General features: G+C 44.3%; 50 protein-coding genes (2 of these 50 cut by a window edge). 13 read left to right on the forward strand and 37 right to left on the reverse strand.

What is annotated here, in order from left to right:
• From rpsG to DW251_RS01430, 7 genes are all read right to left on the reverse strand, one after another.
• Positions 1-58, reverse strand: the start of a protein-coding gene (gene rpsG, locus DW251_RS01400) for a 30S ribosomal protein S7 (protein ID WP_118740404.1). It extends 413 nt beyond the left edge of the window; 58 of the gene's 471 nt are visible here — the first part of the coding sequence; the start codon lies at positions 56-58; the stop codon falls past the left edge of the window.
• A 220-nt stretch (positions 59-278) separates the two neighbouring features.
• A complete protein-coding gene (gene rpsL, locus DW251_RS01405; RefSeq protein WP_118299998.1) occupies positions 279-698 on the reverse strand; it encodes a 30S ribosomal protein S12 in 420 nt (139 codons plus the stop codon).
• A 198-nt stretch (positions 699-896) separates the two neighbouring features.
• Positions 897-2,066 (reverse strand): amidohydrolase, encoded by a 1,170-nt coding sequence (locus tag DW251_RS01410; RefSeq protein WP_118299999.1) that lies wholly within the window; start codon positions 2,064-2,066, stop codon positions 897-899.
• 2 nt (positions 2,067-2,068) lie between these two features.
• Positions 2,069-3,259, reverse strand: a complete 1,191-nt coding sequence (locus DW251_RS01415) for an amidohydrolase (RefSeq protein WP_118300000.1) — start codon at positions 3,257-3,259, stop codon at positions 2,069-2,071.
• A 183-nt stretch (positions 3,260-3,442) separates the two neighbouring features.
• Positions 3,443-4,990, reverse strand: coding sequence for an AbgT family transporter (locus DW251_RS01420; protein ID WP_118300001.1), 1,548 nt, complete (start codon positions 4,988-4,990; stop codon positions 3,443-3,445).
• Between the two features lie 294 nt (positions 4,991-5,284).
• Positions 5,285-8,962 carry a DNA-directed RNA polymerase subunit beta' gene (gene rpoC, locus DW251_RS01425; protein ID WP_118300167.1) on the reverse strand — a complete coding sequence of 1,226 codons (3,678 nt, stop codon included), beginning with the start codon at positions 8,960-8,962 and terminating at the stop codon, positions 5,285-5,287.
• A gap of 190 nt (positions 8,963-9,152) precedes the next feature.
• A complete protein-coding gene (locus DW251_RS01430; protein WP_118300002.1) occupies positions 9,153-13,013 on the reverse strand; it encodes a DNA-directed RNA polymerase subunit beta in 3,861 nt (1,286 codons plus the stop codon).
• Between the two features lie 293 nt (positions 13,014-13,306).
• Here DW251_RS01430 and DW251_RS01435 point away from each other — a divergent pair, with 293 nt between their 5' ends.
• Positions 13,307-13,756, forward strand: a complete 450-nt coding sequence (locus DW251_RS01435) for a hypothetical protein (protein ID WP_021869497.1) — start codon at positions 13,307-13,309, stop codon at positions 13,754-13,756.
• 97 nt (positions 13,757-13,853) lie between these two features.
• On the opposite strand, the gene DW251_RS01440 is transcribed toward DW251_RS01435, so the two are convergent.
• Both DW251_RS01440 and DW251_RS01445 read right to left on the reverse strand, forming a co-directional pair.
• Complete coding sequence (locus DW251_RS01440) at positions 13,854-14,276, reverse strand: DUF1934 domain-containing protein (RefSeq protein ID WP_118300003.1); 423 nt, start codon at positions 14,274-14,276, stop codon at positions 13,854-13,856.
• A 36-nt stretch (positions 14,277-14,312) separates the two neighbouring features.
• Positions 14,313-15,371: a D-alanine--D-alanine ligase family protein gene (locus DW251_RS01445; RefSeq protein WP_118300004.1), complete on the reverse strand. Its 1,059-nt coding sequence runs from the start codon at positions 15,369-15,371 to the stop codon at positions 14,313-14,315.
• Positions 15,372-15,516: 145 nt separating this feature from the next.
• Here DW251_RS01445 and DW251_RS01450 point away from each other — a divergent pair, with 145 nt between their 5' ends.
• Positions 15,517-16,140, forward strand: coding sequence for a stage II sporulation protein R (locus DW251_RS01450; RefSeq protein WP_021869500.1), 624 nt, complete (start codon positions 15,517-15,519; stop codon positions 16,138-16,140).
• Between the two features lie 2 nt (positions 16,141-16,142).
• Here DW251_RS01450 and DW251_RS01455 read toward each other — a convergent pair whose 3' ends face one another.
• The 3 genes from DW251_RS01455 to ispE form a co-directional block, all read right to left on the reverse strand.
• The gene (locus DW251_RS01455) at positions 16,143-16,370 is read right to left on the reverse strand and encodes a hypothetical protein (protein WP_021869501.1); all 228 of its coding nucleotides are present in this window, start codon (positions 16,368-16,370) and stop codon (positions 16,143-16,145) included.
• Positions 16,371-16,397: 27 nt separating this feature from the next.
• Positions 16,398-17,105 carry a GntR family transcriptional regulator gene (locus DW251_RS01460; RefSeq protein ID WP_021869502.1) on the reverse strand — a complete coding sequence of 236 codons (708 nt, stop codon included), beginning with the start codon at positions 17,103-17,105 and terminating at the stop codon, positions 16,398-16,400.
• 73 nt (positions 17,106-17,178) lie between these two features.
• The gene (gene ispE, locus DW251_RS01465; protein ID WP_118300005.1) at positions 17,179-18,075 is read right to left on the reverse strand and encodes a 4-(cytidine 5'-diphospho)-2-C-methyl-D-erythritol kinase; all 897 of its coding nucleotides are present in this window, start codon (positions 18,073-18,075) and stop codon (positions 17,179-17,181) included.
• A 324-nt stretch (positions 18,076-18,399) separates the two neighbouring features.
• Between ispE and DW251_RS01470 the strand changes: the two genes are divergently transcribed.
• Both DW251_RS01470 and DW251_RS01475 read left to right on the forward strand, forming a co-directional pair.
• Positions 18,400-19,038, forward strand: a complete 639-nt coding sequence (locus tag DW251_RS01470; protein ID WP_279217496.1) for a transposase — start codon at positions 18,400-18,402, stop codon at positions 19,036-19,038.
• A 58-nt stretch (positions 19,039-19,096) separates the two neighbouring features.
• Positions 19,097-19,282: a hypothetical protein gene (locus DW251_RS01475; RefSeq protein WP_118300007.1), complete on the forward strand. Its 186-nt coding sequence runs from the start codon at positions 19,097-19,099 to the stop codon at positions 19,280-19,282.
• 135 nt (positions 19,283-19,417) lie between these two features.
• Here DW251_RS01475 and DW251_RS01480 read toward each other — a convergent pair whose 3' ends face one another.
• Positions 19,418-20,152 (reverse strand): YesL family protein, encoded by a 735-nt coding sequence (locus DW251_RS01480; RefSeq protein ID WP_021869211.1) that lies wholly within the window; start codon positions 20,150-20,152, stop codon positions 19,418-19,420.
• A gap of 422 nt (positions 20,153-20,574) precedes the next feature.
• Between DW251_RS01480 and DW251_RS01485 the strand changes: the two genes are divergently transcribed.
• Positions 20,575-21,258 carry a hypothetical protein gene (locus DW251_RS01485; protein ID WP_021869210.1) on the forward strand — a complete coding sequence of 228 codons (684 nt, stop codon included), beginning with the start codon at positions 20,575-20,577 and terminating at the stop codon, positions 21,256-21,258.
• Here the strand turns inward: DW251_RS01485 and DW251_RS01490 are convergent.
• The 11 genes from DW251_RS01490 to nifJ all read right to left on the reverse strand — a co-directional run bounded on the left by DW251_RS01490 (position 21,191) and on the right by nifJ (position 35,331).
• A complete protein-coding gene (locus DW251_RS01490) occupies positions 21,191-21,961 on the reverse strand; it encodes a GNAT family N-acetyltransferase (protein WP_021869209.1) in 771 nt (256 codons plus the stop codon). The two genes, DW251_RS01485 and DW251_RS01490, sit on opposite strands and share 68 nt — an antisense overlap.
• A gap of 72 nt (positions 21,962-22,033) precedes the next feature.
• Entirely contained in the window at positions 22,034-22,552 is a 519-nt protein-coding gene (locus DW251_RS01495; RefSeq protein WP_021869208.1) for a peptidylprolyl isomerase, read from the reverse strand.
• Between the two features lie 576 nt (positions 22,553-23,128).
• Entirely contained in the window at positions 23,129-23,506 is a 378-nt protein-coding gene (locus DW251_RS01505; protein ID WP_118300009.1) for an acyl-CoA thioesterase, read from the reverse strand.
• Positions 23,507-23,536: 30 nt separating this feature from the next.
• Positions 23,537-24,625 carry an isocitrate/isopropylmalate family dehydrogenase gene (locus DW251_RS01510; protein WP_118300010.1) on the reverse strand — a complete coding sequence of 363 codons (1,089 nt, stop codon included), beginning with the start codon at positions 24,623-24,625 and terminating at the stop codon, positions 23,537-23,539.
• A 36-nt stretch (positions 24,626-24,661) separates the two neighbouring features.
• Positions 24,662-25,318 carry a DUF6198 family protein gene (locus DW251_RS01515; RefSeq protein WP_021869205.1) on the reverse strand — a complete coding sequence of 219 codons (657 nt, stop codon included), beginning with the start codon at positions 25,316-25,318 and terminating at the stop codon, positions 24,662-24,664.
• Complete coding sequence (gene buk, locus DW251_RS01520) at positions 25,312-26,415, reverse strand: butyrate kinase (RefSeq protein WP_118300011.1); 1,104 nt, start codon at positions 26,413-26,415, stop codon at positions 25,312-25,314. The genes DW251_RS01515 and buk overlap by 7 nt, the downstream gene beginning before the upstream one ends.
• A gap of 80 nt (positions 26,416-26,495) precedes the next feature.
• Positions 26,496-27,839, reverse strand: a complete 1,344-nt coding sequence (locus DW251_RS01525; protein WP_118300012.1) for a 2-hydroxycarboxylate transporter family protein — start codon at positions 27,837-27,839, stop codon at positions 26,496-26,498.
• Positions 27,840-27,853: 14 nt separating this feature from the next.
• Positions 27,854-28,747: a phosphate acyltransferase gene (locus tag DW251_RS01530; RefSeq protein WP_021869202.1), complete on the reverse strand. Its 894-nt coding sequence runs from the start codon at positions 28,745-28,747 to the stop codon at positions 27,854-27,856.
• A 62-nt stretch (positions 28,748-28,809) separates the two neighbouring features.
• Positions 28,810-30,618, reverse strand: a complete 1,809-nt coding sequence (locus tag DW251_RS01535; protein WP_021869201.1) for an aconitase/3-isopropylmalate dehydratase large subunit family protein — start codon at positions 30,616-30,618, stop codon at positions 28,810-28,812.
• A 10-nt stretch (positions 30,619-30,628) separates the two neighbouring features.
• Positions 30,629-31,750, reverse strand: coding sequence for an aconitase family protein (locus DW251_RS01540; RefSeq protein ID WP_118300013.1), 1,122 nt, complete (start codon positions 31,748-31,750; stop codon positions 30,629-30,631).
• Between the two features lie 17 nt (positions 31,751-31,767).
• Complete coding sequence (gene nifJ, locus DW251_RS01545; RefSeq protein WP_118300014.1) at positions 31,768-35,331, reverse strand: pyruvate:ferredoxin (flavodoxin) oxidoreductase; 3,564 nt, start codon at positions 35,329-35,331, stop codon at positions 31,768-31,770.
• A 572-nt stretch (positions 35,332-35,903) separates the two neighbouring features.
• On the opposite strand from nifJ, the gene DW251_RS01550 reads away from it, so the two are divergent.
• From DW251_RS01550 to DW251_RS01565, 4 genes are all read left to right on the forward strand, one after another.
• The gene (locus tag DW251_RS01550) at positions 35,904-36,914 is read left to right on the forward strand and encodes a LacI family DNA-binding transcriptional regulator (RefSeq protein ID WP_021869198.1); all 1,011 of its coding nucleotides are present in this window, start codon (positions 35,904-35,906) and stop codon (positions 36,912-36,914) included.
• A gap of 514 nt (positions 36,915-37,428) precedes the next feature.
• On the forward strand, positions 37,429-38,841 hold the full coding sequence (locus DW251_RS01555; RefSeq protein ID WP_118300015.1) for a pyruvate carboxylase subunit B: 1,413 nt from the start codon (positions 37,429-37,431) through the stop codon (positions 38,839-38,841).
• A gap of 103 nt (positions 38,842-38,944) precedes the next feature.
• The gene (locus DW251_RS01560) at positions 38,945-39,343 is read left to right on the forward strand and encodes a carboxymuconolactone decarboxylase family protein (protein WP_021869196.1); all 399 of its coding nucleotides are present in this window, start codon (positions 38,945-38,947) and stop codon (positions 39,341-39,343) included.
• A gap of 148 nt (positions 39,344-39,491) precedes the next feature.
• Positions 39,492-40,844, forward strand: coding sequence for an MATE family efflux transporter (locus DW251_RS01565; RefSeq protein ID WP_118300016.1), 1,353 nt, complete (start codon positions 39,492-39,494; stop codon positions 40,842-40,844).
• Positions 40,845-41,108: 264 nt separating this feature from the next.
• Here the strand turns inward: DW251_RS01565 and DW251_RS01570 are convergent, their stop codons facing one another.
• The 3 genes from DW251_RS01570 to DW251_RS01580 form a co-directional block, all read right to left on the reverse strand.
• Positions 41,109-42,605, reverse strand: coding sequence for a tripartite tricarboxylate transporter permease (locus DW251_RS01570; protein WP_118300017.1), 1,497 nt, complete (start codon positions 42,603-42,605; stop codon positions 41,109-41,111).
• 19 nt (positions 42,606-42,624) lie between these two features.
• Positions 42,625-43,146, reverse strand: coding sequence for a tripartite tricarboxylate transporter TctB family protein (locus DW251_RS01575; RefSeq protein ID WP_118300018.1), 522 nt, complete (start codon positions 43,144-43,146; stop codon positions 42,625-42,627).
• 67 nt (positions 43,147-43,213) lie between these two features.
• The gene (locus DW251_RS01580; protein ID WP_243034836.1) at positions 43,214-44,362 is read right to left on the reverse strand and encodes a tripartite tricarboxylate transporter substrate binding protein; all 1,149 of its coding nucleotides are present in this window, start codon (positions 44,360-44,362) and stop codon (positions 43,214-43,216) included.
• 231 nt (positions 44,363-44,593) lie between these two features.
• On the opposite strand from DW251_RS01580, the gene DW251_RS01585 reads away from it, so the two are divergent.
• The gene (locus tag DW251_RS01585; RefSeq protein ID WP_118300019.1) at positions 44,594-45,106 is read left to right on the forward strand and encodes a shikimate kinase; all 513 of its coding nucleotides are present in this window, start codon (positions 44,594-44,596) and stop codon (positions 45,104-45,106) included.
• Between the two features lie 5 nt (positions 45,107-45,111).
• On the opposite strand, the gene DW251_RS01590 is transcribed toward DW251_RS01585, so the two are convergent.
• The 10 genes from DW251_RS01590 to DW251_RS01635 all read right to left on the reverse strand — a co-directional run bounded on the left by DW251_RS01590 (position 45,112) and on the right by DW251_RS01635 (position 54,318).
• Positions 45,112-46,026 carry a response regulator gene (locus tag DW251_RS01590; RefSeq protein WP_118300020.1) on the reverse strand — a complete coding sequence of 305 codons (915 nt, stop codon included), beginning with the start codon at positions 46,024-46,026 and terminating at the stop codon, positions 45,112-45,114.
• A 2-nt stretch (positions 46,027-46,028) separates the two neighbouring features.
• Positions 46,029-46,343, reverse strand: a complete 315-nt coding sequence (locus DW251_RS01595) for a hypothetical protein (RefSeq protein ID WP_021870302.1) — start codon at positions 46,341-46,343, stop codon at positions 46,029-46,031.
• Positions 46,344-46,427: 84 nt separating this feature from the next.
• Complete coding sequence (locus DW251_RS01600; protein ID WP_118300021.1) at positions 46,428-47,822, reverse strand: TIGR00366 family protein; 1,395 nt, start codon at positions 47,820-47,822, stop codon at positions 46,428-46,430.
• Positions 47,823-47,842: 20 nt separating this feature from the next.
• Complete coding sequence (locus tag DW251_RS01605; protein WP_021870300.1) at positions 47,843-49,030, reverse strand: mandelate racemase/muconate lactonizing enzyme family protein; 1,188 nt, start codon at positions 49,028-49,030, stop codon at positions 47,843-47,845.
• Between the two features lie 39 nt (positions 49,031-49,069).
• Positions 49,070-50,221, reverse strand: a complete 1,152-nt coding sequence (locus DW251_RS01610; protein ID WP_021870299.1) for a PatB family C-S lyase — start codon at positions 50,219-50,221, stop codon at positions 49,070-49,072.
• A gap of 163 nt (positions 50,222-50,384) precedes the next feature.
• Positions 50,385-51,137 (reverse strand): amino acid ABC transporter ATP-binding protein, encoded by a 753-nt coding sequence (locus tag DW251_RS01615; RefSeq protein WP_021870298.1) that lies wholly within the window; start codon positions 51,135-51,137, stop codon positions 50,385-50,387.
• On the reverse strand, positions 51,134-51,847 hold the full coding sequence (locus tag DW251_RS01620; RefSeq protein ID WP_118300022.1) for an amino acid ABC transporter permease: 714 nt from the start codon (positions 51,845-51,847) through the stop codon (positions 51,134-51,136). Before DW251_RS01620 ends, DW251_RS01615 begins: the two co-directional genes overlap by 4 nt.
• Positions 51,831-52,547: an amino acid ABC transporter permease gene (locus DW251_RS01625; RefSeq protein ID WP_021870296.1), complete on the reverse strand. Its 717-nt coding sequence runs from the start codon at positions 52,545-52,547 to the stop codon at positions 51,831-51,833. The genes DW251_RS01620 and DW251_RS01625 overlap by 17 nt, the downstream gene beginning before the upstream one ends.
• A 67-nt stretch (positions 52,548-52,614) precedes the next feature.
• Positions 52,615-53,481: a transporter substrate-binding domain-containing protein gene (locus DW251_RS01630; protein ID WP_021870295.1), complete on the reverse strand. Its 867-nt coding sequence runs from the start codon at positions 53,479-53,481 to the stop codon at positions 52,615-52,617.
• Between the two features lie 69 nt (positions 53,482-53,550).
• The gene (locus DW251_RS01635; protein ID WP_021870294.1) at positions 53,551-54,318 is read right to left on the reverse strand and encodes a DUF1847 domain-containing protein; all 768 of its coding nucleotides are present in this window, start codon (positions 54,316-54,318) and stop codon (positions 53,551-53,553) included.
• Between the two features lie 216 nt (positions 54,319-54,534).
• Here DW251_RS01635 and DW251_RS01640 point away from each other — a divergent pair, with 216 nt between their 5' ends.
• From DW251_RS01640 to DW251_RS01650, 3 genes are all read left to right on the forward strand, one after another.
• Positions 54,535-56,076: a sulfite exporter TauE/SafE family protein gene (locus tag DW251_RS01640; RefSeq protein ID WP_021870293.1), complete on the forward strand. Its 1,542-nt coding sequence runs from the start codon at positions 54,535-54,537 to the stop codon at positions 56,074-56,076.
• A 65-nt stretch (positions 56,077-56,141) separates the two neighbouring features.
• Positions 56,142-56,846 (forward strand): response regulator transcription factor, encoded by a 705-nt coding sequence (locus DW251_RS01645; RefSeq protein ID WP_118300169.1) that lies wholly within the window; start codon positions 56,142-56,144, stop codon positions 56,844-56,846.
• A protein-coding gene (locus DW251_RS01650) for an ATP-binding protein (RefSeq protein ID WP_118300024.1) crosses the window boundary here: on the forward strand, positions 56,843-57,671 show its 5' portion. Its footprint extends 581 nt past the window's final position; the window shows 829 of its 1,410 coding nt (coding positions 1-829); its start codon is at positions 56,843-56,845; its stop codon lies off the right edge, out of view. The genes DW251_RS01645 and DW251_RS01650 overlap by 4 nt, the downstream gene beginning before the upstream one ends.

The raw sequence follows: 57,671 nt of genomic DNA on the forward strand, positions 1-57,671 counted from the left end.
TGTTGTAGATTGGGTCTGCCAGAACGTCTCTCTTCTGAGTATGTCCTTTACGTGGCACGTTACTTCCCTCCTTAATATGCTGCTTCGGAAACATTTCCTCAGCAGGTTTACATTAACTCGTCGGTACTCACATGTTTCCATAAAATGTGTTCGTGCGCGGTCTATATATTTTCCTGCAACCACAGGTTCAATATCACAATCCGGCACAACAAAGCAGTCCAGTATTAACTGACTGCAGTCACTTTACTGCTGTTAGTGATTCCAGTTTTAAATTTTAATTACTTTTTGTCTTTTGGTCTCTTAGCGCCGTATTTGGAACGAGCCTGCTTTCTGTTAGCAACACCTGCTGTATCCAGTGTACCTCTTACGATATGATATCTGGTACCTGGCAGGTCCTTTACTCTTCCTCCACGGATCAGAACAACGCTGTGCTCCTGAAGGTTATGACCTTCTCCTGGGATGTAGCTTGTTACTTCGATACCATTGGAAAGACGTACTCTGGCGATCTTTCTAAGTGCAGAGTTAGGTTTCTTAGGGGTAGCAGTCTTAACAGCGGTACAAACGCCACGCTTCTGTGGTGCAGATACGTTTGTTGCCTTCTTCTGTAAAGAGTTATAACCCTTCTGCAGAGCTGGTGCGGTAGACTTCTTTGCGCTGGTCTGTCTTCCCTTTCTTACTAACTGGTTAAATGTTGGCATCCTTTTCACCTCCTGTGATATTGACTGTTGGTTGCTGTGTCTTTCAGCTTGTTGTTATGCAAAGAGCAAAGCGCTTTGCACACACTTTTTTATTATAGCATGGTGAAAAAATCTGTCAAGTGGATTTTTTCAAATATTTTTGAGCTTTTCCAAATATTTTCAACTTTATTTTTCCCATGTTTTTAAAGGCCTATTCATTTATGCATTCAGGTAATCCAGGGCAAACTGTACATAGATACCGGTGCCATGATATAACACATCTTCATCTACATCAAAAGCAGGATGGTGATGGGCAGCGATAATGCCTTTTTCTTCGTTGCGGCAGCCAAGATAACCGAAGACGCCTGGTACGGTTTCCATATACACGCTGAAATCTTCTGCTCCTGTCATCTTCTTTAACGGGATCAGGGCATCTTCTCCCATTTCTTTTGATGCGGCTCCTCTTGCGATCTGTACCAGATCTTCATGGTCATTGATCAGTGGGCTTGGACCAAAGTAATAATCTACTTCTGCGCTGCAGCCATATCCCTTTACTACCGGCTCTACTACACTTTTAATCACTTCCGGCATGCTGTTTCTGAATTCTCTGTTAAATGCACGAACCGTTCCTGTCAGTTCTGCCTGGTCTGCAATGATATTTTCCTTGGTTCCGCCATTGAAGATACCTACTGTAACCACCAGTGCATTAAACGGATTGTTGATACGGCTTGGAATGGTCTGTAATGCCTGGATAGCTGCTGCTCCTGCGATAATAGCATCTTTTCCTTCATGAGGAGCACTTCCGTGACTGGATTTTCCATGGATTTTAATGGTAAAACGGTCGCTGCAGGCCATACGCTCGCCGGACTCAAAATTTACCTTTCCGGCAGGAACTGCAGACCAGATATGCATACCGAAAATGGCATCTACTCCTTCAAGGGCACCTCTCTTTACATATTCTTCGGACTTTCTTCCTATTTCTTCTGCCATCTGGAAGATCAGCTTTACAGTACCATGGATCTCATCTCTGTGAGCGCTTAAGATCTTTGCTGCTCCTAATAACATAGAAGTATGGCAGTCATGTCCGCAGGCATGCATTACTCCCGGATTTAAACTGCAGTAGCTTTTTCCCGGGTTCTCTGTAATAGGAAGGGCATCAATATCTGCACGCAACATTACCGTCTTTCCAGGCTTGTCTCCCTTAATGGTTCCTACACAGCCTGTGATCCCTTCAAATTCCTGTACTTCCACGCCCATTTTTTCCAGTTCTTCTTTAATAAAACGGGTAGTATTTACTTCCTTTGTACTCAGCTCCGGATGGGAATGAAGATAATGTCTGCACTGGATCACGTAGCTTTCCTGTTCTTTTGCAAGTTCTTTTACGTTCATTTTCATTCTCCCTTCGCCATTTTTTCCAGATAATCTGCAGCAAACTGTGCATATTCTGCAGAACCTCTGTGAAGAATATCTTCATCGATCTTAAATTTCTCGTTGTGGACCGGATAAACACAGCCCTTTTCTTCGTCGTAGCAGCCTAAGAATAAGAATACAGAAGATGGGATCTTATCCATAATATAGGAAAAGTCTTCGCTTCCTGTTGCTTTCTTTGCCTCTTCTATGCCATCTTCTCCATACAGTTTTACAGCTGCTTTTCTTGCAATGTCTGTAAGCATTGGATCTGCGTTTACAAGAGAAGGTTCAATATAGAAATACTCCAGTTCGGCAGTGCAGCCTTCTGCAGCAGCTGTGCATTCAACGATACGGCGCATGTTTTCTTCTACCATGGCACGGCACTCTTTTGAATAGCAGCGGACCGTTCCCTCCATCACTGCCTTATCTGTAATAATGTTAAACTGGGTTCCTGCCTGGATCTTTCCAACCGTTACTACCAGGGAATTGGATGGATCATTGATGCGGCTTACAATGTGCTGTAAGTTCATAAGGATGGAACTTGCTGCCACAATGGCATCTTTTCCATGCTGAGGTTCAGAGCCATGGGAGGAAACGCCGTGGACTGTAATGATGAAGTTATCACAGCTTGCCATCAGTTCCCCGTCCTTTACAAGAACTTTTCCGCTTGGTCCTGTTGGCCATACATGCATGCCCATAGCAGCATCTACATCATCTAAGTAGCCCTTATCTACATAGTAGCGGCTTCCATAGAATGCTTCTTCTGCAGCCTGGAATAATAACTTTACAGTTCCAGGAAGATTTTCTCTTTCCTCCCATAACAGTCTGGCTGCTCCTAATAACATGGAAGTGTGGCAGTCATGTCCGCAGGCATGCATCACTCCCTCATTCTCACTTTCAAATTCTACACCGCTGTTTTCTTTAATAGGAAGGGCATCAATATCGCCTCTTAATAATACGGTATGTTTTCCAGGCTTACCGCCTTTAATAGTAGCAATACAGCCAGTGTAATCCTCAAATGTCTGTACCGGGATCCCCAGCTCTTTTAAACTGGCTACCAGGTATGCTGTAGTATTTTTCTCTTTATAAGAAAGTTCCGGATGCTGGTGCAGATAGCGGCGGTCTTTTATGATCTGGTCGCTTAATTCTTCTGCTCTTTTTGCAAAGTTCATATTTTTAACTCCTCTCCAACTTTATTTTTTAAACATATACCTGCATACCGCACCGGCAATACAGGCTTTTTGTTCTTTTACAGTACAAAAAGACTGCTGCAAAATACAAATATTTCCATTTTGCAACAGTCCCATTTTACATCAACAATATGCGTCTGTCACGCATATGCTGAATTTTTCATTTTAGAGATAGATACCGCCGCCAGGTCCTAATGGCAGGTTAAGTGCTACCCAGATGATAACCTGAATGATCCATACAATTGCAAATGTTACAGAGAATGGAAGCATATTTGCAATAATAGTTCCAAGACCTACATTCTTATCATACTTATGGGCAAATCCTAAAATAACCGGAATGTAAGTAAATAATGGAGATAATGGATTGGTAATGGAATCACCAATTCTGTATACAACCTGGGTGATCGCCGGGTCAAAGCCCATTAACATCATCATTGGTACAAATACAGGAGCTAAGATCGCCCACTTTGCAGATGCAGATCCAATGAACATATTTACAATACAGGATAAAAGGATCAGACCAATTAACAGCGGGATACCTGTAAATCCAACATTACTTAACAGCTCTGCACCTCTAATGGCAAGTACGGTTCCTAACTTGGATACAGAGAAGAAGTTAGTGAAAATGGAAATGAAGAAACACATAAATACGTAGTTGCCCATTTCAGCAAAGCCCTGGCTGATATCAGCCCATAAGTCTTTGTCATTTTTGTATCTTCCAATAACAACACCATAAACAATACCAGGGATCATTAAGAACATGGTAACTGTAAATACGATACCTTTGGAGAATGCAGAACCACCACTGGTGATGGAACCATTTTCATCTGCCAGGATCGCTCTGTCACCGAAGACCGGTACGCACATAAGAACGATCACAATAATGTAGATCAGGATAGAAAGACCAGCTGCTTTGATACCCTTTTTCTGAACATCTGTCAGGTTAGATGCAGATTCATCAAAGTCATACTTTGCAAGTTCTTCTTTATTAATTGGGAAACGATGTAACAGTACTTTCTCTACCAGGACGGTTCCTACTACAGTCAGTACTACGCAGGAAACAATGAGGAAATACCAGTTAATAGCGATGGATGCTTCATAGTTTGGATCGATCATTCTTGCTGCCTGCTCGGTAAAGCCATATGCAAGTGCATCAGAAAGGCCTAACAGAACGTTTGCACAGAAGCCGCCTGCAACTGCTGCGAATGCAGTGTACATACCAAGAAGTGGATGACGTCCAATGGACATATACAGGATAGCTGCCAGAGGAGGCAGTACGATAAATCCTGCGTCACCAGCTACGTTTAAGTTAACTCCTAAGAACATGATGACTGCAGTTACGATCCAGCCTCTTGCTTTTCCAAGGAAATTAACCATAACAGATACCAGAAATCCGCTCTTTTCTGCAACAGAGGAACCGATCACTGCTACCAGTACCATTCCAAGAGGTGCGAAACCAGCAAAGTTGGTGATAACATTGGTCCACAGATAACGGATACCGTCAAAGGACAGAAGATTGAAGATCTCAATGGTAGATCCATCTGCCGGGTTTACTGCGTTAATTCCTGCTGCGCTGCAGATTGCTGAAATAACAGCAACGATGATCGCCAGTCCTAAGAACATAGTGATCGGATCGGGCAGTCTGTTACCGGCGCGCTCGATGGAATCAAGCATGCGGTCCAGCAGTCCTTTCTTTTCTATTTTCTCATTCATAATTGTGTCTCCCTCCTACTGTAAAAAAACAGTTAAAAAAGTTTGGTATTATTTTATAAAAGTTTTATTAAAATATCAATTAAAAATTTAAGTTTAAGTCCCGACTTATTTGTAAATTTACTGTATATTACTTAATTTTATTAAGTTGTAACTTTAATTTATTTTTTGTCAATCTCACATCTTTCGATGATTGTTTTTTTATAAATACAAAAGCACAGGGGTCACGACTGCTTCAGCCGGACCCCTGTGTCCTGTATTTGATCCCATTTTGGATCGATATTTGATTAACCTTGATTATTCTTCGGTCTCGTCATCATCCTCAGATGCATCTTCTGCATCCTCAGTTTCATCCATGCCCAGAACTTCTTCTGCTACATTATCTTCAGAAATCTCATCATCTTCTGCTCCGCTTAACGCGATCTCATCATCTTCTGACATAGAGATCTCATCGTCTTCTGCAAGAAGTCTGTCATCTGTATCCAGTTTTACGTTGCGGTAACGCTTCATACCTGTACCAGCAGGAATTGGCTTACCGATGATTACGTTCTCCTTGATACCGATCAGATGGTCAACCTTACCGTTGATAGCAGCCTCTGTCAGAACCTTGGTGGTCTCCTGGAAGGATGCTGCGGATAAGAAGGAATCAGTTGCAAGGGATGCCTTGGTGATACCAAGCATTACCTGCTTGCCTTCTGCAGGCTGTTTGCCCTGTGCGATCAGTTCTTCGTTCATCTCGTTGAAGTCAAGAACATCCATGGATACACCTGGGAGAACATTGCTGTCACCGCTCTCTTCGATACGGATCTTCTTTAACATCTGGTGTACGATCATTTCGATATGCTTATCGTTGATCTCAACACCCTGGAGACGGTATACACGCTGAACTTCCTGGATCATGTAATCCTGTACAGCACGAACGCCCTTGATCTTTAAGATATCATGTGGGTTTACGCTACCTTCAGTCAGCTCATCACCGGCTTCAAGGATCTGGCCTTCCATAACTTTAATTCTGGATCCGTAAGGGATCAGATAGGTCTTGGAATTGCCGCTTTCCATATCAGTAACAGTAATTTCACGTTTCTTCTTAGTATCCTTAATGTCTACTACACCGCCGAATTCAGTGATGATAGCAAGACCCTTTGGCTTACGTGCCTCAAAAAGCTCCTCAACTCGAGGAAGACCCTGTGTGATATCGCCGCCGGCAACACCACCGGTATGGAATGTACGCATGGTCAGCTGTGTACCAGGCTCACCGATAGACTGAGCTGCGATGATACCAACTGCTTCACCAACCTGTACAGGCTGTCCGGTTGCCATGTTTGCGCCGTAGCACTTAGCACACACACCAATGTGTGACTTACAGCTTAATACGGTACGGATCTTAACAGACTTACGTCCTAACTTGTTCAGAACCTTCATAACTGCTGCTGCACGCTTTGGTGTACACATATGGTTAGCCTTGATCACTACTTCGCCTGTATCCGGATCAGTAATGGTCTCAGCAATATAACGTCCTGTAATCCTCTCTTCCAGGTCCTCGATCACTTCGTTGCCGTCCATGAAAGCCTTGATCTCCATGTAAGGGATCTCTTTGCCTTCGCAGCAGTCAACTTCACGGATGATCAGATCCTGGGATACGTCTACCAGACGTCTGGTCAGGTAACCAGAGTCAGCGGTACGAAGAGCGGTATCGGACAGACCTTTACGAGCACCATGAGCGGAGATGAAGTACTCCAGTACGTCAAGACCTTCACGGAAGTTAGACTTGATAGGAAGTTCGATGGTGTGACCGGTTGTATCTGCCATCAGTCCTCGCATACCAGCTAACTGCTTGATCTGCTTATCAGATCCTCGCGCACCAGAGTCAGCCATCATGAAGATGTTGTTGTACTTATCCAGTCCTGTTAACAGGTCATGGGTCAGCTGATCATCGGTGGTCTTCCAGGTTTCGATAACTTCTTTATAACGCTCCTCCTCGGTAATAAGACCGCGGCGGTAGTTCTTTGCGATATGGTCTACAGTTGCCTGAGCGTCAGCGATCAGCTTCGGCTTGCTTGCAGGTACGGTCATATCGGAAATAGATACGGTCATAGCTGCTCTTGTAGAGAACTTGTAACCAATTGCCTTAATATCATCCAGTGTAACAGCAGTCTGGGTAGCGCCATGAACATTGATAACTTTTTCAAGGATCTGCTTTAACTGCTTCTTAGCTACGTGGAAGTCAACTTCCAGCTTTAATTCATTTTCAGGAATGCTTCTGTCTACAAAGCCTAAGTCCTGAGGAATGATCTCATTGAAGATAAAACGTCCGATGGTAGACTCGATCACACCAGTCTTAACAGTGCCGTCTGGCATTGTCTTATTGACTCTTACTTTAACTCTGGAATGAAGAGTTGCCTCCTGGTTCTCATATGCCAGGATTGCTTCGTTTACACTCTTGAAGATCATGCCTTCGCCCTTAGCGCCAGGACGTTCCTGGGTCAGATAGTAGATACCAAGTACCATATCCTGTGAAGGAACGGCTACAGGACCACCATCAGATGGCTTTAACAGGTTGTTCGGGCTTAACAGCAGGAAACGGCACTCTGCCTGTGCTTCTACGGACAGAGGAAGATGAACTGCCATCTGGTCACCGTCGAAGTCGGCGTTGAACGCTGTACAAACAAGTGGATGCAACTTAATAGCTTTACCTTCTACCAGAATCGGTTCGAATGCCTGGATACCAAGTCTGTGCAGTGTAGGAGCACGGTTTAACATAACCGGATGCTCTTTGATAACATCTTCCAGAACATCCCAAACTTCTGTCTGAAGCTTTTCAACCATCTTCTTTGCATTCTTAATATTGTGAGCAGTACCGTTTGCTACTAACTCTTTCATTACGAATGGCTTGAACAGCTCGATCGCCATTTCCTTTGGCAGACCGCACTGATAGATCTTTAATTCAGGACCAACGACGATAACGGAACGTCCGGAATAGTCAACTCGCTTACCTAACAGGTTCTGACGGAAACGTCCCTGCTTACCCTTTAACATATCGGAAAGGGACTTAAGAGCACGGTTTCCAGGTCCTGTTACAGGACGGCCACGGCGGCCATTATCGATCAGGGCATCAACTGCTTCCTGAAGCATACGTTTCTCGTTACGAACGATGATATCAGGAGCACCAAGCTCTAACAGTCTTGCCAGACGGTTGTTACGGTTGATAATTCTTCTATATAAGTCGTTTAAGTCACTGGTTGCAAAACGTCCACCATCCAGCTGTACCATAGGACGGATATCCGGTGGGATAACCGGGATAACATCCATGATCATCCACTCAGGACGGTTTCCGGAGCTTAAGAATGCCTCTACAACTTCCAGACGCTTGATAATTCTTGCACGCTTCTGGCCGCTTGCATCGATCAGCTGCTTTCTTAACTCTGCGGAATCTTTTTCCAGGTCGATGGCCTTTAACAGCTCCTGGATCGCCTCAGCACCCATTCCTACACGGAATGCAGTGCTGCTGCCGTATTTCTCTACTTCTTCACGGTATTCCTTCTCAGACAATACCTGCTTGTACTGAAGGCTTGTTACACCTGGATCCAGTACAACATAGGAAGCGAAATACAGAACTTTCTCCAGAGTTCTTGGAGAAATGTCAAGGATCAGACCCATACGGCTTGGGATGCCCTTGAAGTACCAGATATGGGAAACAGGAGCAGCAAGCTCGATACGTCCCATACGCTCTCTTCTGACGCTGGACTTGGTAACTTCAACGCCGCAGCGGTCACAGATCACGCCTTTGTAACGGATCTTCTTATACTTTCCACAATGGCACTCCCAGTCCTTGCTCGGTCCGAAGATCCTCTCGCAGAAAAGTCCGTCTTTTTCTGGTTTTAAGGTTCTATAGTTAATGGTCTCCGGCTTCTTTACAACGCCGTGATCCCACCAGTCTTTCCACTCCTTGGAAGGAGCGCCTGAAGGTTCAGGCATACGGTTGCGTACTGCACCCTGCTCCCACCAGTCTTTCCACTGCTTGCTTGGCTTATCTGCAGGCTCCGGAGTTCTGTGTGTCCAGGAGCGGATCTTTTCAGGGGAAGCCAGACCTATTTTAATGGCATCAAACGCCATTGGATGATAAGTTTCATTTGTTGTTTCCGGCATGAGCTTATACTCCCTTCTATTATTCGTTCTCACTGTCATCTGTATATGCGTCATACAGGTCATCTGTATAATCGTCGTTAGTTTCCTTGGAATCGGATTCTACATTCACAAGCTCATTGTTCTTGAATTCCTGCTCCTGATATCCGTAATTGGAGTAAGACTCTCTGTCATTGTAATGACGGTCGCCTTCCAGCATAGCACGCAGTTCTGTATCACCATAGTCGATGCTCTCTGTCATCTCTACTTCGGTACCATCTTCTCTCTGAACCTGAACATCCAGACCCAGGGACTGCATTTCCTTAAGAAGTACCTTGAAGGATTCCGGAACACCTGGCTCAGGGATATTTTCGCCCTTGATGATAGCCTCGTATGTCTTCACACGGCCAACCACATCATCAGACTTAACAGTCATGATCTCCTGCAGGGTGTAGGAAGCGCCATATGCCTCCAGAGCCCAAACCTCCATCTCTCCGAAACGCTGTCCGCCGAACTGGGCTTTACCACCCAGAGGCTGCTGTGTAACCAGGGAGTAAGGACCGGTAGAACGTGCATGGATCTTATCATCTACCAGATGATGCAGTTTCAGGTAATGCATGTGTCCGATAGTTACTGCGCCATCAAAGTATTCGCCGGTACGTCCATCACGGAGACGTACTTTACCGTCACGGCTGATCGGTACGCCTTCCCAAAGCTTTCTATGCTCTAAGTGAGTACCCAGATAATCCATTACCTCAGGTTTTAAGGTATCTTTATATTTAGCTTCAAATTCTTCCCATGGAGTATTTACATAGTCGTTTGCAAGCTCCAGAGTATCCTGGATATCATTCTCGTTTGCGCCATCGAAGATAGGAGTGGAAACATTAAATCCAAGTGCCTTAGCTGCAAGGCTTAAGTGGATTTCCAGCACCTGTCCGATGTTCATACGGGAAGGTACGCCCAGTGGGTTAAGCACGATGTCCAGAGGACGGCCGTTTGGAAGGAATGGCATATCTTCTACAGGAAGTACACGGGAAACGACACCCTTGTTACCATGACGTCCAGCCATCTTATCACCAACAGAGATCTTACGTTTCTGGGCGATATAGATACGGACAGTCTGGTTTACGCCTGGTGCAAGCTCGTCACCATTTTCTCTTGTAAATACCTTTGCGTCTACGATGATACCGTATGCACCATGAGGTACCTTTAAGGAGGTATCACGTACTTCTCTTGCCTTTTCACCGAAGATTGCTCTTAACAGTCTCTCTTCAGCAGTCAGCTCGGTCTCTCCCTTTGGAGTAACCTTACCTACCAGAATATCTCCGGCACGGACCTCTGCACCAATACGGATGATACCGCGTTCGTCCAGATCCTTTAATGCATCTTCACCAACACCAGGTACATCCCGGGTGATCTCTTCCGGTCCTAACTTGGTGTCACGGGCTTCTGCCTCATACTCTTCAATATGAACAGATGTATAAACATCATCCCGTACCAGACGCTCAGAAAGAAGAACCGCATCCTCGTAGTTGTAGCCTTCCCAGGTCATAAATCCGATCAACGGGTTCTTACCAAGAGCGATCTCACCATTGCAGGTAGAAGGACCATCTGCGATAACTTCACCAGCTTCTACGTGATCATTCTTATAAACAATCGGCTTCTGGTTGTAGCAGTTGCTCTGGTTGCTTCTCTTAAATTTAGTCAGATGGTATACATCACGGTTTCCATCGGAATCTCTCTTGATGATGATCTCATTGGAAGCGGAACGCTCAACTACACCTGCATTCTTTGCAACAACACAAACGCCGGAGTCAACAGCAGCCTTACCTTCAATACCGGTACCTACTACAGGAGCCTCTGTGCTTAACAGCGGCACTGCCTGACGCTGCATGTTGGATCCCATCAGAGCACGGTTCGCATCGTCATTCTGAAGGAATGGGATCATAGCAGTTGCAACAGAGAATACCATCTTAGGAGAAACGTCCATTAAGTCGATGGTGCTCTTTCTGAATTCGGAAGTCTCTGTACGGAAACGTCCGGATACGTTGTTATGGATGAAGCGGCCTTCTTCATCTAATGGTTCATTCGCCTGGGCTACGATGAAGTTGTCCTCTTCGTCTGCAGTCAGATATACTACTTCATCCGTAACCTTTGGATTAGCTGCGTCAGTCTTATCTACTACACGGTAAGGTGCTTCAATAAAGCCATACTGGTTTACTCTTGCATAGCTTGCAAGGGAGTTGATCAGACCGATGTTAGGACCTTCAGGAGTCTCGATCGGGCACATACGGCCATAATGTGTATAGTGTACATCTCGTACCTCGAATCCGGCACGGTCTCTTGACAGACCACCAGGACCTAAGGCAGATAAACGTCTCTTATGTGTAAGCTCGGACAGCGGGTTGTTCTGATCCATGAACTGGGACAGCTGGGAACTTCCAAAGAATTCCTTTACAGCAGCTGTAACAGGCTTGATATTGATCAGGGACTGTGGTGTAATGCCGTCTACATCCTGAGTTGTCATACGTTCTCTTACAACACGCTCCATACGGGATAAGCCGATACGGTACTGGTTCTGTAACAGCTCACCTACAGCACGGATACGACGGTTTCCTAAGTGGTCGATATCATCAGATGTACCAACCTGCTCTTCCAGATGCATGTTGTAGTTGATGGAAGCTAAGATATCTTCCTTTGTGATATGCTTCGGGATCAGGTCATGGATATTTCTTCTGATCTCTTCCTTAAGCAGTTCTTCATCATCACCTGCTTTTTCCAGGATTGGAGCAAGCGCAGGATAATATACTAATTCAGAAACGCCAACTTCTTCCGGATCAAAGGATACATAAGCACCAAGTTCAACCATCATATTGGAAAGAACTTTCTGCTTTCTGTTGATGCCTTCTACCCATACGAAAGGAACAGCGGAGTTCTGAACCTTCATAGCAGACTCTTTGTCTAACTTTGTACCAGCTTCTGCAATGATCTCACCTGTAGTGGTATCAACTACATCTTCTGCCAGTACCTGTCCATTCAGACGGAACTTAAAGGACAGCTTCTTGTTGAATTTATAACGTCCAACTTTTGCCAGGTCATATCTTCTGGGATCGAAGAACATGCTGTTAAGCAGGCTCTCTGCACTGTCTACAGACAGCGGCTCGCCTGGACGGATCTTCTTGTACAGCTCTAACAGACCATCCTGATAGTTATCAGATGTATCCTTTCCAAAGCTTGCAAGGAGCTTTGGCTCTTCGCCGAACAGATCTAAGATCTCTGCGTTGGTTCCGTAGCCTAAGGCACGGATCAGTACAGTAACCGGTACTTTACGGGTTCTGTCTACACGAACATAAAATACATCGTTGGAATCGGTTTCATATTCCAGCCATGCACCACGGTTCGGGATAACCGTACATGTAAACAGTTCCTTACCTACCTTGTCATGTCCGATCCCGTAGTAAATACCAGGGGAACGTACAAGCTGGCTGACGATAACACGTTCTGCACCGTTAATTACAAATGAACCGGTATCTGTCATCAGAGGCAGATCACCCATAAATATCTCATGTTCATTCATTTCATCTTTATCTTTATTGTACAGTCTGACCTTTACCTTAAGCGGTGCGGCGTAAGTAGCATCCCGTTCTTTACACTCTTCGATGGTATACTTGATATCATCTCTGCACAATGTAAAGTCAACGAATTCCAGACTTAAATGTCCTGCAAAATCCGCGATAGGAGAGATATCAGCAAACGCTTCCTTCAGTCCTTCATCTAAGAACCACTGGTAGGAGTCTTTCTGAATCTCGATCAGGTTAGGCATCTGAAGGACTTCCTTCTGCCTTGAATAGCTCATTCTTACGCTTTTCCCGGCCGGTACCGGACGTATTCTGCTTTTCTCCATTGACGTTTCACCCCTGTTTTCTTATTTGGTTGCAGCGGCTTTTTCGGGGATTTTTCTTTCTTTTTCTGCCCCTTTTTCCACTGCTGTCGTTCTCGGTAATCGGGCGTCAGCAAATGGGCGCAATAAGCCCAAGACGCCACAATAATGCACTCTCCATAATAACATATATTTGTCAAGGTGTCAAGAATTTTTTCTTGCTTTTTCTTACCACAAATGATATACTATATTAGAATGTCTTGGGGCATGTCTAATCAAGCCCACGGGAACTATACTACAGTTCGGAGGTATACCTTATGTTAAATACCGTTTTAAACATACTGCTGGTGATCCTCATCATTGCAGCTGTCATCCTGGCTATCCTGTATTTCCTTGGAAATAAGCTTCAGAAGCGCCAGTTAGAACAGCAGCAGATGTTAGATGCCGCAGCACAGACCGTATCTCTTCTTGTTATTGATAAGAAGAAACTGAAGCTGACTCAGGCAGGTCTTCCAAAAATGGTAGTTGACCAGACTCCAAAGTACATGCGCTGGACCAAGGTTCCGGTTGTGAAAGCAAAGATCGGACCAAAGATCGTTACACTGATCGCTGATGCAAGAGTGTTTGAATGCCTTCCTGTTAAAACAGAAGCTAAGGTAGTTTTAAGCGGTATCTACATCACCCAGATCAAGAGTGTCCGCGGAGGTTCCATTCCAACTCCGCCAAAGAAAAAGGGATTTTTCGCAAGATTCCGTAAAGATGCATAATATGGGGCGTAAAAAAACAGCCGGCTCCCGGATGGGAGCGGCTGTTTTTTGTTTTGATGAGGTGCATTTCCCTGCGGATGCGGGGCGCCCTCTCTTTCTACTGGCAGGACTGCACAGCTACTAAAATGCGGCAATCCGACATATGCTCATAATTAATATCCAGGGAATAATCCACATTCACCTTCAGGCTGTCTGCCTGCTCATCTACTGCAAAGTGATTGGCCTGTATCCCTACTACCATTTCACCTAAAGGGGTGCTGTAGCAGGAAATATTCTTCCGGTTCTTTTCAAACAGCATGTGGGTAGTGGCTGTTCCCTTTTTTGTAATATCCATAGAGGTTGGCGTGATCTTGATGATATTCTTTACCGGTTCTTTAAAACCTTCTAACAGTTCTTCGTAGAGAACGTAATGTTTCCCATTCTTCTGGTAGTAATCTCCCCGGACGATCATCTCCACATCATTGTCCTCTTCATCCATGGTATGGACACCGCGGATGGTGATCAGTACATCCTTTGTCATGTAACTCCTCTTTTCTTTTTACGTAAACCTGTGATCTTAGAAACGCTCTAAAGCATGGCTCATCAGCTTATCTACTAATTCCTCTTTGTTGACGCCTCTTGCCTCCCAAAGCATTGGATACATACTGATGGCTGTAAATCCAGGCATGGTATTGATCTCGTTAAATACAACCTCTCCGTCTTCCTTTACAAAGAAATCTACACGGGAAAGTCCGTATCCGTCTACTGCCTTGAAAATAGCAACTGCTGCTTTTCTTACTTCTTCTGTGGCATTTCCAGGAAGTTCTGGATCTGTTACCGTCTTGGACTCAGCATTGTAATATTTTGCGTCAAAATCATAAAAGTCTGCTGCTGCCAGGATCTCGCCTACACCGGAAGCCTTCACTTCTTCTTTTCCGCCGCCGAATACAGCACATTCGATCTCACGGCCAATAATAGTCTCTTCTACCAGGATCTTTCTGTCATGCTTTGCAGCCTCTTTTAAGCCGGCTTCCAGTTCTTCTCTGTTTTCTGCCTTGCTGACTCCCTTGGAGGAACCTGCGTTAGACGGCTTGATAAATACAGGGTATGCAAAATGTGCTTCAATACGTGCTGTTACAGCATCCATATCTGCTAACTGCTCGCTCATAACAGGCTCATAATCTGCCTGGCGGATGCCTAAGTTATTTACAATGATCTTTGTATACAGTTTATCCATGCCCACTGCAGATGCCAGTACACCGCAGCCTACATATGGGATCTTTGCCAGTTCTAAAAGACCCTGGATGGTTCCGTCTTCGCCGTGAAGTCCATGAAGTACCGGGAATACAAGGTCCAATTTTACTTCTGTTACTTTATCTCCATCCATAAGGATCGCACATTTCTTTGTAGCATCTGGTAAGATAGCTGCGGAAACTTTTCCATTTCTCCACTCACCGCTTCTGATCTCTTCTACAGACTCTGTCTTGATCCAGTGTCCGTCTAATGTAATACCAATAAGAAGCAGGTCATATTTTTCTTTGTTGATGCGGTCGATCACATTGGCTGCAGACATGCAGGATACTTCATGTTCTGATGACTGTCCGCCGAAAATGACTGCTGCTGTTTTTCTTTCCATTTTTATATCTCCTCACTTATCCCTTTTCCAGAAATCTTTAAAATCTTTCTTTTCTTAGATTTTACCGTTTACAGTATAGCATATGTGGCAATAAATACAAATAGAAAATATGTTCTCTCAAAATCCAGAAAGGAAGTTTTAGTCCATGAAATCTGTATCTTATCGCCACAAATGGCTTATTTGTTCTCTTGCCTGCTTTTTTACTGCTTTTCTCATTGCAGTTTCTGCCAACACCTGCAAACAGGAGGCAGATGCCAGCCGTATAGCCCCTTATGTGCTGCGTTTTCACATTTTAGCGGAAAGCAACTCAAAAACGGACCAGGAATTAAAATTAAAAGTCCGGGACCAGGTTCTTTCCTATATCCGTGAAAATGCCCCGGATCATGCCGGAAAAGAAGAGCTGGCTTCCTGGCTTCTTTCTCATAAAGAAGAGGTCGTTTTTAAGGCAGAACAGCCCCTGGCAGACTCCGGCTGTGAAGCGGATGTGGATCTTAATCTGAGCCATGACCATTTTCCAGCAAGGACCTATGGAAATGCCTTCTTTCCCTGCGGTTACTATGACGCTGCACGGATCACTATAGGCAAAGGAAAAGGACGCAACTGGTGGTGCGTCCTCTATCCCGGTCTTTGCTTTACAAATTCTTATCATACAGATATAGATGAAACAGCTTCTGAAAGCTATTCCCTGGTCTTTGAAACTGCTCCAAGGCCGGAACTGCACCTTGGACTTTTAGATGCTGCAAAACAGCTTTTTAAGCAGAAGGCTTAATTTCAGGCTTTCTGCTTATCCAACATCTCCTGAAGAGCTTCGTCGCTTTCATCGATCCATACGTCCTCTTCATCTGCATTTAACCCCAGATAAACAGCCAGTGTACGCTCATCATCGCTGTTGTTCCAGCGGCTGATATAGCGGTCGATCTCTTCAAATTCGATCTCTCCTGCAAGATAGCGCTCTTTGAAGGTCTTTTCTGTCTTATCTTCTACTTTATTTTCTTCCATTTATCTTCTCCTCCAATGCCATTTCCGCTATCTTCTTCCACGACCGCGGACAGGCATGATATCTTCCTGCTCCTTGATATTCTTGGAAACAGTGATCTCCTGATTATCAATGTGTTCTCTTGCTGCATTCTTTGCCTCTGCAATATTGTGGGCTTTGATCGCAGCCAGGATATGTTCATGCTCTACTATCAGGATCTGGCGTTTGTCCTCGTCCTTGATATATTCCAGACGATAGCGGTACATCTGCTCTCTTAAATTATTTAAGATCTGTACCAGTTTATCATTTCCGGTTCCCAGATAGATCACATCATGGAATGCCTCGTCTGTCTCTGCAATGTTCATGGCATTTCCCTTATTAATGGCATTCTTAAAGTCGTTCTGGCGTTCCCCTAACTGTTCGATCTCTTCATCGGTCATTCTCTGGCAAGCCAGTTCAATAGCCAGTTCTTCCAGGGAACGGCGAACTTCCAGCACATCCCTAAGGCTCTTTTCAGAGATTTTTGCAACCTCAGCGCCTTTTCTTGGGATCATAAGTACAAGACCTTCCAGTTCCAGTTTACGAATGGCTTCACGGATCGGTGTACGGCTTACACCTAATTTTTCTGCCAGCTGGATCTCCATCAGTCTTTCCCCCGGAGCCAGTTCTCCTTTTAAAATAGCCTGACGCAGTGTATTAAATACAACATCGCGAAGAGGCAGATATTCGTTCATATTGACTTTAAAATTATTTTCCATCTCAAGACCATTCCTTTCTGTGTTTTATCTATGTCTGTTTGTCTATATTTTTATGTTTACGATCTGCTTGTTTCTATCTGCTCCGCTTTACATGAAAGAAGTTGGTCAGATATACCTGCTTTGCCAGTTTGGAAGCATCACCATAGCGAAGCTTTTCGTAGGCATTCTGTGCTGCCTGTGGATTGGTAAACAGACCAAATACAGTTGGACCGCTTCCGCTCATCATGGCATTAACAGCCCCTTCTTCTTTCATCACCTGCTCGATCTCACCGATCACCGGATATTTACCGGCTGTTACCAGTTCCAGCACATTTCCGAATTTTCCGGCTATCTCATGGATATTCTGGCGGTTGATCGCTTCAATCATGCCGTCAATATCCGGATGATCTTCCTGCTTTAGCTCCATGGCATCCAGGCTCTCATAAACCACTTTTGTAGAAACGCTGATCCCCGGTTTTGCGATCAATACCTGACACTGGGGGATCTGAGGCAACGGAGTTAATTCTTCCCCAATTCCTTCGGAAAGAGCGGTTCCACGCATCAGGCAGTATGGGATATCTGCTCCCAGCTTTACGCCACGTTCCATCAGTTCTTTTATACTTAAGCCCAGGCCAAACATTTTATTGACTCCAAAAAGGACTGCAGCTGCATCGGTACTGCCTCCGGCCATTCCAGCTGATACAGGAATGAACTTTTTCAGTTTTATGGAAACACCTTCTTTTACACCAAACTCTTCCATTAAAAGAGCGGCTGCCCGGTAAGCCAGATTTTGTTCATTATTTGGAAGGTAAAACAGGTTGGTCTCCAGACGGATACCAGGCTCCTTTGTCCTGTAAAGTTCGATCCGGTCATGAAGTCCTACAGTCTGCATGATCATGCGGACATCATGATACCCGTTGTCCCTTCTCCCCAGTACGTCCAGCGCCAGATTTATCTTTCCATATGCCTTCAGGCGTAAATGTGTGATCATAGCTGCTATCCCCTTTTTTCTCAATTCCGTTAATTCCACTGATACCAACGGATTGCTCCGCACTTTGTGTTCTCGCAATCCTAAAACATTCGTAATCCACTCATTTTTCTTCAAAAAATGGTGACATGTCATAATACATAATATTGTATACATTAATTTGTCTCATTTTTCAAGAGTGAAAACATTAAAAAAATATTAAAAAAATTAAGCTGAAGATCACCTGCTGTACCGTGCCGGATACTGGATCTTTTCCTTCGCATACTCAAAGGGCCAGACTGTTTTATATCCCCCATTCTTTCGGAAGGCGGTTTTTCTGACAATGCTATTTGGCGGCCGGTAAAACATTTCAATTACACTTATCTACGCAATGCTTTTCAAACCGCTTTACTCAATGAAATGGAACAGCACATCGGACCTTCCTTCAAAAAGATTAAAGCTTATATCTATCACAAGGACAAAAACGGCTTTTATGTCTATGCCAAGCCTAATCTCTGCGACCCTAATACTGTCATTAAATACATTGGCCGCTATCTTGGCCGTCCGGTTATTGCCTTAAAACGGATTGATTCTTACGATGGTAAAAATGTTACTTTTCACTATAATCGTCACGAAGATAATACTTATGTTAAACGTACGATTCCGGCAATCGAGTTTATTAAACTTCTTATCCAACATATACCGGAAAAACATTTTAAAATGATCCGCTACTATGGTCTCTATGCGAGGCACCGTGAAATTGACACTAAACTTTATCGTGCTATTCACAAATCGAAACACCGCTTCATAAAAAGTTTTACGAAATGGAGACAGGACATTCTTTTATCTTTTGGATATGATCCTTTATTCTGTCCTCACTGCAAGAAGGAAATGGCGCTGGTAGAAGTCTACTATCGTCACAAACGGGTTTCTCTACAAGAACTTTATGAAAGAACAATGGCTAAAGTCAAATGCCGCTCTGCTTGATTTTTCTTCCTGTCTGTATCATACTAAACTCATCAACAGACAGGAAGGAATTTAAACTATGGATGCAAAGCTTATAGAGAAACTTAGGCAAAAATACACCAAGAATCCTCCAGAGGGAATGACACCCAGCCTGGTCAAAAACATGACAGACTCTGACCTTTTGGATATGCACTATTTTCTTACCGAAGATGACGATCTTGATGACGATGAATTTGAAGAAGGCTTTTACATTGACTTCTTTTAATCTATCGTCTGTTTGCCATGCCCGCCTTTGTTCGGGCTCTTTTTATCAAGAGTTCGACGGAAGTCGAACTTTCCTATTGTAAAAAAAAGAGGACTGTTTAAGCCCTCTTTGATGTGTATATTCGTATGATCTGTTTTATTTTCCTTTTAAGCTCTGGATCGCATCCTCGATCTCCTGATTGTTTTCATCCAGTAAAGGTGAAATTCCATTTGAATGTTCCTGATCCTCTTCCTTTGGAATATACTTTTTAAAGATCTCTGTAAAAAAGTAGGAATTGATAAAAGCAATCAGCGGAAATCCGAATAAAAGCAGGAGCATCGATACCTGTGGTACCATATACAGAGCAACATAAACTCCTGCTACTACAAGACCATCAATGATCAGCATGGAAATGGTCTGGAGCAGATGACGCACAGACATGAAAAATGCATTAAATAATGTACGTTTCACTGTGTTATAAAATCTTGCCTGTAATGGAAAAATATAAGTAGTAACAAACAGCAAGATCAATGTCATAGCACCAAATACAGCTGACATCACTGTTTTTACAACCGTTGATACAGTTACCACTCCTGACATAAGAAACCACAGATCAAATCCCAGCAATCCGCCAGCTACAAGGATCATCAGCCAGATCGCTGTTGCCTGCTTAAAGTTCTGGGTAAAGGAATGGAAAAATGACTTGATGGTAGAACCATCATCGTCACGTACCAGTTTTAAGGTAACATAATATACCGCTGTAGTAGCTGCTCCTGCTGTAAATACAGGGATGCAGCAGATCACCCACAAAAGATTTAAAAGTACCAGATCTCCCAGTTTTCCTATAAAACGCCACACCGGGTTATCATAATTAAAAAGACCCTGAAACATATTTTATCCTCTTCTTTCCTGCTTACGCAGCCGCTTATTTTCCACTGCGCTCATTTCTATATACTCAGGTCCACGCACTGACGTGCTCTACTGCCTGCTTCGCAGGCGGAACCTTCGTTAATGGCTTGTGTAAAATAAATGTCTGCTTACGCAGCCGCTTATTTTCCACTGCGCTCATTTCTATATACTCAGGTCCACGCACTGACGTGCTCTACTGCCTGCTTCGCAGGCGGAACCTTCGTTAATGGCTTGTGTAAAATAAATGTCTGCTTACGCAGCCGCTTATTTTCCACTGCGCTCATTACATTGTATCATATTAAGTGTAAAAATGGAACGAGTAGTTGCGGGTATCTGCATTTTCAGCTATACTGTAGTGTAATGAGCGCAGAAAAATCCAGACGTCAACCTGAAAGGAATACATCATGGAACTGAAAAAAGACATAAAAAGTGAACTTGAGAAAATAAAACAAATGTCCGGGAAAGACCGGATCTGGTATATTTATGAATATTATAAATTTCATATTGTAGCTGTCATTCTGGCATTTACCCTTTTATGGGTAGTAGGAAGCAGCCTGTATCGCCAGACCTTTACCACACGGCTTACTTTCGCCATTGTCAATGACCGTTCCGGCGGTGAGTCATCTATGGATGAATTTGAAAACAGCTTAAAAGAAGCTCTTGGTTTTGGTAAGAAGGATCTGATCGAGATCAATTCCGGACTGTTTATCAATGCTGATGGCTCCCAGTCTTCCGAATATTCCTATGCAAGTATGGCAAAGATTGCTGCTTTAGCAGCCGGAGGAGACCTGGATATTATCATCGCTGATGCAAAGACACTGGAACATTATGAGTCCCAGGGCGCATTTTTAGATCTGAAGGAATTCCTGCCCCAGGATCTGTTAGAACGTGCCGAAAAAGAAGACCTTTTCTTCTATACAGACAATGAAAAAGGGCAGTCAACTGCTGCCGCTATTTCACTGGAACCTACTGCATTTTCCGATATGACCGGTGTCTCGATCCAGCCGCCCTATCTGGCAGTTATTGCATCTTCTCAGCATACAGAAGATACGCTCCGGGCCATCCAGTGGCTGTTTGATCAGAAATAACTTTTACTACTTCCATTCCAAGGCTTTCTGCCAGTGCGCAGGAGGCCTTGTTTTTTGCTTCAATCCAGGCGCAGAGTCTGGCAGAAAGGACTTCGTGGGAATAAGAAAGAATGGCTTTAGCTGCTTCTGTTGCATAGCCATTTTTCCTGTAAGGTTTAAAAATATGGTATCCCAGTTCCAGCCAGCAAAGGTCGTCTGGAAGAGTGGGTAGCGCCTGCAAAGCAGTTTCCGGAAGATTGGGGTTACTGACGCCGGCCATGCCGATGAGAAGCGACGGACTTTTCTTTAACACAGCCCAGGTCCCATATTCATAAAAACCATACTGGTTCTTTATATATACTTCTAATTTGTCCGGATCACGGAATATCTCTTCTTCCTTACCATATTCTTCTTCTGGTATGTTCTCTGCATCCTCTTTTACAAATTCACGGATGTACAGTCGCTCTGTCTCGTCAATAAGCCACGGAAGTCCCAGATACCGGCGCAGGATCAGTTCTAAAAGTTCTTCTGTCACATATTCCATTGAGGGAACTACATAAGGGATCCCCTGAAAATCTCTGCTCGCTCCCTCCCCATTTCCCGTATCCAGACAACCTAAAACAGCCCTTCCGGAAGCTTTTGCCTCCAAAAGGGCCTGTGGTTCGTCAGATATGAGAAGCGTATATTCTTTTCCTTCTATTGAAAGAGTCCGCTCCTGCTTCATATTGTTCTGTCTCCTGTAAGAACCGTTTTTTACTATTTACTGCTGTTTTTCCGTTATATCACCGGCAATCTATCAGTATTTTTCTGGCTCTGGGTATTCTACACCAAAAGTATCTACTGTCATAGATTTGATCTTCTGTGTCTTTAATGGACGGTCAGAATAATCGGTGCGCTCTTCTGCGATCTTATTTACAACATCCATTCCCTCTGTAACCTTGCCAAATGCTGCATAAGCGCCGTCCAGATGAGGAGCATCTTTGTGCATGATAAAGAACTGGGAGCCAGCAGAGTTAGGCATCATGGATCTTGCCATGGATAAAACTCCCTCGGTGTGCTTTAAATCATTCTTAAAACCATTCTGGCTGAACTCACCCTTAATACTGTAACCTGGGCCACCCATACCAGTTCCCTGAGGGCAACCGCCCTGGATCATAAATCCACGGATGACTCTGTGGAAGATCAGGCCATCATAATAACCTTTCTTTACCAGGCTGATAAAGTTATTTACTGTGTTTGGTGCTACTTCCGGATATAATTCTGCTTTCATCACATCACCATTTTCCATGATGATAGTAACAACTGGATTTGCCATTGTTTTTCTTCTCCTTTATGCTTCAGAATTGGCCTGTGGGGTGCAGGCTCTTTTTGTTTAATATAGCAGATTGTAGGCGGGTTGTCCAGTGAAGTGGAAACCACTTATACGCTCTAATAATTCGTTATAATTAAATGTTCTGCCTTACGATCATTTCTATTCATAAAACTTACCATATATTTTTTATCAAAACTTGTTATATTGAAATTATCTTTATATAATTCATAGATAAAATCCGTATTTTTAATAATCAGTAATATTTTGGCGGGCGTCCGCTTTAAACATTCACACAGACGTTTTTGCTCCTCATGTCCAAACTCATTCTGTGCATAAGTAGAAAAGTCTGTATCATAAGGCGGATCTAAGAAACAAATATTTTTAAAGCAGCTATTTTTGAGTATCTTTAGTTTACACGACTTCATCATCATCGTCAATCATTTCACTTTCGTCACTTAGAATCAATTTGACTAAATTAAATTGTTATTCAAAAGCCAAAAAGGATGTCACTCCTTGCGAAGCAACATCCAGTCCCATTTATTTCATCCCTATTTACTTAAATAATCTCTCGAACCTGACCTACAATGTACGCCCAACTTTATGAGGCTTACCATTTTCATCTACAGCTACAAAGGTAAAGAATGCTTCTGCTGTCTGGACCTGTTCTTCTTCCGGGTCCTGATCCATCATAACTGTGATCTTGATCTTCATGGAAGTGTTTCCTACATGGACAACTTCTGCATTGATATCAATAAAGCTTCCCTGAGGCATAGGACGCATAAAACGAATGCTTTCAATCCCTACTGTCATAACTTCCGAATGTGCAAAGCGCTTTGCTGCAATTCCGGATACTTCGTCCATCCAGTCAAGCAGTCTTCCTCCATAAAGATTTCCTGCATCATTGGTTGAAGCCGGCATTACGATCCGTGACATTTTTGTAACTGGTAATTCCATCATATTTTCTCCTTTATTATGAAATATACTTCTTTAGGAAACTGCCTCGATCTCATCTGCGATCCGTTTTCCCATCTCTTTTGTTCCTACCAGGATCTTTCCTTTATGCCAGATATCTGCAGTTGCAATATTGGCCGCTAAAACCTGGCGGATGGCTTCTTCTATGGCTCCGGCCTCTGCCTCTAAGCCAAAGGAAAGGCGCAGCATCTGGGCTGCAGCCGCAATCATGCCAATGGGATTGACCATATCTTTTCCGATCACAGACTCATCTGGATAATGAAGCTGGTTCGGTGTGTAAATCCCCTGCTCTGTATTACTTAATTCCGCAGAGGGATAAAGATAGGGCGTTCCGGTCAGTTCTGTTCCTTCATCAGATATTATATCACCAAACAGATTGGAGGTAACAAAAACGTCAAACCGACCTGGATTTCGGATCAGCTCCATGGCTGCATTATCAATATATAAATGTTCCAGTTCCACATCTGGAAAATCCTCGGAAACCTGCTGTACAGTCTGACGCCAGAGACGGGAACTGCCAAGAACATTTGACTTGTCCAGATTGGTAACTTTGTTCTTTCGGCTTTTTGCCAGTTTAAAGGCAGTATAGGCAGTCTTCCTTACAATTGTTTCATTATAATACTCATATTCATAAGCTTCCCGACCGCCGTCCCCATTTCCCTGGACTTTGGCAGAGCAGAAAACTCCCCCTGCAATATCACGGACAAAAGCAACATCCATTCCCTGCTCCAGACGTTCTGCTTTTAAGGGAGAAAAACATTTTAAAGAAGGATACATACGCACAGGACGGATATTGGTACTTACCTGCAGTACCTTTCTCAGTATCATAAGAGCGCCTTCCGGACGCTTATCCAACGGCCAGTCCTGGTATTTTTTCAGACCTGAATTTCCAAATAAGACAGCCGGAACCTGGGTACAGATTTTTAAACTTTCCTGTGGAAGAGGTTCTTTTCCTGCTTCAATGGCCTGAGAGCAGGCTAAAACAGGATACAGCTTTAAATGATGGCCGAACCGGCGGCAGACTGCCTGAAGCACCCGTACTGCCTCTTCCATCATCTCCGGTCCTACACCATCTCCCTGTATTACTGCTGCTTCCAGTTTCATATTGCATCACACCTTCTCTCTTCATTCTTTTCCATATCAACGACTTCCTTTTATCCCACAGATCTTCTCTACTGCCGGTTTTAACACCTTCTGCATCGGCTTCATCAGCTTTCCTACCAGCAATGCGCATATCACGGTTCCTTCCCGGATGCCATCCAGTTTTCCAAGAAATACAAAAGAAAGGACAATACCGATCACAACGGTCAGACAATCCATGATGACCTTAATATCATGAAAAGGCTTGTCCGGGAAGAATACACGGTTTACTGCATGGGTCATTCCTTCCATAGGCATATTTACCAGCTGCACATCCATATACAGGCATACGCCTATTGCTACAAAAACGATACTGATCGCCAGCATAACCAGCTGCCCCGGATAGGTGGGAATGGCAAAATCTCCCACCACTTTCTTTGCAACATCTACAAAACGGCCAAAAATCGTGGAAAATATCAGCTGCGTCAAATCTATGGGACGGAATTTTTTTCTTAACAATAATATCTGCACCAGAATATAAAAAGCAAAAATGCCGATCACGCAGTTTCCAAGATCCAGTCCTGTAATGCGGCTGATCACATAGGGAAGGGAGTTTACCGGTGAAACTCCCAGAGAAGAATTAACAGAAAATGCCACTCCAAAGGCCATGAATAAAAGTCCGGTCACATAGATCAGGGCCTTTTTTACCATCAGCATGTAAATCCACTCCATACTGGAATACCTGTATAAGTCTTCGCCTCTTCTTCCCCGCTTAATACACGGATCGCACCTGCTGCCAGTGCTTCCATTTCAAACTCGCCTGCCATAACAGTGATCGGCGCAATAAAGGAAAGCATTTCTGTCAGTTTTTCTACTACATACTTGTCATGGGAGATGCCGCCTGTTAATACGATCCCGTCCACCTTTCCATGAAGGACTGCTGCCATAGAACCTGCTGTCTTTCCGATCTCATAGATCATGGAATCGTAAATTAATTTCGCATACTTATTCCCATTTTCGATCATGGCAGTTACTTCTCTTGCATCAGAAGTTCCCAGGTGATCTACCAGGCCACCGGTCTTTGTGATCTTCTCACGCATCTCTTTTTCTGTATATTTACCGGAATAGCACATGGTCACAACATCCTTTACAGGAAGCTGGCCACAGCGGGTTGGTGCCATTGGGCCGTCACCATTTGCAATATCATTGGAATCAACCATTTTTCCCATTCTGTGGGCAGTAACGGAAATACCGCCGCCAATGTGGCAGATGATCAGGTTCATGTCCTCATATTTCTTGCCCTGCTTTGCTGCAAAACGGATGCCGATCTCCTTCTGGTTTAATGCATGGATACGGCTCTCTCTGTATACACCCTTTAAGCCGGTTACACGGGCTACATCCTGGAACTCATCTACATCTGGTGGATTTACTACAAATGCAACTCCGCCGAATTCTTTGGAAAATGCATCTGCCAGCTGTGCGCCTAAGGTTGCCGGATGCTTTACGGTATAGCAGGTTCTTGCATGCTCAAGAAGTTTGTCACCAATAGTGAAAACGCCGCCTTCTACATTTACCAGGCCGCCGCCTCTTGCGGAAAATGCATCTACGCCTTCTAAGGTTTGTCCTTCTTCTTTCAGGACATTTAAGATCATTTCCTTTCTGTATGGAAGCTGGTCGCTGATCTCCTTGAACTCTTTTAATTTTTCTGCATCATGGCTGATATTTCTGGAAAAAATTTCCTTTTCTCCTTCAAACATGGCGATCTTTGTGGAAGTAGAACCGGGGTTGATAGCAAATACTTTATAGTTTTTCATAATGATTTTCTCCTATTTTCTAAAAGAGGCACGCTGACATAGCGCCAACGTGCCTGATTTTGTGTTGTAATGTGCCTGCCTTAATGGAACAATGGATATAACAGTCCGATCCAGATAACCATCAGGGCACCACCGATACGGGTAGAGATAGAAGCGAATGCCAGCAGGTTCATACGGTTTGCTGCAGATAAAACTGCCAGGTCACCGGAACCACCGATGTTGCAGCAGCAAAGACCTGCTGTAACACCTGCTTCATATGCCCACAGACCAGAGAGCTTTCCGAAGATCATTGCACCTAACATTGCGCCGAATACTGCTAAGAAGATAACAACGAATGCGCCTGGGCTGAAGTATTCTGCCAGAGTGGAGAACTTCAGGGAGTTGATACCGATACCAGCGATCAGCATTGGAAGCAGTGCTCTTAATGCAAAGTTCATGGAGTATACACAGTTGTCAGCAAACTGGTCTGGAAGAAGACCGGTAAATTTAATGATGATTCCAAGGATAATGGTCCATGCAAGTCCCGGGATCACACCGAAACCTGGAAGGCTTCCAAGGATATTACCCAGTAAGTACAGACAGAAGCTCATGAAAATACCAGAACCTAATGCTACATAATCAGCAGAAGTTCCAAGTCTCTTCTGTTCCTTCTCCTCTGTTTTGCTCTCCTGTGCTTTCTTGGAGCAGAGGATCTCGCCGTTACCATTTAAGCCTTTCATTTTAGCAGTTACAGAACCTACAATAGCAGCTAATACAACAGCCAGTACGTTTGCGATAGATGCGTAGCACAGGAATTTTCCTGCCATTGGAGTCATATCTGTACCGGAAAGGCTGGAATACAGAGCTGGCAGAGTGGTCATAGCACCGCCGGAACCACCGGACATACAAGGTGCGCCGATATCAAACAGTGCCTCTGGAATACCATATCCGGTAACCAGACCTGCTAACATACAGAAGCCTAATGCAAATACCTGGCTTCCCAGGATGGTAGGCATGTATCTTGCAGTTGCACCAAGTAAAACCTTACGGTCCATAACAAGGATGGAGCCAACTAACAGCATGGCAATATATGCATCCTGGAAACCGCCGCCCATAAGGACCTTAACTCCGTTTACCAGTTCCTGAGGAACCAGACCAACGTAATTTAAGAAAGAAGCACCGATCAGAGGCAGAAGACATGCACCGCCTAAGTAGTTATTTACGATCGGGATGGTATTTCCAAGCCAGAAGAACAGACCGCCAACTGCCATCAGATAAGCGATGGTCATGATAAAGCTGGTTGCCATGTACTTGCCTGCATCATTGGAATAGATCTTAACAACCGGCATAAAGCCAAGGTAAACAGTTGCCATTACAATGATAAAGAATGGAATGAAATACTTTGCAGGAAGCCCACACACCTTAAAATTTAATTTTTTCTCCATTGTTTTTCCCCCTATTATCTGCTACCCACTAACGCCGCAATGACGATGGACATATATTTATCATCTGCACTTGCTGCACGGGATACCAACAGGACCGGAACCTTTGCTCCCAATACCACGCCGCCGGTTCTTCCGCCACCAATTACAGTGATGGTCTTTGCTGCAATATTTCCGCTTACAATATCCGGAACAACTAAAAGATCTGCATCTCCTGCAACAGGACTTACATAGCCTTTAATTGGTGCGGAAGCAGGATCCATAGCCAGGTCATAGCTGATCGGGCCTTCGATGATGCAGCCTTCTACGCCTTCTTCCTTGATCTCAGCAGCTTCTACGGTTTCCTTCATCTTAGGATTTACTTTTTCTACTGCTGCAAGGATAGCTACCTTTGGCTGTTCTACGCCTAATGCATGGAATGCTTCTACTGCATTCTGGATAGCTGCTTTCTTCTGATCTTTGGAAGGATAAGTAAGAAGGCCTACATCAGTAATAGCGAATACCTTGTGGTAATTCGGGCTTTCCATGAAAGCAAGTAAACTCATGGTATCGTTCTTTCTGATCCCTCTTTCACGGTTTACCAGTACCTTCATCAGGGCTCCTGTCTCTGTTTTTCCTTTCATAATGCAGTCTACTTCACCGTCTCTTGCCATATCAGCAGCCTTCTGGATGGCTTCCGTAGGATCTTCCACATGGATAATGGTCATCTTATCTGCATCTGTGCCGATCTGAGCCAGGATCTCACGGATCTTTGGCTCATCACCGATCAGAACCGGCTCAACCATGCCGTCCCTATAAGCATGACTGATCGCTTCCAGTGTATGTTCATCCTGAGCCGGTACTACTGCTACTTTGCGCTTTACCGGCATAGCTTTTAACATTTCTTTCAGCTGTTCAAAATTCTTTATCATTGATTTTCCTCCTGTTTACAGATGTCCTCCCGGAGTCCGGGAGAACATCGACCCGCCTGTCTTTAAGCCAGTGCTGGCAGATCAGCCGGGTCTGTTACAACACCCATAACTGCGGTTGCTGCTGCTACCGTAGGACTTGACAGATAACCTAAGGTTTTCTTGGTTCCCTGACGTCCGATGAAGTTACGGTTTGCAGTCAGCAGGATCCTTTCATCATCTGTCATCAGACCATATGGCATACCACAGCAAAGTCCGCAGCATGGATGACAGATCACTGCACCTGCCTCAATAAAAGTCTTAATATATCCTCTTTCAATGGCCTGTTTGAAAATGGTATTAGTTGCAGGAACAACGATAAAACGCAGTCCTTTTGCCACTTTACGGCCTTTTAAGATCTTTGCAGCTGCTTCCATATCTTCAATACTTCCGTTGGTGCAGCTGCCCAGATATACCTCATCCATTTTGGTGCCTTTTACTTCACTGATGGGGTGAACATTGTCAACGCCCTGTGGACAGGAAAGCTGAGGTTCCAGTTCGCTTACATCATAGGTAAGTACCTTTTCATACTTTGCTTCGTCATCTACGCATACCCAGTCGATATCTTCTAATGGCATTCCGTAGTACTCTGCTGTCTTTTCGTCAGCCTCAAACAGACCGCACTTTGCGCCTGCTTCCAGAGCCATGTTTGCAACTGTAAAACGCTGTTCCATGCTCATTTCATGGGCTGCAGGACCGGTAAATTCCAGAGATTTGTACTGTCCGCCGTCGGCCTTGATATCACCTAAGATACGAAGGATAACGTCCTTACTCATAACACCGTCTCTTAAATGGCCGTTTAATACGATCTTGATAGCCTCTGGAACCTTGAACCAAAGTTCTCCGGTAATAAGAGCTGCTGCCATTTCTGCTGTACCAATACCAGAGCAGAAGTTTCCGGCACCGCCATAAGTAGTTGTATGGCTGTCGGTTGCAGTTGCGATCTCGCCTGGCTTTGCATACTTTGCTTCATGCATAATGGTGTGGCAGATGCCTTCTCCAATGTGAAGCTTCTTAATTCCATAGGTTTTTGCCAGTTCCAGACCAGCTTCATAATGGTCATAGTCATTTTTAGCAACGGCAGTTGGCATACAGTGATCCCAGACGATGGTTACCTTATCTGGATCGTCGATCTTGTCTGCACCAATGTCTTTCATGGTTTCTAACAGATAAGTAGTATAAATATCATGGATCATGAACATATCTGGCTTTGTGATCACGATATCTCCAGGAGCCACATGTTCTTTTCCTGCATTTTTCTTTAATATCTTTTCTACCATGGTGTAGCCTTTTTTACGGCACTGTTCCATGGAAAGAGGCTTGATATCCATTTTCACATTTCCAGCTGCAAGACGCTTCTTTGTATCTTCGATCAGTCCGCCGTTTGCTACAATGTTATACAGATTTTCAGGAACTGCACCAACCTTGAAGGTCTTTCCATTTACACTGACAGTCTGTGCATCTACATCTACAGTAACGATATCTCCGCCTTCACATACATCCTGGATCTGATCACAGGTAAGAAGAAGGATGCCGCTGTTAAATGCATTTCTGAAGAAGATTCTTGCAAAGCTCTTTGCGATGATGCAGCGGACACCATTGTAAGAAAGAACGGTAGCTGCCTGCTCACGGCTGGAACCACAGCCAAAGTTGGTTCCTGCTACCAGGATGTCTCCTGGCTGAACGGTTGAACCAAATTCCGGCTTTAACAGCTCAAATGCATATTTTTTCATCTCGTTACGATCCGGGATAGTACCTCTTTTTCCAGGGATAATGGTATCTGTATCAATATCATTTCCGAATTTCCAGATTTTTCCACTGAACTTCTTTTCCATAGCTGTCTCCTTACATCTGCTTCGCAAAGGAAGCGTTCATTACTGTTTCAACAGAGCCTGTATAAACTTCTGCGTCATCGCAGCCCATAGAACCTGTAAAGGTGTACAGTCCGGTGGTTACCAGACGTTCCTTATGTCCCATAGCTCCAGGTCCCTGGATCACAACGCTGTGGTCCCCTGCTGCATTGATCTGAGCCCCGAAATCAATGAATTTTGTAAGGATGCCTTCCTCAGCAGCCTGGATATAGTCACGGCTGGTTGCCGGGCAGATGCTTAAACGGAAGCCTAATGCCAGCTTATGTCCATCTAACATAGAAGCAGCTTTTCGTAACTCCTCAATAGTTCCGCCTGTATAGCCGCCGATCTGGCCTGCATTTAATTCCATGCCAGCTTTAGAAGCTCTAGAAGCAATTCCGGCCTTCTTCTGGTCATTTCTATCACCACATGGAAGCATGAGCATTGGCTCTACAGAGCCTAAATCCAACGTTAAACCAGCAGACTGCTTTTCTTCTGTAATGGATGCGGTAAATGCCCCTGTAATGCATGCCATGCTGCAGAATACTGCTTTCTCATGTGCATCAAAGGATGGTGCATAAACTTCCACTGCCTTGCGGTTTAACTCATGATCTTCTGCCAGGAATGCAAGTGCTGCGTCCATAACAGTTACGCCTTCTTTTAAGCTGCCTTCCAGGTTTACATAAACTGTTTCCGGAACGATGATGCTGTAACGGTCTGTTTCAGCTGCTCTTGCCAGCTCAGGAATGCTTACGTTGATGCCCAGAGCACCGATGCTTCCGAAAATACTTCCGTGGGAACCGCCGCCTACAATGATCTGGCCCGGTTTTACCACTTCATTTAACATATACTGATATCCAACACCTTCTGCCTGGATATAAGGACATCCGTACTTTTCAGCAAATGCCAGGTTCTTTCTTAAAATAGCTGCTGCTTCCGGGCGTCCGGTTGGTACATCATGGTCATAGATGACCATTACCTTTTCAGGTTTTGCTACGGCAGAGATTTCCTCTACCGCAGCATGAGATACACCATCATTGATAACGATCCAGTCAGGTTCTACTGTTACAACTGTACCGGCTTTTCCCCCAAGTAACCGTTCTACAAATGTACTCATAATCTTCTTCTCCTGTTTTAGTTCTTTTCAGCAAGTTCTTTGTATCTTGCGTAACGTGCCTTTGCTTCGCTTTCTGTACGCTCAAACAGTGCATCGGCTGCCTCTGGGAAGGTACGCTCCAGAGATGAGAAACGAACCTCGCCTCTTAAGAACTCTCTAAAATCGCCCTGAGGTTCCTTGGAATCCAGGATAAATGGATTCTTGCCTTCCTTGATCAGTTCTGGGTTGTTTCTGTATAACTGCCAGTAACCAACTTCAACTGCACGCTTGATCTCGCCCTGAACATCACTCATTCCGCAGCGCAGTCCGTGGCTGATACATGGAGCATAGGCAATGATCAGAGATGGTCCCTTGTGAGCTTCTGCTTCTGTTACTGCCTTTAAGAACTGTGCAGGATTTGCACCCATAGCTACCTGTGCTACATATACATCGCCGTAGCTCATTGCCATCATGCCTAAGTCTTTCTTCTTTCTGCGCTTACCAGCTGCTGCAAACTGCGCAACTGCACCGGTAGGAGTTGCCTTAGATGCCTGACCGCCTGTATTGGAGTAGATCTCGGTATCGAATACCATTACATTTACGTCTGCGCCGGAAGCTAATACATGGTCTAAGCCGCCGTAACCGATATCGTATGCCCAGCCGTCACCGCCGAAGAACCATACGGATTTCTTGGTCAGATGGTCAAAGTTTTCACAGACTGCCTCAGCCAGTGCTTTTACATCATCTCCAGGAACATTTGCTGCAACCAGATCTGCATTTTCATTTAATAAACCGCTTTCCAAAACTGCATTCTTTAATGCTTCTCCTGTTTCACGGGAGCTCTTGTCATTGTAAGATGCCAGCCAAGCTGCTGCTGTCTCTTTGATCTTGGCATCATCTGTCTTTTCAGCAAGTTCCTCTACATGCTTAGCCAGCTTTTCTCTCTGCTGTTCAACAGAAAGCCAGATACCCATACCATACTCAGCGTTATTCTCAAATAAGGAGCCGCCTACTGCAGGTCCCTGTCCCTTGTGGTTGGTGGTATATGGGAAGGAAGGGAAGCTGGTGGACCATACCTGGGAGCAGCCTGTTGCAGTTGCTACATACATACGGTCACCAAACAGCTGTGTGATCAGCTTTGCATAAGGAGTTTCGCCGCATCCTGGGCAGGAGCCTGGGAACTCTAACAGTGGCTGCTCAAACTGGCTGCCCTTAACAGTTGTTGTTCCAAACGGATTTGCCTTTGGAGCTAACTTCATTGCATATTCCCAGTTATCTGCTTCATTTAAGTTGTTGTCTAATGGCTTCATGGTAATAGCCTTTTCCTTAGACGGGCATACATTTGCACAGCTTCCGCAGCCTGTACAGTCAAGAGCGGATACCTGTAAACGGAAACGTAAGCCTTCTGCGCCTTTGCCCTTAACATCAGTTGTTGTAAAGGTTTTAGGAGCCTTTGCTGCCTCATCCTCATTTACAAGGAATGGACGGATACAGGAATGAGGGCAAACGTAGGAACACATATTACACTGGATACATTTCTCGCTGTCCCAAACAGGAATATTAACTGCAATACCTCTCTTTTCGTACTTGGAAGTACCCTGAGGCATGGTTCCGTCTGGCAGATCGGTGAAATCGCTGACAGGAATATTATCGCCCTTCATAGCATTTACAGGCATCTGGATCTTGCGGATCCACTTTGGCAGGTTCTCATCGATCTTCTCTTCTGGAATTTCGATATCAGCCCATCTTGCAGGTACTTCTGCCTCTTCTACCATTTCTACGCCCTTATCAACAGCTGCGTAGTTCATGTTGACGATCTTTTCGCCCTTTCTTCCATAGGACTTTAAGATAGCTTTCTTCATATATCCAACTGCTTCTTCGATCGGGATAATACCTGTGATCTTGAAGAATGCAGCCTGTAAAATGGTATTGGTCCTGCTTCCCAGTCCCAGTTCTGCAGCAATTGCAGTGGAATCAATGGTATACAGATGGATCTTCTTTAATGCTGCTGCTTTCTTAAATGCAGGAGTTAAATGCTTTTCTAACTCTTCGCCCTTCCAGTCGCAGGTGATCAGCACATTTGCGCCTTCCTTTGCATCTGCCAGGATATCATAGCGGTCCAGATAGGACTTATTGTGGCAGGCAATGAAATCTGCGTGGTTTACAAGGTAGGTAGAGTTAATCGGCTTCTTGCCAAAACGTAAGTGGGAACGGGTAACACCACCTGACTTCTTGCCATCATACTCAAAGTAAGCCTGAACATTTAAGTCTGTGTGGTCACCGATGATCTTAATGGTGTTCTTGTTTGCACCAACAGTACCGTCAGAACCAAGGCCCCAGAACTTGCAGCTGATGGTTCCTTCCGGAACAGTATTTACTTCTGGTCCTACAGGCAGTGACAGATGGGTCACATCGTCATTAATACCTACGGTATAATGGTTCTTTGGCTCTGCTGCCTTCATATTGTCAAACTGTGCGATAACCTGGTCTGGAGTATAATCCTTGCTTGCCAGACCATAACGACATGCTAAAACCTTGATATTTCTGCCTGACTCCAGGATCACAGAACATACATCCTCGTACAGCGGCTCGCCTGCTGCACCCGGCTCCTTGGTACGGTCGCCAACAGTGATCATCTTTACAGTCTCAGGCAGCTGGCTTAAGAAATACTTTGCTGAGAATGGGCGGTACAGATGAGCATCAATGAAACCAACCTTTTCGCCCTTTGCATTTAAGTAATCTACAGTCTCGCGGAGAACGCCGCTTGCAGATCCCATTACTACGATCACACGCTCTGCATCCGGAGCACCATAGTAGTTAAATGGCTTATAATCTCTTCCTGTGATCTTGCTGATCTCGTTCATGTAATCTGCAACGATATCCGGCAGTGCATCATAATAGGTATTGCATGCTTCACGGCTCTGGAAATATGTATCAGAATACTGACCTGTGGTTCTTAAAACAGGATGCTCTGGATTTAATGCATTCTCACGGAATTTTTCCAGTTCCTTCCAGTCAACCAGTTTCTTTAAATCTTCGTAATCCAGACATTCTACTTTCTGGATCTCATGGGAAGTACGGAAACCATCAAAGAAATGAAGGAAAGGTACGTGGCCTTTAATAGCTGCCAGATGAGCAACTGCACCTAAATCCATTGCTTCCTGTGGTGAAGAGGATGCTAACATTGCATATCCGGTCTGACGACAGGCCATAACATCGGAATGCTCTGCGTTAATAGAAATCGCATGGGTTGCCACGTTTCTGGATGCTACATGGATAACACCTGGCTTTAACTGACCTGCAATACGGTACATGGTCGGGATCATTAACATAAGTCCCTGGGATGCTGTATAAGAAGTTGCCAGTACACCGCCGTCTAATGCACCATGTACTGCGGAAACAGCTCCGCACTCAGACTGCATCTCGACCAGTTTTACCTGCTGGCCGAACATGTTCTTCATTCCATTTGCTGACCACTTGTCAACCAGTTCAGCCATTGGAGAAGATGGTGTGATCGGATAGATCGCTGCTACTTCGGTAAAAGCGTAGGAAGCGTAAGCTGCTGCTTCGTTTCCGTCCATTGCTCTGCTTACTTTACTCATAATCTGTACTTTCCTTTCTTTGTGGGGTTGATCGTTTTTAATTAGTTATCATTTTTCATCTCTGTCAGATCTCTCTTCCCCAGAAATCGGACAGCCGGCGAAATGCCTTGCTTTTGCGGATATGTACTTGTGCATCTTTGTATCTCTTGTATTGCATTTATTTAGTAGTAACATGTACATATCTCATTTAGTTTAACGTGTTAGTAAAACGTTCATCCTTGGCACAAATAATAGTTTATCGTTTGACGTTTGTCAAGTGTTTTGATAAAAATACAATATTCTTTGTCAGTTTTATATAGTTTAACGTATTACTTATTGTGCATTTTTCATACATGATCCACGATACTCTTCTTTCCTGCTTGACATAATGTGGAACTCTGGCTTAAGATTGGTTTTAGTAAACATAAAACGTATTACGAACATGTTTTTGATATACATAACAGACCTGCCACCTGACGGTGACAACAGATAATATATGGAACAATAAAATAAGACCGCTGCATTTCATTCATTTTCGCGGTCTTAGAGAACTTAGAGAATAAGATATAAGATATTAAGATAAGGGTGAACATATGGCAACTATAAAGGACGTAGCAAAACAGGCCGGTGTATCCGTTACAACCGTGTCCATTATCATAAACGGAAAAGCAGAAGAAAGAAAGATCTCTGCCGCAACCCAGCAACGGGTGGCAGAAGCAATGCGTGACTTAGGCTATCAGCCAAACTTAAGCGCAAGACGCCTGCGCTCCCAGGAAAATGAGCGCCCTGTGATCGCATTTTTCTGGCCATTGGACTATCGTGTTTCCATTCTGGCTTCTTTCTTAAATTTCATTCAGATAGAAATTGCCGAATCTGGCTTTGACTGTGAAATGATGATACAGACTTATGAAAATGATAAACTGGAACAATATGGTACCACTTTCTTAAAAAATGGCTACAGCGGCGCTATTATCGGTGCATGCTCTGCCAAAGACCAGCAGTGGCTTGAGGGCATCTGCCCCCGTATGCCAGTGATACTGATCAACCGTGAGTCCGAACATTTTTCCACTGTATGCACCGATAATGACGAAGTCGGCCTGATGGCAGCCACAAAGATCCGCCAGAAAGGTTATACAGAAGCAGCTATCTTTGCATCCAGACACTCCTACTTTGCTACCAGTCAGCGTGTCCAGGCATTTATAAGTTCCTGCGAACGTCTGGGAATTGAAACAGACGAAAAATACATTCTGAAGGGATCCAGTACACGAAACGGCGGTTATGAGATCGGCAAACAATACGCTGCCCTTAAGGAACCACCAAAAATGATCTTCTGTGACTCCGATGCCATTGCCCTGGGTGCCTTAAGAGCTTTCCATGAAGAAGGGATCTCTGTTCCGGGAGATGCAGAACTTCTCTCCATTGGTATGTTGGATCCGGAAGCTGCTTCCTACTATGTTCCATCCCTTAGTGTAGTAGAAATGCCAAACAAAGAGATCGGTCAGCAGGTTCTGCGCCTGATGAGAAAAAAAGTTTTAAACAATGATATGTCATCAGAGCATGTGAAAGTACATGCGAAACTGATGCTGAGAGAGAGTTTTTCATAATCCATTTGTCATCTATTATTTTTTGCAGGAGCTGTAAATATCAGCTCCTGTCTTTTTATCTCATTACTATGTTATAGTTTCCACAACACGTAATCTTCTTTTTCACGTTTTTTCATTTTCCCTCTTGACAACCTCATTCTTTTTTAGTATTCTTGTTTTAACGATTTAGTTTAACGTTTGACTTAAGTATTACATATCCTACATGATTCAACCTTTGCAGGTTTCTGACATGCATACTTCCCCTTTTGCATCTGCCAGTACCTGCCGTTCTCTGGCCAGCTTTCAGTACCTGGCCCCTCCGGATTCTTTTTTTGATTTCCTGCCGGAACCTGCCATTTTCCAGGTACTGTAAACTGACCAGAGAACGATTCTCCAAAAAATCAAGAAAATCCAACATTCCCCGACAGGTTTTCTCTTTGATCCACCTGTCAACAGCAAACAACTATAATAAATAATCAAAGGAGCATGTCACCTTGCGGTGACATCCTTATTACGAAATGAAAGGTGTGGTATTTTGTTCTGGAACAAAAAAAAGGCTCCTGAACTTTCTGCTCCTTCCGGAATCGGAGCAGCAGACTTTGCAGGCGCAGGAACTCCTCTTAAATTCAACAGTGTAGATTTCCGCGACGGACAGCAGTCTCTTTTTGCAACCCGTCTTACCACTGCAGATATGATCCCGCTCTTAGAGCAGATGGACGCAGTTGGATATGACTCCATGGAAATGTGGGGCGGCGCTACCTTCGATGTAGCAGTCCGTTTCCTGAAAGACGATCCGTGGGAGCGCGTAAGAACCTTTAAAAAATACGTAAAGAAAACCCCATTAAAAATGGTACTCCGCGGCCAGAACCTGGTTGGCTACAAAGCATATCCAGATGACGTAGTAGAAGCCTTCATCGCACAGGCAGCAGAAGCCGGAATCGATGTATTCCTTACCTTCGATGCCCTTCAGGACCTGAGAAACTGCGAAACCACATTCAAAGCCATCAAAAAAGCAGGCAAAAAGATCGAAGGTTCCGTTCAGTATAATGTAAGCCCATTCCATACAACAGAAGTATTCGTCCAGAATGCCTTAGAACAGGAACAGATGGGTGCATCCCTGATGCACGTAGAAGATATGGCCGGACTTATGACACCGGAAGCTGCCTACGAACTGATCACCGCTTTGAAAAAAGCCCTTAAGATCCCGGTACATCTTCACTGCCACTGCACAGGCGGTATGGCAGAAATGGCTTACTGGGAAGCCATCCGCGCCGGTGTAGACGGACTGGATGTATGTGTTTCCTCTATGTCCATGGGACCATCCCTTCCGCCAATCGAAAGCTACCTGGCAGCTTTAAAGGGAACCAGCAGAGATCCGAAGATCGATCTTGGACAGTTCGCTGACATCAACAAAAAATTTGCTGAACTTCGCCGCAAATACGCAGACTTCGGCACCAAACTGGTAGGTGTAGACGTTGGCTGTCTCCAGCATCAGATCCCAGGCGGTATGCTCTCCAACCTGGAAAGCCAGCTTACAGCCATGAAACTGTATGACCGTCTCCCAGAAGTATTAGAAGAAGCAACCCGTGTCCGTGCTGATATGGGATATCCGCCTCTTGCCACCCCATCCAGCCAGATGTGCGGTGCCCAGGCAACCACAAACGTATTAACCGGCAACCGCTACGCAATGGTCAGCCGTGAATTAAAAGACTACTGCCGCGGTCTCTACGGACGCCCACCGGGCCCTATTGATCCAACCCTTCTTGAAAAGGCCCTTGGAGATGAAAAACCGGCATTCATCCGTCCTGGTGACCAGTTAGCTCCAGGAATGGACACAGCAAGAGCCGAAGTCGGCTCACTTGCCCGCACAGAAGAAGACATAGTCACCTATGCCCTCTTCCCAGGCTATGCCCCAGATTTTCTGAAAGCTAAATACAGCTTGCAGTAAATCCCATTTTATTTTATCCACTCACGAACACGCACTAATGCGCTCCACTGCCTGCTGACGCAGGCGGTATGTTTATCAATAATAAGTGAAAGAAGGTATTACGTTGAAACAGACAGACGAAGCTAAACTTGAGCGTTCCAGAGAGATCCTGGAAGCTTTAAAAGAAGCCCGCGGAGGAAAACTTTTAGACTCCCACCGTGTTATGGGAAATGACCCGAACCTGATCAATATGTTCTATCAGCAATATGTAAACTGCAACAAAAAAGACATCTCTATTCCTAAAAAGTACAGAGAACTGATCGTCATGGCAGTCGGAATTGCAACCTCCACAGAGACCACTATGAAAGTCCATGGAAAACTGGCTCTGGAAAACGGCGCTACCATTGATGAGATCTTTGAAGTTATCCGCATCCTGTTCTTCACCTGCGGCGTAACAAAACTGCTTCCAGCACTGGAAACCCTCGGAGATCTTTTCGAAGCAATCGACCTGGAAGAAAAATAAATATAAACACCGCTATGTAAAAACAAAGTAAACTTTTTTTAACTGAACAGTATAAAAACGCTTTTCAAAAGGCCTTTCTATGATAAAATAAATCACAGGAGGGCCTTTTATTCTATTTCCCACACTTATATATAAAGGTATACATATTATGAAAACAGATAGTGCGCAGATACAATATGATAAAATGACAAAAACCCCCGTCAACAAACTGGTACTGCAGCTTGGACTGCCAACCACAGTGAGTATGCTTGTGACCAGTGTATACAATATGGCAGATACCTTCTTTGTAAGCCAGCTCGGAACCAGTGTCAGCGGTGCTACAGGAGTCGTGTTCGCCCTGATGGCTATTATCAATGCCTTCGGCTTCATGTTCGGACATGGCGCAGGCAGCAATATCAGCCGTAAACTGGGAGCGCATGACGTAGAAAGCGCCCGCAAATTCGCATCCACCAGCTTCTTCTTATCATTATTATGTGGCGCCCTCATTTGCATCCTTGGCTTTCTCTTCCACACTCCCTTCATGCGTCTCCTTGGAAGCACTGACTCCATCCTTCCTCACGCGATCGAATATAGCACCTGGATCCTTATTGCAGCACCAGCCATGGCATCCAGCTGCGTTATGAATAACATTCTCCGCTACGAAGGAAAAGCCTTCTTTGCCATGTTAGGTCTTGCCTCCGGCGGTATTTTAAACATCTTCGGAGACATGTTCCTGATCTTCGTCCTAAAACTGGGAGTCCGTGGCGCTGGTATCTCCACCGCTATTTCCCAGTACATCAGCATGGCCATCCTCATCAGCCCATTCCTTCGCGGAAAAGTCCAAAGCCGCCTAAACATCCGCTACGTCACCCGACAGTTCAGCGATGTGTCCAACATCCTGGCAACCGGCTTTCCAAGCCTGATGCGCCAGGGACTTAACAGCGTTTCCGTTATGGTTTTAAACCGCTTTGCAGGCCCTTACGGCGATGCCGCTATCGCAGCCATGAGCATTGTCACCAGGATCATAAACTTCCTCTTCTGTGTAGCACTGGGCATAGGACAAGGCTTCCAACCCGTCAGCGCCTTCAACTACGGCGCAGGAAAATACAAACGTGTCCGTAATGCTTTCTGGTTCAGCGTAAAAAGCAGCTTCGTAGTAATGAGCATTTCCGCCTTTATCGGAATAACCTGCTCTGCCCCCATCGTGCGCATGTTCCGTGATGACCCGGCAGTCCTTGCCATCGGTATTCCCGCCCTGCGTATCCAGTGCATTGCCCTCTTCTTCATGCCACTTTCCCTCTATGGAAACATGCTCTTCCAGAGCATTGGAAAGAATGGCCGTGCTACCTTCCTGTCCATGATCAGAAGCGGACTCATTTTCATTCCCGTCCTCTGTATCATGAACACTATCCTTGGACTCACCGGAATTCAGATATCCCAGACCATCTCTGATATCATATCAGCTTCTATCACACTTCCGATGGTCGTAAAATTCTTTAAAACCATGCCTAAAGACAAATAAAATTTCCATCAAAAAACCTCCCGGACTGCGTCCGAGAGGTTGGCAACACCCTAGCTGAAAAGAGGATGAGGTACATGAGAAGCAGCCATTTCAGAAAAAAGACCTGTTTTGTGAGTATAGCGTCAGGTCTGTGATACACTGTCTGAACATGCGCAGCATGTGAGTTTGTATCACAGACCTGACAAAAAGCGACGGAGCAAAACAGGTCTTTTTTCGCCGGGATGCGCTTATGTACCTCATCCTCTTTTCTTTCGAATATGTGCCCTATTTCCTACGAAACACCCCTCTAACCTTCTCCACATAAGGCTTCGTCCAAGGAATATTTCCCAAAAGCACCCAGGCAATACAAAGCAGCAGCAACACCGTCTGCCAATGCCCAAACGTAAACAAAATCGGATGATCTGCAGAAGAAGCCAATGATACCGCCTGTCTAAAGTTAGAATCCATCATCTGTCCCAAAACCATAGCCAGGATCAGCGGTGCAACCGGATAATCAAACCTTCTCATCAAAAATCCGATCACTCCAAACAAGAACATCAAAGCCACATCAAACAACCGGTTATTACATGCAAAAGATCCGATCACACAAAGACTGGTCACAACCGGGATCATCACATTCTTCGGTATCGTGATCACCTTACTGATCCTCGGCGCTACCAACAATCCAAGTACCAACAGCGCGAAGCAAGCAATAATCCCCGCGATCAAAATAGCCTGAAACGCCTCCGGATTTTTCCTGATAAACATAGGTCCCGGCTGCAGTCCATGAACATAGAATACAGACAAAATGATCGCAGTAACCGCATCACCAGGCACAGCCAGCGTCAGCATTGGAATAAGCGCACCACCAATACATGCATTATTAGAAGACTCACTGGCCATAATACCTTCCACAGCACCTTCACCAAATGGCACCTCCGGTTCCTTCACAATACGCTTCGCCTCATTATAAGCAATAAACGAAGCCACCGGACCACCGGCACCAGGAAGCGCACCAACCAGCATACCAATAGTCGAAGTATAAATAGACAGCTTCCAATGTTTAAGCACTTCCTTCAAACTAACCTTCGTCTTCTCCATAGCCAGAACATTCTGTTCCTGACCAAGACTATAAATAACACTCAACACCTCAGCAAATCCAAAAAAGCCAACCAGCGCCGGTACCGTACTGATACCACCTGTTAAATTCTGGATCCCCAAAGTCAGTCTCTTCGTACCCATTAACGGATCAAGTCCCACCATGCTGATGATCAGTCCCAGCATAACGCTGACCAATCCCTTTGCATAATTCTTCGTGCTGACAGATCCAACTGTCACCAGTCCAAACAAAGCCAACAGGAAATAATCCATTTTCGTAAACTTAATAGCAATCGCCGCAACCGGCTCAGCCAACAGTCCCAAAGCAATAAATCCAAAAACACTACCCACGAAAGAATAGATCGTAGCCGTAAAAAGCGCCTTATAAGACTGTCCCTTCTTAGACATAGGATAACCATCCAAAGTAGTAACAACTGAAGACGGCGCACCGGGAATATTGATCAAAATAGCAGAAACAGCACCTGAGAATACACCCACCACATAAACGCCCATGATCATAGCCAAAGCGTCAGAATGATCCCAGGTATAAGTAATAGAAACAAGCAGCGCTGTAGCCATGGATACAGAAAGTCCCGGTATAGCACCTACAAAAAGACCTGCCACAGATCCCAAAAGGACCATAAGAAGAAAGCGCAGATCCACGATCGATAACATTTCCAACATCTGTTTTTCCTCCTTAAACTTATGGCAGCATTACATGTAAACAAGTCCTAAATGCAATACTCAAAAACAATGATGTCCCAATAGGAACAAGTACAAGCACAGCCACTTTTCTCACCTTCATAAACCACATCATAGCAATCAGAAAAATAACCGTAGCAACCTCAAAAATAGAGATCGTAATACTAAAACTCAAGATTCCGATCGTAACCCGCGGAATTGAAACCTCTCCCAGAACCAGATAATAAAGTCCACAAAGCACCAGCACTCCCAAAACTCTTGCCATCTTTCCCTTACTATCTGTCTTCTCTTTCAAAGTAATTCCATTCCCGACTCTCTTCATAGCCAGAACTCCCTGTCCCATGATCCAGATAGAAAGCCCGATCAGTGCTGCACCAACCAATACCGGAAAAAGATACGGAGACTGGCTCCAAGATTTATTAAACGCCTTTGCATAGGATATAAGAGAATACGAGAGCAGCAAAATGCCGCTCCCGCAAAATAAGATACCCTCTGCAATCAGTGAAGAAACTTTGTTTTTCATTGATCAATCCTCAATTAACTCTCAACATTTCCAGATTACAGTTCCACCATATGCTGAACTGTAACTATCACTCTGCAACTCTTGCAATACCAAAATCCTCAGGGCTCTTCTCAGCTACGCCGTTGTCATACTGTAACCAGCAGATAACAGACTTCCAGTTATCATAGAACTTCTGGATAGAAGCATCATCTGTATACTCTTCATAAACAGGATCAGCTGCTTTCTGCTTAACAAAATCAGTCCACTCAGGATCAGCAAATACCTTCTGGGATGCTGCCTTTAATACATCAACCACATCCTGTGGAGTATCATTATTAACAACAAAGCTTAACAGAGTATAAGGAATATTTAAATACTTCTCAGCTTCCGGTACAGACTCAGTAAATGCAGGAATGTCAGGATAAGCTTCCATTCTCTTATCAGAGAAAACAGCTAAAGGCTTAACATCGCCACTTTCAATATAGCCGCCTAAAGTAGAGATATTAGGGTTAGTAAAATCAACCTGTCCGCCAATTACGCCTAACAGAGCATCATTACCGGAGTCAAAACTGGTCATAGCCACATCATAACCAAGCTCCTTCATAACAAGACCCTGGTTGTGTCCGCTTCCGCCAGGACCAGAGTGAGACATAGTGATCTTTCCAGGATTTGCCTTAATATCATCCAGTAACTCTTCCAGAGTGTTGTACTGGGAGTCTTTACCAACAACCAGTACCTTAGGATCTCCTACTAATGGAGAAATAACAGTAAAATCAGAATAATCCAGATCGCAGACATTCATAGTGCGATAGGTTCCCATGGTCTCTGCACAAACTAATACAGTATAACCATCAGAAGGCTGTTCCTTTACAAACTGGGAACCAATAGAACCAGAAGCACCACCCTGGTTGGTAACTGTAATAGCCTGTCCTAAATACTTCTCTAACAGAGCTGCTAACTTTCTGCCCCATACATCCGTAGTTCCGCCTGCTGCGTAAGGGATGATCATGGTAATAGGCTTGGTAGGATAATCAGCAGTTGCTACTAAATCTCCCTCTGCTGCAGACTCAACTGCTTCGCCGGACTCTTCCTTGTCCCCTGCCTCTGCTGCGGTGGTTTCTGCTGATGACTCAGCTGCTTTTGTTGTCTCATTTGTGGATACAGAAACACTGCATGCTGTCATAGACAGGCACATTGCAGCAGCTGTAGCCAGTGCGACCCATTTTTTCAGTTTCATAATACTACACTCCTTTCTGTAAAATAATATACTCTCGTAATCTCCGCTGTGCTAATGCAGATTATAACACAGCAGGTGATAGGTTTCAACAATAAACTTTGTCAAGTTAAAACTTTAAAGCTTTTACTCACTGTTGTCATATTCCTTGTATTCTTTCCTGAAACATGGTATCATTTTTGCTGTATACAACCTCAAAGTAATTTTTTATACCCACAGGAGGATCCCTAAAAAATGCCCACAAAACTGACAAAACCCATTTTCCTCTGCGGCTACACCAGCAGTGGAAAAACTACCATAGGAAAAGAACTGGCCCGCCAGCTTGACGTACCGTTTTACGATACAGACGAACTGATCACCTCCCAGACAGGACAGACTCCACAACAGATCTTCGCCTCTCAAGGCAACGAAGCCTTCCGCAATATTGAACATGAGATCACCAAACAGGTATCCAGCTATCCCCCCTGCGTAATTTCCACAGGTGGCGGTCTGCTCACCTACTCCCGCAACGGCGATCTTCTCTCCAAAGCCGGTACCATTATCTACTTAAACCGCCCCTTTGAAGACTGCTACAAAAGCCTGATGCGAAATCCTGACCGGCCTCTTATCAAAAACAACACCAAAGAAGAACTTCTTGACCGATACAACAAGCGGGCAGTCTCCTATGAGGCTTACGCAGCATTTACAGTAAAAAATGACCGCACCCCACAGGCAACTGCCCGTCATATCATTGAACTACTTTTCTAAAAACATCATAAGTATTTCTTCATAATTTCATACAGCAGCTCAATACGGATGGGCTTAGATAAATGTTCATTCATCCCAGCCGCCAGAGCTGCTTTCACATCTTCCTCAAAAGCATAGGCTGTCATAGCAATGATCGGTTTATTGGCATGGACCGGATCCGCCAGTTTCCGGATCCTTCTTGCAGCCTCATACCCATCCATTACCGGCATCATGATATCCATTAAAATAAGATCAATATCATCTGCCTCCGGCTGACTCATATATTCTACCGCCTTCTGTCCGTTTCCCACACAGACCACATGGATGCCTGCTTCCTGCAAGATGGTTTCTGCGATCTCACGGTTCAGTTCCACATCTTCTACCAGAAGTACCTTCCTGCCCTTAAAAGTATCCGGCGCAATGATCTCATTTCCGCCAATACCGCCTGCCTTGCTGGAATTTTGCAGCACATCATAAAGTTCCGATAAAAACAACGGCTTGGCACAAAATGCCGTAACACCTGCTTCTCTTGCCTCATCCTCAATATCCGACCAGTCATAAGCAGTCAGAATAATGATGGGCACCTCATCTCCAATCTCACTTCGGATCCGTCGTACTACCTCCACGCCATTCATATCCGGCATCAGCCAGTCAATAATGTATACATGGAACGGATCATTCTGCTCAGTAGCATATTTTGCCCTGAAAACTGCCTCCTTTCCGGAAGTCGTCCACTCAGGCCGCAACCCGATCGTCCGCAACATCTTTTCCACGCTGACGCAGCTGTCCATATTATCATCTGCCACCAGTGCCCGAAAACCGTTTAATTCCTGGATCACGCCCCGGTTCTTTGTTGCAGAAGTAGTCTTAAAACGCAAGCCAATAGTGATCTCAGAGCCTTTTCCCAGCTCACTTTTCACCTTTATATTTCCGCCCATCATATCTACAATATTCTCTTCCCGTCTACCTCTGCCTCATAGGTGATACTGTTCTCTTCATCCCGTTCTTCCGGATCTCGGCTGTTAAAAAATGTTTCTATACTTTCCAGAGACAGATCTTTCTTTAAACTCTCCTTATACTCTTCCACTGCAGAATTACAGACAATAAAATCAGCCAGCCCGGTATACATACCAGTCTGACTGATTTTTAACAACCATGGTGCAAAATTCATCCGCGTATATGTATTCTTTTCTATATCCACCAGGACACTATTAAAGAAACTTCCACCTAAAACCTGCAGTACGTCTTCTTCCCTCATCCTAAGCTCCTTTAATTCCCGTCAAACCAAAAATCTCATACTGCTTTCATTTTAAGGGATGGGCTAAGGATTGTCCAGCAGATTTTAAAACGGTCCTATATTAATTGTCTGGGCAATGATCAGCATAATGACACTTACAACAGTCCAGATACAATGCAGTGGAAACTGGAATTTCAGCCAGTCTACCCAGTTTACTTTGGCAACTGCCATCGTTGCCATGTAAGAAGCATTGGTAGGATAAATAGTATTGGACCAGCCATCACCAAACTGTGTGGCAAGGACAGCGCCCTGCTTGGAAACATGAAGGATATCTGCCAGTGGAGACATGATAGGCATGGTAGCTGTCATCTGGCCGGAACCGCTGTTGATCGGGAAATTAAGCAGCATGCCGGCAATAAAGATACCCACAATAGCCAGAGTAGGAGGAAAAGCGCCTGCAATCTTTGAAATTCCATAAACAAATACGTCAAGTGTATTGCTGGTTGTCATAAGAAGGGCAATGGTACGTGCAAAACACATAACAAGGGCTCCCTGAAGAATATCTCTTGCACCATTCATGAACATTTTACAGGTATCAGTAAGACTGTGGCCGGAGAGAACGCCGGCACCTGTACTCATTACCAGGAACAGACCTGTCATTTCAGCAATATCCCAGCCAAGCTTGATCACACCGAAAATATTAAAGAAAAAGCAGACAACAACATAGACACATACCACTTTGTTTTTAGCGCTTAAAGTTGCATTCTGAGTCATCTGCATATTCTCTTTTCTGCGTATCTCATCTTCTTCGTAGGTAGCACTGAGTATAGGATTTTTGCGTATTTTCTTCGCATATCTTAAAATATACCATACAGTGATCCCGTAAAAAAGGAAGAAGCAGATGGCACGATACCACATAGCAGAATAAAGAGGAAGCTGGCAGATCTTCTGGCCGATAATAGTAGTAAACGGATTTCCCATACCCGTACTATAGCCAACGCAGTTTCCGCAGATAACGATAGCAAGGGCAGTCATGGTATCAAAACCAAGATCCAGTACCAGCGGCAGTATCATGGGAAGGAAGATGATACAAAGCTCCGGAGCCCCCATAAAGGACTCAAAAAGTCCAAAAACAAGAATGAGGAACGGGATCGCCATTTCCCGGTTCTTATCAAATTTTTTAAGGATGATGGCAAGAGCAGCCGGGATAATGCCAAGTTCATTGATAATGCCGAAGGTTCCACCTACTACAAGAGTCATAAAGATCATGCTGGCAGCATTGGTAAAACCTCCAGAGTAAGCAGATATAAACTGGATAAATGTAATCGGGGTTTTTGGAAGATAATGAAAGCTGTTAGGATCAACAATATTTCTTCCTGTATTGGGATCTAATACCCGGTCATAAGCTCCTGCAGGCATAATCCACGAAAGTACAGCAAAGAACATAGCAATGCATACCAGTATAACAAAAATGTGGGGGATCTGTATTTTTTTCTTCACAGTATAGTTCTCCTCTCCATTTATGGTTCATCAACGGTTACATGAACAAGTGCCTCTGCAATGGCTGCTTCTGAAAGCTCCTGTCCGATACCCGGTCTGTCTGATACATAGAATTTTCCATTTACAGGCTGATAATCATACTTGCCAAGACGGGCAATAGCAGGCTGTGTGGAACGAAAATGATGTTCATAAATCGCAAAATTGGTAGTAGCGGCTGTCAGCTGTAAAGCAGCTGCTGTGGAAATTGGACCGCCTGCACAGTGGATCTGCGCCTTTACGTCAAAAGCTTCTGCCATGGTACAGATCTTTCTGCACTCTGAAATACCGCCGCAGTTGCAGGCATCCGGCTGAACTAACTGGATAGAGTTATCTTTAAAGTAATTAAGGAACTGCCATCTGGTATATAAACGTTCCCCAGATGCCAAAGGAGTGCGGACCTTTTCACGGATCAGCTTCTGGAATTCCGGGCGGAGGGGCGTACAGGGCTCTTCTAAGGCGTAAAAATTATATTTATCGCAAAGCTCTCCTAATTTAATACCGGAAGTAACATCGGTACGCCCATGATTTTCCATGATAATATCAACATTGCCGCAGGCTTCGCGGATCGCAACAATACGTTCTTCTACCATATTATAAAAATCAGTAGAGACAAAACCTTCACAGTCACGGTTTGGAATATCTTTCTTATCCCGGTCATAAAGAGTAAAATCCAGCTTTACCGCATCATATCCGTCTTCCATTGCATATTTACAGATATCTGCGTATTCTTTTGCGGTACCTCTTGGCCCTACATCTTCATTCCAGCCAAACTGAAGCTGTGACGCATAGCAGCGGATGCTGTCATTTACCTTTCCGCCTAATAATTCATAAACAGGAACATTTAATACTTTTCCCTTGATATCCATTAAGGCAATGTCAATGGCGCTGATAGCTGCAAAGACAACCGGGCCGCCGCCCTGGCCCCAGAAGCTTACTTTAAACATTCTCTCCCACAGCTCATCTGTACGCATAGGATCTTTTCCGATGACCAGACGGGAGATATCCTGGAGCATGCCGATCCCCGCAGGTGCTGCGTAATCAAAAGCGATCCCCGCTTCACCGTCACCATAGAAACCTTCATCTGTCCATACCCGGCAGCAGATGGGACGTCTGCTGGCTCTCTGGGCAGTAGCATCCAGCATGTAAATATCAACTTTTGTTATCTTCATAAAAAACTCCATTCTGCCGCCCAACAGCAGCCCAAACTTTTAATAAACTTTTTCCTGTTTTTTCCAATTATCCAAAGCTTTCTCAACTTTATCAAACGCCTCCTCCAGATACGCTCTGGGGCAGGCGAAATTCACACGGATAAAACCGGGAGCAGAAAAAGACTCTCCGTCATTAAATTTCACACCTGCTTCTTTCATAAAAAAGCCGGCAGGATCACTTAATCCGGTTTCTCTGGCATCGATCCAACCTAAATAAGTACCTTCACTGTGGCAGATAGAAAGCCCCGGGATCCGGCTGATCCGTTCGTCCAGCCATTTTTTATTTTCCCTCAGGTATTCTAACAGTTCCTGCCGCCATTCTTCCCCTTTTGTAAAAGCTGCCTCAAGGGCAACAAAAGAAAGAGTATCAAAAGGCGCATGCATCGTTGCTGCTACTTCTTCGTATTTATGTCTTAACTTTTCATTTGGGATAATGGCAAATGCCACCGGAAGACCGGGTATGTTATAGGTCTTGCTTGCAGAATGATGAAGGATCACTCTCTGTCTGGCTGCTTCATTTAAGGTAATCGCAGGAATATGTTCTCCTTCCAGGATCAGGTCACTGTGTATCTCATCTGCAACCACCACAATGTCATGTCTGGCAGCAAATGCAAATAACTCCTCAAGTTCCTTTCCGGTAAATACACGACCTACCGGATTATGAGGATTACACAACACAAAGGTGGTCACATCCTGTGTAACCGCTTTTTCCATTGCCTCAAAATCAAAGGTATACAGCCCGTTTTCCTGTTTTAAAGGTACACGGATCACTGGCTTTCCCGCTTCCTGGGGCAATTTCTGGTTAATATGGGGATACATAGGAGTTGCCACCATAATGGTGCCGCCTAAAGCTCTGGCAGCAATATTATTTCCTGTATTAACTCCATGGTTAAACAGGATCCATTCTTTTTTTACATCAAAATCATATCTTCTCTTATAATAGGAAATAACTGCCTGATAAACACTTTCTCCGGGAAATGTATATCCGAAAAATGGATGTTCCAGGCGTTTTTTCAGTGCTTCTAAAACAGGCTCTGCCACAGGAAAGTCCATATCCGCAACCCACAGCGGGATATAATCTCCTCCCTGGCCGTCCCATTTAGAGCAGTCTGTATTTTTTCTGTTTATCTGTCTGTTAAAATCAATTTTCATTTGGGGGACTCCTTTCGCAGCCGCTTGTTTTTCTTTTGGACTCCTTAAACTCACAAGCCCCGCGCTGGCGCGCTCCACTGCCTGCTGACGCAGGCGGCTTGTTCGTTAATGGCTTGCGAAAAACAAATGCGCCTCGGGCGGCGCTTGTTTTTCTCTGCGCTCATTATATCGTATACGACCACTTAGGCAGTACACGCTCTAAGAACTGCTTTGTTCTTTCTTCTTTTGGATTGGAAAAGATCTCATCCGGCTTTCCTTCTTCCACTACAACACCACCGGCCATAAAGATCACACGATTGGCTGCATCAGAAGCAAAGCTCATTTCATGGGTCACTATGATCATGGTGATCCCTTCTTTTGCAATATCTTTGATAACTTTTAATACTTCTCCCACCAGCTCCGGATCCAGGGCAGACGTAGGTTCGTCAAAAAGGATCACATCCGGATTTAACACAACAGCTCTGGCAATTCCCACTCTCTGCTGCTGTCCGCCGGAAAGCTGGGACGGATAATAATCTGCCTTATCCTTAAGACCTACCTTTTCCAATGCATCAAGAGCGATCTCCTTTGCCTTTTCTTTTGATACGCCTCTTGCCTGGGTCAGTCCTTCCATTACATTTCCAAGGGCCGTTTTATTGGCAAACAGATTATAATTCTGGAAAACCATGGCAGTCCTTAAACGGATCTCATGGATTTCTTTCTTCTTTGCTTTTGCTGCGTCTACCGTAATATCTCCTACTGTGATCGTTCCTTCATCTGCTCTTTCCAGGAAATTAATGCACCGCAGCATGGTGGTCTTTCCGGAGCCGCTGGGGCCGATCACTACCACCACATCTCCTTTATTTACAGTAATATCAACACCTTTTAAAACCTGGTTCTGTCCAAATGCTTTATGTAAATTTTTAATCTCGATCATATCTTACCTCCTGCCGCATATTTATACCGTTTTTCCATTACATAAAACAGCTTTTCCACGCAGACGCACATAGCCCAGTATACGACAGCTACTGCAATATATGCCTCCAGATAACGGAAATTCACAGCTGCCGAATTGATAGCCGCTCCTAAAATATCATTTACGGAAATAAGATATACAATGGATGTGGACTTTAAAAGACCGATCACATTGTTGCACAGAACAGGAAGGGCTGCAGGAACAGCCTGTGGAAAGACCACCCGAAACAATGTCTTTGTCCTGGTAAGTCCTATGGAATACGCAGCTTCATACTGTCCTTTTCCCACGGAAAGGAGAGCGCCAAGAACTGTTTCTGTGATTTGCACCACTGCATAAATGCTTAACGCAGCAATACCTATATATATTTTATTCATAGTCTGCAGCGGCTTTGCCCACTCATAGCTTAATGCCAGGTAATCAATAGGCTTTAAGATCAGGTAATTGATCATAAGCACCAGCAGTACCGCCGGTATTCCTTTTAAAATATTAGACGCATTTTTTAAAAACGAAGCTGCAAAAGGAACATTGAAGCGGCGGATCACCGCAAAGGGAACACCAAAAAGGAAACCTATAAACAGGGGAGCAAAAGTCAGCAGCAAAGTAACCGGCATAGCTTCCCATATTTTCCCGATCACTGTAAAAACATACGAAAACTCAAAGGGCGATGCCATTTTCCTTCCTCCTTGTCTGACCATTAAGCCGGTGCTCCATCCAGGTAAACAAACGCTCCAGTAAATAGGAAACGATGATAAATATGATCGCTGCATCTACATAGCCTTCCAGAACACGGTTGGTACGTGTTCCAATAGCTTTTACCTGACCCATGATATCAATAATTCCCAGTGTAAATGCCATTGCAGTTGCCTGGAAAGATCCGATCACACGGGTTCCAAATGCAGGCGCTGCTATTTTAAATGCCTGTGGGATAATGATCCTTTTATAGGTCTGAAATGTGGTAAGTCCTACAGAAGCTGCCGCTTCAAGCTGGCCCTTGGGAACACTTTCAATAGAAGACCGGATGATCTCCGACATAAATGCCCCATCATTTAAAAGATATGTAACCAGTACAAAAAACAGCTTACTCCAATGGTTAATATCCACTCCTAAGGGTGCTACAAGAAGTGGCAGTCCATAATAGACTACAAATAGCTGCACCAGGATCGGGGTACCTCTTACAAAAGAGATATAAAGAGCTGCCAGTTCTTTTAACACTGGTATTTTAAAGATACGTGCCGCTGCCAGAATAAATCCCAGGACCAGCCCCCCTGCAACGCTCACTACTACAATAAGAAGCGTTACAGGGAAACGGGATAAGATCTTTGGGAAATATTCCACCATATCGCTGAAACGGAAAATGCTGGAAAGATCCATGTTTTATGCTCCTGTTCTGTTACTGTTCATGTTATAAGATCATTCATAAAATACGTGTACCGTAAATTTATTCTTCTGAGTTATAATCACTTCCTGTGTACTCAATAGAAAGCTTTGTAAGAGTTCCGTCTTCTTTCATTGACTTTAAAGCAGTATCCATGTCATCCCGGAGCTGTTCCTCTCCCTGTGCCAGCATGAAATAGGCCTGTGACTCGCTGAAATAGCTGTCTTCGTTAATATCATAGCCACCGCCAAATGCTTCATTGTATTTTTTAAATGTCTTCTTGGTTGCAACAATGGCATCCAGTCTTCCGTTCATTACATCATCATAAATACTTTCATTGGTAGCACCATTGGAATATACAATATCGATTTTATTGTCATGTTCTGCATTGTATGTTTCCAGAATCGCTGCTGTGTTGCTTCCCTGACCGGCACTTACTTTCTTTCCAACCAGATCATCAATAGAGTGGATATCATCTCTTCCTTTTTTGTATACAAGACGCTTATTGTAAGCGGCAAAACCTTCATTTGTAAACAGATACTTCTTCTCTCTTTCCGGGTTCTTCTCAAACTGCTGGGAGCCAATGGAAACCTTCTTTGCATCCAGAGCAACAGAAATGTTGGCAAGTTCCATGTTTTCAATCTGGAATTCATACTGTGGAAGGCGGTTGTCGATCTCCTGTAAAACAGCTACATCATAGCCTGCAGGCTGATTGTTTTCATCTATGTAGGTATATGGTTCAAAAGTGGCACCTACTGCCACATAGACTTTTCTTACTTCCTGGCTGTCTGAATTTCCCTGGGTTGTATTCTGTCCTGCATCCTGAGCTGCCCCACTCTCTGCTGTTTTGCTGCTGCAACCAGCTAAAACTGCTGCCGCAAGTACAGCTCCTGCAAATATTCTGATGCCTGACTTCCATTTTCCTCTCATAATTGCTGCCTCCTGATCTTTCATGATCTCATCTATTCTGTTCTCACTTTTTCCAACCTATCTAATCTGTTATTTCTCTTCTTTTTTATCGTCCTCATCATCCCATAAAGGCTGCTGTAAAAGCCGCTTATAATAAGCTCTTGTCTGATACAGCGCACCTACCGGGTTGTGGGCCAGAACACGGTCCTTTGTGACCAGCGTAGTTGCCAGAGCCTTGGAATATTTATAAAATAAACTGTCATGGCCTACACAAAGCCCCACTACTACATTTAACTGGGTCCCCGCTTTATTTAAAAGCTTTGCCTGTAAAATAGGATTACACATCACCGGTCCGGTCTTACATGTATATTTGGGATCCAGACCAATATCTGTTTTATCTACAGAACCTACCTTACATGCCACTCCGTATACATCAAAGCCATTTAATTTCAGTATCCTTGCGAAAATACGGCTCTCTTCGATCAGGCCCACACAGGTTGCGATGCCGATCTTCTTTGCACCGATCCTTTTCGCTACTTCCATGATCTCCTCTACACGGGTATATTTTCCATAAAAGCCACCTTCCACTTCAGCTGAAGCAATGGCTATCTTATTGTTTTCTTCATTTTCTGTATAAAGCTTAACTACTTTTTCTAATTCTTTTTCAGTCAGTTTTTCTGTAAGACAAAATTCCGGATAAGAAGCGTTCCGCTTGGAACAGTTAAGCACACCACAGTCCGTACAGCTGTGGGGAAATATCTTTTTCTCTGCACTTACTGACACTTCCTGAGTTTTTTCCACATTTTTCTTAGCCTTACTGCTTTTTACCTTGCTATCTTTTTCTTTCTTGTCACTCATATGCTTTCTCCTCGCCTTTTATTAACCAATCACATTGGTATGTTAATGGGTATTATAGAGATGGTGAGCATTTTTGTCAACAAGTGATTTTCTATTGCCAGTTATAAAAGAAGACTATAGCAGAACAATTGCACAAAATGTCTGTTCCACATAAAAATCACAAATTTCTCTGGTATACTCACAAAAACAATGAAAGTAAAGAGAGGTACAATGTTTATGAAGATCCTCAGAAAAACACTGCATATCGGCGGCATGAGCTGTGTAAACTGTGAACACAGGATCCGGTACGTCCTGAAAACCGCACCCGGGATCCAGGACGCTACTGTAAGCTACAATACCGGCCTTGCCCATGTTACTTACGATACCGATACCATTTCCTTAAAACAGATCCGGGAGATCATTGAAAAAAACGGCTATACCACTTTGCCGGAAACAGGAACATCCGATTATGATATGAAAAAAAACTTTGTCTCACTGGCTGTTATCCTGTTTTTATATGCCCTTTTACAGCATTTCGGCATTCTCAACCTGCTGGCTCCAGGGCAGCTGGCAGATACAAAAATGGGCTATGGCATGCTGTTTGTGATCGGACTTATTACATCTGTACACTGTATTGCCATGTGCGGCGGCATCAACCTGTCCCAGTGTATTCCACAACCTTCAAATGCCTCTGATGTTTCCGGAAGCAGCCGCGCTCTTGACATTTTTCTTCCGGCTCTTCTTTATAATACAGGCCGTGTGATTTCTTATACAGCGATTGGTTTTCTTTTAGGTCTTGTTGGCATGCTGTTAGGCGCCGGTACACAGACCGAGATTTCCTATTTTCTCCAGGGTAGCTTAAAAATGATCGCCGGAATTTTTATGGTGATCATGGGCATCAATATGCTGGGGATCTTTCCCTGGCTTCGTCCACTTACCTTACGGATCCCACGTTTTTTATCCACAAAAGTCCTTAAAAAGCGTGCTTCCAGCCGACAGCCACTGTTTGTTGGACTTTTAAACGGCCTGATGCCCTGCGGTCCCCTTCAGTCCATGCAGATTGTGGCTCTGGCCTGCCAAAATCCATTTTCCGGTGCTTTATCCATGTTTTTATTCAGTCTTGGAACCGTTCCCCTTATGCTTGGGCTTGGCTCTCTGGTCTCCGTTCTTGGAAAGCGTTTTGCAAAAAAAATGACCACTGTTGGCGCCATCCTTGTAGTTGTCCTCGGTCTTGCCATGTTTTCCCAGGGAACTGCATTAGCCGGTATTTCCGAAGGCCCGGAAAATTCTCAAAATACAGCAAATCCTCAAAATACGGGAACTTCCGAAGATCAGGGAACCTCGACAGATACCACAGATTCTTCCAATGCTGCCGATAAAACACCCCAGGATGAAAATGCAAATAACATCCAGGTCATCTACAGCACCTTACAGCGCGGAAGATATCCTGATATCAAAGTTCAGACCGGTGTTCCTATAAAATGGATCATCAATGCTCCCAAAGGCTCCCTTAACGGCTGCAACTACAGAATGTTGCTGCGCTCCTTCGGAATTGAACATACCCTTTCAGAAGGAGAAAATGTGATCGAATTTACTCCTTCTAAATCCGGAACTTTTCAATATACTTGCTGGATGGGAATGATACGTGGTAATATCACTGTAACAGATACACTAGAAACTTCTCCAACTGATCCAGATACAAGTACAGGAGCGGAAGAAACAGATCCTGAAACAGAACCATTTTTTAACGGCTCCGGTATGGGCTGCTGCGGAAGCTAAAAACATCTGGAATTGTATGGCGAAAACTTGTAATGAGGATGTTTAAGAAGGAATGGATGATTGATATGATGGAACAGAAAACGATACTGATCGTCGATGATGAAAACATGATGCGTGAGGCCGTTGCCTCCTATCTTGAAAAGCAGGGATATCATGTGCTCCAGGCAGAAACAGGAACGCAGGCACTCAGCCTTCTGGAAAAAGAAACGGTTTCCTTTGTAATCCTGGACCTGATGCTTCCAGATATATCCGGTGAAGAAATCTGTTCCAGAATACGCAGGCAGTCCCGGATTCCCATTATCATGCTCACAGCCAAAACCATGGAAGATGATATGTTAAATGGTTTAAACCTTGGAGCAGACGATTATATCACCAAGCCTTTCAGCCTGAAAAACCTGTATGCCAGGATCCAGGCAGTATGGCGCAGGTCAGACCATGACCTGAAGCCTCTTGCAGAAAAATTTTCATGGAATGCCGGGGATCTGGTGATCGACTATAACCGGAAAGAAGTGTTAAAAAAAGGGGAAACTATTTCACTTACCCCCATTGAATGGAAGATCTTATCTGCATTTACCAGATATCCTCAAAAAGTATTTACAAGAGACGAACTGATTGCTTCCGCTTTCGACACGGATTTTTCCGGATATGACCGGGTGATTGACACCCACATTAAAAATCTGAGAAAGAAAATAGAAGATGACCCCAAAAATCCCATTTATCTGTGTACAGTTCATGGAATTGGATACAAGTTCGGGGGAAATATACAATGAAGCAGAAAAAACATAAGATAAGCACACAATTATCTGCCGGATTTGCAGTAATCGTCCTGATCACTATTTCCGTAATCAGTCTCACTGCCAATCTGCTGATCAGCCATCAGTTTGAGAAATATGTAGCCAGACAGAGGGAGACCTTTGCCGAACAGCTGATCACCACACTTCTGTCCCAGTATAACAGCAGCAACCAGACCTGGAACCTGGATTATATCCATGGTGTGGGAATGTATGCTTTAAAAGACGGATATATCATCAAAGTGTATGACAAAGATAAAAATATCATCTGGGATGCCGAAAATCATGACATGACCCTATGCCACCAGATCATGAAAGACATCCATACAAATATGGAGAAGAAGCGGCCCGGCCTTAAGGGCAGTTTTTCCACTTATCACTATACATTAAGCCAGGACAATAAAATTGCCGGTTATGCAGACATCAGCTACTACGGCCCTTATTATTTCAGTGAAAGTGACTTCCAGTTTCTGGACTCATTAAACCAGATCCTGTTTATCACCGGTATTTCTTCTCTTATCCTTGCAGTGATCGCCGGTATGCTCCTTGCAAAACGGCTTTCTGTTCCTCTTACAAAGGCAAAGGAAACGGCCGAAAAGATTGCTGATGGAAATTATCAGATCCGATATGGCTCAGATAAAGCCAATACAACTGCACTGGAACTGGCACAGCTTGGTCAGGCTATTGACCATATGGCTGAAAATCTTGAAAAACAGGAAGAAGTCCGCAGACAGCTAACCTCCGACGTAGCCCATGAACTGCGCACACCGGTGGCAAATGTATCTTCCCAGCTGGAAGCTATAA

The sequence above is a fragment of the Clostridium sp. AM22-11AC genome, assembly GCF_003473545.1.
Lineage (GTDB): Bacteria > Bacillota > Clostridia > Lachnospirales > Lachnospiraceae > Enterocloster.

Bases quoted from the DNA above. Each gene is read 5' to 3' on its own strand.
- rpoC (WP_118300167.1), bottom strand. From the start codon at position 8,962: ATGCCTGAACCTTCAGGCGCTCCTTCCAAGGAGTGGAAAGACTGGTGG.
- DW251_RS01485 (WP_021869210.1), top strand. From the start codon at position 20,575: ATGGAACTGAAAAAAGACATAAAAAGTGAACTTGAGAAAATAAAACAA.
- DW251_RS01580 (WP_243034836.1), bottom strand. From the start codon at position 44,362: ATGAAACTGAAAAAATGGGTCGCACTGGCTACAGCTGCTGCAATGTGC.
- ispE (WP_118300005.1), bottom strand. From the start codon at position 18,075: ATGATCACACATTTACGCCTGAAGGCATATGGAAAGATAAATCTGGCG.
- DW251_RS01585 (WP_118300019.1), top strand. From the start codon at position 44,594: ATGCCCACAAAACTGACAAAACCCATTTTCCTCTGCGGCTACACCAGC.
- DW251_RS01515 (WP_021869205.1), bottom strand. From the start codon at position 25,318: ATGCTGATGGTAAAAAAGGCCCTGATCTATGTGACCGGACTTTTATTC.
- DW251_RS01415 (WP_118300000.1), bottom strand. From the start codon at position 3,259: ATGAACTTTGCAAAAAGAGCAGAAGAATTAAGCGACCAGATCATAAAA.
- DW251_RS01490 (WP_021869209.1), bottom strand. From the start codon at position 21,961: ATGAAGCAGGAGCGGACTCTTTCAATAGAAGGAAAAGAATATACGCTT.
- DW251_RS01445 (WP_118300004.1), bottom strand. From the start codon at position 15,371: ATGGAAAGAAAAACAGCAGCAGTCATTTTCGGCGGACAGTCATCAGAA.
- DW251_RS01475 (WP_118300007.1), top strand. From the start codon at position 19,097: ATGGATGCAAAGCTTATAGAGAAACTTAGGCAAAAATACACCAAGAAT.
- DW251_RS01430 (WP_118300002.1), bottom strand. From the start codon at position 13,013: ATGGAGAAAAGCAGAATACGTCCGGTACCGGCCGGGAAAAGCGTAAGA.
- DW251_RS01575 (WP_118300018.1), bottom strand. From the start codon at position 43,146: ATGAAAAACAAAGTTTCTTCACTGATTGCAGAGGGTATCTTATTTTGC.
- DW251_RS01610 (WP_021870299.1), bottom strand. From the start codon at position 50,221: ATGAAAATTGATTTTAACAGACAGATAAACAGAAAAAATACAGACTGC.
- DW251_RS01450 (WP_021869500.1), top strand. From the start codon at position 15,517: ATGAAATCTGTATCTTATCGCCACAAATGGCTTATTTGTTCTCTTGCC.
- DW251_RS01570 (WP_118300017.1), bottom strand. From the start codon at position 42,605: ATGTTGGAAATGTTATCGATCGTGGATCTGCGCTTTCTTCTTATGGTC.
- DW251_RS01640 (WP_021870293.1), top strand. From the start codon at position 54,535: ATGAAGATCCTCAGAAAAACACTGCATATCGGCGGCATGAGCTGTGTA.
- DW251_RS01440 (WP_118300003.1), bottom strand. From the start codon at position 14,276: ATGACAAAGGATGTACTGATCACCATCCGCGGTGTCCATACCATGGAT.
- DW251_RS01590 (WP_118300020.1), bottom strand. From the start codon at position 46,026: ATGATGGGCGGAAATATAAAGGTGAAAAGTGAGCTGGGAAAAGGCTCT.
- DW251_RS01595 (WP_021870302.1), bottom strand. From the start codon at position 46,343: ATGAGGGAAGAAGACGTACTGCAGGTTTTAGGTGGAAGTTTCTTTAAT.
- DW251_RS01625 (WP_021870296.1), bottom strand. From the start codon at position 52,547: ATGGATCTTTCCAGCATTTTCCGTTTCAGCGATATGGTGGAATATTTC.
- DW251_RS01505 (WP_118300009.1), bottom strand. From the start codon at position 23,506: ATGATGGAATTACCAGTTACAAAAATGTCACGGATCGTAATGCCGGCT.
- DW251_RS01620 (WP_118300022.1), bottom strand. From the start codon at position 51,847: ATGGCATCGCCCTTTGAGTTTTCGTATGTTTTTACAGTGATCGGGAAA.
- DW251_RS01605 (WP_021870300.1), bottom strand. From the start codon at position 49,030: ATGAAGATAACAAAAGTTGATATTTACATGCTGGATGCTACTGCCCAG.
- DW251_RS01530 (WP_021869202.1), bottom strand. From the start codon at position 28,747: ATGATAAAGAATTTTGAACAGCTGAAAGAAATGTTAAAAGCTATGCCG.
- DW251_RS01635 (WP_021870294.1), bottom strand. From the start codon at position 54,318: ATGAGTGACAAGAAAGAAAAAGATAGCAAGGTAAAAAGCAGTAAGGCT.
- DW251_RS01495 (WP_021869208.1), bottom strand. From the start codon at position 22,552: ATGGCAAATCCAGTTGTTACTATCATCATGGAAAATGGTGATGTGATG.
- DW251_RS01435 (WP_021869497.1), top strand. From the start codon at position 13,307: ATGTTAAATACCGTTTTAAACATACTGCTGGTGATCCTCATCATTGCA.
- DW251_RS01565 (WP_118300016.1), top strand. From the start codon at position 39,492: ATGAAAACAGATAGTGCGCAGATACAATATGATAAAATGACAAAAACC.
- DW251_RS01455 (WP_021869501.1), bottom strand. From the start codon at position 16,370: ATGGAAGAAAATAAAGTAGAAGATAAGACAGAAAAGACCTTCAAAGAG.
- DW251_RS01510 (WP_118300010.1), bottom strand. From the start codon at position 24,625: ATGAAACTGGAAGCAGCAGTAATACAGGGAGATGGTGTAGGACCGGAG.
- DW251_RS01630 (WP_021870295.1), bottom strand. From the start codon at position 53,481: ATGAGAGGAAAATGGAAGTCAGGCATCAGAATATTTGCAGGAGCTGTA.
- nifJ (WP_118300014.1), bottom strand. From the start codon at position 35,331: ATGAGTAAAGTAAGCAGAGCAATGGACGGAAACGAAGCAGCAGCTTAC.
- DW251_RS01550 (WP_021869198.1), top strand. From the start codon at position 35,904: ATGGCAACTATAAAGGACGTAGCAAAACAGGCCGGTGTATCCGTTACA.
- DW251_RS01460 (WP_021869502.1), bottom strand. From the start codon at position 17,105: ATGGAAAATAATTTTAAAGTCAATATGAACGAATATCTGCCTCTTCGC.
- DW251_RS01645 (WP_118300169.1), top strand. From the start codon at position 56,142: ATGATGGAACAGAAAACGATACTGATCGTCGATGATGAAAACATGATG.
- DW251_RS01480 (WP_021869211.1), bottom strand. From the start codon at position 20,152: ATGTTTCAGGGTCTTTTTAATTATGATAACCCGGTGTGGCGTTTTATA.
- DW251_RS01535 (WP_021869201.1), bottom strand. From the start codon at position 30,618: ATGGAAAAGAAGTTCAGTGGAAAAATCTGGAAATTCGGAAATGATATT.
- DW251_RS01615 (WP_021870298.1), bottom strand. From the start codon at position 51,137: ATGATCGAGATTAAAAATTTACATAAAGCATTTGGACAGAACCAGGTT.
- DW251_RS01540 (WP_118300013.1), bottom strand. From the start codon at position 31,750: ATGAGTACATTTGTAGAACGGTTACTTGGGGGAAAAGCCGGTACAGTT.
- DW251_RS01410 (WP_118299999.1), bottom strand. From the start codon at position 2,066: ATGAACGTAAAAGAACTTGCAAAAGAACAGGAAAGCTACGTGATCCAG.
- DW251_RS01420 (WP_118300001.1), bottom strand. From the start codon at position 4,990: ATGAATGAGAAAATAGAAAAGAAAGGACTGCTGGACCGCATGCTTGAT.
- buk (WP_118300011.1), bottom strand. From the start codon at position 26,415: ATGAAAAACTATAAAGTATTTGCTATCAACCCCGGTTCTACTTCCACA.
- rpsL (WP_118299998.1), bottom strand. From the start codon at position 698: ATGCCAACATTTAACCAGTTAGTAAGAAAGGGAAGACAGACCAGCGCA.
- DW251_RS01525 (WP_118300012.1), bottom strand. From the start codon at position 27,839: ATGGAGAAAAAATTAAATTTTAAGGTGTGTGGGCTTCCTGCAAAGTAT.